General features: G+C 30.9%; 58 protein-coding genes and 1 tRNA gene (1 of these 59 running past the window's edge). 4 read left to right on the top strand and 55 right to left on the bottom strand.

Translation table 11 applies throughout. From position 1 onward, the window contains the following. A protein-coding gene (locus RR409_RS03125; protein ID WP_332556264.1) for a YraN family protein crosses the window boundary here: on the top strand, positions 1 to 73 show its 3' portion. It extends 296 nt beyond the left edge of the window; only the last 73 of its 369 coding nucleotides appear in the window; its start codon lies beyond the left edge, outside the window; the stop codon is at positions 71 to 73. A 195-nt stretch (positions 74 to 268) separates the two neighbouring features. Here the strand turns inward: RR409_RS03125 and RR409_RS03120 are convergent, their stop codons facing one another. From RR409_RS03120 to pta, 19 genes are all read right to left on the bottom strand, one after another. After that, the gene (locus tag RR409_RS03120; protein WP_332556263.1) at positions 269 to 1090 is read right to left on the bottom strand and encodes a ribonuclease HII; all 822 of its coding nucleotides are present in this window, start codon (positions 1088 to 1090) and stop codon (positions 269 to 271) included. Beyond that, positions 1077 to 1985 (bottom strand): ribosome biogenesis GTPase YlqF, encoded by a 909-nt coding sequence (ylqF, locus tag RR409_RS03115; protein ID WP_332556262.1) that lies wholly within the window; start codon positions 1983 to 1985, stop codon positions 1077 to 1079. The genes RR409_RS03120 and ylqF overlap by 14 nt, the downstream gene beginning before the upstream one ends. A 99-nt stretch (positions 1986 to 2084) precedes the next feature. After that, positions 2085 to 2429 carry a 50S ribosomal protein L19 gene (rplS, locus tag RR409_RS03110; protein ID WP_332556261.1) on the bottom strand — a complete coding sequence of 115 codons (345 nt, stop codon included), beginning with the start codon at positions 2427 to 2429 and terminating at the stop codon, positions 2085 to 2087. Between the two features lie 239 nt (positions 2430 to 2668). Beyond that, positions 2669 to 3385, bottom strand: a complete 717-nt coding sequence (gene trmD, locus RR409_RS03105) for a tRNA (guanosine(37)-N1)-methyltransferase TrmD (protein WP_332556260.1) — start codon at positions 3383 to 3385, stop codon at positions 2669 to 2671. Further along, positions 3382 to 3879, bottom strand: coding sequence for a ribosome maturation factor RimM (gene rimM / locus RR409_RS03100; protein WP_332556259.1), 498 nt, complete (start codon positions 3877 to 3879; stop codon positions 3382 to 3384). Before rimM ends, trmD begins: the two co-directional genes overlap by 4 nt. A gap of 531 nt (positions 3880 to 4410) precedes the next feature. Continuing rightward, on the bottom strand, positions 4411 to 4638 hold the full coding sequence (locus RR409_RS03095; protein WP_332556258.1) for a KH domain-containing protein: 228 nt from the start codon (positions 4636 to 4638) through the stop codon (positions 4411 to 4413). Between the two features lie 29 nt (positions 4639 to 4667). After that, positions 4668 to 4910 (bottom strand): 30S ribosomal protein S16, encoded by a 243-nt coding sequence (gene rpsP, locus RR409_RS03090; RefSeq protein WP_332556257.1) that lies wholly within the window; start codon positions 4908 to 4910, stop codon positions 4668 to 4670. A gap of 187 nt (positions 4911 to 5097) precedes the next feature. Then, positions 5098 to 6447, bottom strand: coding sequence for a signal recognition particle protein (gene ffh / locus RR409_RS03085; protein WP_332556256.1), 1350 nt, complete (start codon positions 6445 to 6447; stop codon positions 5098 to 5100). A 10-nt stretch (positions 6448 to 6457) separates the two neighbouring features. Beyond that, entirely contained in the window at positions 6458 to 6805 is a 348-nt protein-coding gene (locus RR409_RS03080) for a putative DNA-binding protein (RefSeq protein ID WP_332556255.1), read from the bottom strand. Positions 6806 to 6894: 89 nt separating this feature from the next. Beyond that, positions 6895 to 7806, bottom strand: a complete 912-nt coding sequence (ftsY, locus tag RR409_RS03075) for a signal recognition particle-docking protein FtsY (protein WP_332556254.1) — start codon at positions 7804 to 7806, stop codon at positions 6895 to 6897. A 19-nt stretch (positions 7807 to 7825) separates the two neighbouring features. After that, positions 7826 to 11383 carry a chromosome segregation protein SMC gene (smc, locus tag RR409_RS03070; RefSeq protein ID WP_332556253.1) on the bottom strand — a complete coding sequence of 1186 codons (3558 nt, stop codon included), beginning with the start codon at positions 11381 to 11383 and terminating at the stop codon, positions 7826 to 7828. Between the two features lie 178 nt (positions 11384 to 11561). After that, positions 11562 to 12635: a radical SAM protein gene (locus RR409_RS03065; protein WP_332556252.1), complete on the bottom strand. Its 1074-nt coding sequence runs from the start codon at positions 12633 to 12635 to the stop codon at positions 11562 to 11564. Then, a complete protein-coding gene (rnc, locus tag RR409_RS03060; RefSeq protein ID WP_332556251.1) occupies positions 12628 to 13326 on the bottom strand; it encodes a ribonuclease III in 699 nt (232 codons plus the stop codon). Before rnc ends, RR409_RS03065 begins: the two co-directional genes overlap by 8 nt. 157 nt (positions 13327 to 13483) lie before the next feature. After that, complete coding sequence (gene acpP / locus RR409_RS03055; protein ID WP_332556250.1) at positions 13484 to 13714, bottom strand: acyl carrier protein; 231 nt, start codon at positions 13712 to 13714, stop codon at positions 13484 to 13486. A gap of 126 nt (positions 13715 to 13840) precedes the next feature. Next, entirely contained in the window at positions 13841 to 14842 is a 1002-nt protein-coding gene (gene plsX, locus RR409_RS03050; RefSeq protein ID WP_332556249.1) for a phosphate acyltransferase PlsX, read from the bottom strand. Positions 14843 to 15140: 298 nt separating this feature from the next. Then, the gene (gene rpmF, locus RR409_RS03045) at positions 15141 to 15323 is read right to left on the bottom strand and encodes a 50S ribosomal protein L32 (RefSeq protein ID WP_017414533.1); all 183 of its coding nucleotides are present in this window, start codon (positions 15321 to 15323) and stop codon (positions 15141 to 15143) included. A 12-nt stretch (positions 15324 to 15335) separates the two neighbouring features. After that, on the bottom strand, positions 15336 to 15836 hold the full coding sequence (locus tag RR409_RS03040; RefSeq protein ID WP_332556248.1) for a DUF177 domain-containing protein: 501 nt from the start codon (positions 15834 to 15836) through the stop codon (positions 15336 to 15338). 322 nt (positions 15837 to 16158) lie between these two features. After that, entirely contained in the window at positions 16159 to 17355 is a 1197-nt protein-coding gene (locus RR409_RS03035; RefSeq protein ID WP_332556247.1) for an acetate kinase, read from the bottom strand. A gap of 116 nt (positions 17356 to 17471) precedes the next feature. After that, positions 17472 to 18476 (bottom strand): phosphate acetyltransferase, encoded by a 1005-nt coding sequence (pta, locus tag RR409_RS03030; protein WP_332556246.1) that lies wholly within the window; start codon positions 18474 to 18476, stop codon positions 17472 to 17474. A 187-nt stretch (positions 18477 to 18663) separates the two neighbouring features. Between pta and RR409_RS03025 the strand changes: the two genes are divergently transcribed. Together RR409_RS03025 and ylbJ are read left to right on the top strand one after the other, a co-directional pair. Continuing rightward, entirely contained in the window at positions 18664 to 19902 is a 1239-nt protein-coding gene (locus RR409_RS03025) for a nucleotidyltransferase (protein WP_332556245.1), read from the top strand. A gap of 346 nt (positions 19903 to 20248) precedes the next feature. After that, a complete protein-coding gene (ylbJ, locus tag RR409_RS03020) occupies positions 20249 to 21433 on the top strand; it encodes a sporulation integral membrane protein YlbJ (RefSeq protein WP_332556244.1) in 1185 nt (394 codons plus the stop codon). Here the strand turns inward: ylbJ and RR409_RS03015 are convergent. From RR409_RS03015 to RR409_RS02990, 6 genes are all read right to left on the bottom strand, one after another. Then, positions 21426 to 21980, bottom strand: a complete 555-nt coding sequence (locus RR409_RS03015) for a hypothetical protein (protein WP_332556243.1) — start codon at positions 21978 to 21980, stop codon at positions 21426 to 21428. The two genes, ylbJ and RR409_RS03015, sit on opposite strands and share 8 nt — an antisense overlap. After that, entirely contained in the window at positions 21981 to 22475 is a 495-nt protein-coding gene (gene coaD, locus RR409_RS03010) for a pantetheine-phosphate adenylyltransferase (RefSeq protein WP_332556242.1), read from the bottom strand. It lies immediately after the preceding gene. 1 nt (position 22476) lies between these two features. After that, positions 22477 to 23034 (bottom strand): 16S rRNA (guanine(966)-N(2))-methyltransferase RsmD, encoded by a 558-nt coding sequence (rsmD, locus tag RR409_RS03005; protein WP_332556241.1) that lies wholly within the window; start codon positions 23032 to 23034, stop codon positions 22477 to 22479. A 21-nt stretch (positions 23035 to 23055) separates the two neighbouring features. Continuing rightward, positions 23056 to 25089, bottom strand: coding sequence for an ATP-dependent DNA helicase RecG (gene recG, locus RR409_RS03000; protein ID WP_332556240.1), 2034 nt, complete (start codon positions 25087 to 25089; stop codon positions 23056 to 23058). Between the two features lie 168 nt (positions 25090 to 25257). Continuing rightward, the gene (locus tag RR409_RS02995) at positions 25258 to 26919 is read right to left on the bottom strand and encodes a DAK2 domain-containing protein (RefSeq protein WP_332556239.1); all 1662 of its coding nucleotides are present in this window, start codon (positions 26917 to 26919) and stop codon (positions 25258 to 25260) included. A 12-nt stretch (positions 26920 to 26931) separates the two neighbouring features. Then, complete coding sequence (locus RR409_RS02990) at positions 26932 to 27282, bottom strand: Asp23/Gls24 family envelope stress response protein (protein WP_332556238.1); 351 nt, start codon at positions 27280 to 27282, stop codon at positions 26932 to 26934. 197 nt (positions 27283 to 27479) lie between these two features. Here RR409_RS02990 and rpmB point away from each other — a divergent pair, with 197 nt between their 5' ends. After that, complete coding sequence (gene rpmB, locus RR409_RS02985; protein WP_332556237.1) at positions 27480 to 27671, top strand: 50S ribosomal protein L28; 192 nt, start codon at positions 27480 to 27482, stop codon at positions 27669 to 27671. 152 nt (positions 27672 to 27823) lie between these two features. On the opposite strand, the gene RR409_RS02980 is transcribed toward rpmB, so the two are convergent. From RR409_RS02980 to pstC, 30 genes are all read right to left on the bottom strand, one after another. Beyond that, entirely contained in the window at positions 27824 to 27985 is a 162-nt protein-coding gene (locus RR409_RS02980) for a hypothetical protein (protein WP_332556236.1), read from the bottom strand. Between the two features lie 271 nt (positions 27986 to 28256). Further along, on the bottom strand, positions 28257 to 28895 hold the full coding sequence (locus RR409_RS02975; protein ID WP_332556235.1) for a thiamine diphosphokinase: 639 nt from the start codon (positions 28893 to 28895) through the stop codon (positions 28257 to 28259). A gap of 1 nt (position 28896) precedes the next feature. Then, positions 28897 to 29547, bottom strand: a complete 651-nt coding sequence (gene rpe / locus RR409_RS02970) for a ribulose-phosphate 3-epimerase (RefSeq protein WP_332556234.1) — start codon at positions 29545 to 29547, stop codon at positions 28897 to 28899. Continuing rightward, a complete protein-coding gene (gene rsgA / locus RR409_RS02965) occupies positions 29544 to 30413 on the bottom strand; it encodes a ribosome small subunit-dependent GTPase A (RefSeq protein ID WP_332556233.1) in 870 nt (289 codons plus the stop codon). Before rsgA ends, rpe begins: the two co-directional genes overlap by 4 nt. A 31-nt stretch (positions 30414 to 30444) precedes the next feature. After that, a complete protein-coding gene (gene pknB, locus RR409_RS02960) occupies positions 30445 to 32361 on the bottom strand; it encodes a Stk1 family PASTA domain-containing Ser/Thr kinase (RefSeq protein ID WP_332556232.1) in 1917 nt (638 codons plus the stop codon). After that, the gene (locus tag RR409_RS02955) at positions 32339 to 33085 is read right to left on the bottom strand and encodes a Stp1/IreP family PP2C-type Ser/Thr phosphatase (RefSeq protein WP_332556231.1); all 747 of its coding nucleotides are present in this window, start codon (positions 33083 to 33085) and stop codon (positions 32339 to 32341) included. Before RR409_RS02955 ends, pknB begins: the two co-directional genes overlap by 23 nt. Before the next feature lie 3 nt (positions 33086 to 33088). Beyond that, a complete protein-coding gene (rlmN, locus tag RR409_RS02950; RefSeq protein ID WP_332556230.1) occupies positions 33089 to 34123 on the bottom strand; it encodes a 23S rRNA (adenine(2503)-C(2))-methyltransferase RlmN in 1035 nt (344 codons plus the stop codon). An 8-nt stretch (positions 34124 to 34131) separates the two neighbouring features. Beyond that, the gene (gene rsmB, locus RR409_RS02945; protein WP_332556229.1) at positions 34132 to 35463 is read right to left on the bottom strand and encodes a 16S rRNA (cytosine(967)-C(5))-methyltransferase RsmB; all 1332 of its coding nucleotides are present in this window, start codon (positions 35461 to 35463) and stop codon (positions 34132 to 34134) included. A 15-nt stretch (positions 35464 to 35478) separates the two neighbouring features. Beyond that, positions 35479 to 36156 carry a zinc metallopeptidase gene (locus RR409_RS02940; RefSeq protein ID WP_332556228.1) on the bottom strand — a complete coding sequence of 226 codons (678 nt, stop codon included), beginning with the start codon at positions 36154 to 36156 and terminating at the stop codon, positions 35479 to 35481. Between the two features lie 142 nt (positions 36157 to 36298). Beyond that, positions 36299 to 37231, bottom strand: coding sequence for a methionyl-tRNA formyltransferase (gene fmt, locus RR409_RS02935; RefSeq protein ID WP_332556227.1), 933 nt, complete (start codon positions 37229 to 37231; stop codon positions 36299 to 36301). A gap of 155 nt (positions 37232 to 37386) precedes the next feature. Further along, positions 37387 to 37830 (bottom strand): peptide deformylase, encoded by a 444-nt coding sequence (def, locus tag RR409_RS02930; protein ID WP_332556226.1) that lies wholly within the window; start codon positions 37828 to 37830, stop codon positions 37387 to 37389. A 104-nt stretch (positions 37831 to 37934) separates the two neighbouring features. Continuing rightward, a complete protein-coding gene (gene priA / locus RR409_RS02925) occupies positions 37935 to 40148 on the bottom strand; it encodes a primosomal protein N' (RefSeq protein ID WP_332556225.1) in 2214 nt (737 codons plus the stop codon). Between the two features lie 132 nt (positions 40149 to 40280). Further along, on the bottom strand, positions 40281 to 41477 hold the full coding sequence (coaBC, locus tag RR409_RS02920; RefSeq protein ID WP_332556224.1) for a bifunctional phosphopantothenoylcysteine decarboxylase/phosphopantothenate--cysteine ligase CoaBC: 1197 nt from the start codon (positions 41475 to 41477) through the stop codon (positions 40281 to 40283). A 4-nt stretch (positions 41478 to 41481) separates the two neighbouring features. Further along, a complete protein-coding gene (rpoZ, locus tag RR409_RS02915) occupies positions 41482 to 41697 on the bottom strand; it encodes a DNA-directed RNA polymerase subunit omega (RefSeq protein WP_332556223.1) in 216 nt (71 codons plus the stop codon). Further along, complete coding sequence (gmk, locus tag RR409_RS02910; protein WP_332556222.1) at positions 41690 to 42298, bottom strand: guanylate kinase; 609 nt, start codon at positions 42296 to 42298, stop codon at positions 41690 to 41692. The genes rpoZ and gmk overlap by 8 nt, the downstream gene beginning before the upstream one ends. Positions 42299 to 42300: 2 nt before the next feature. Next, on the bottom strand, positions 42301 to 42573 hold the full coding sequence (locus RR409_RS02905) for a DUF370 domain-containing protein (RefSeq protein ID WP_332556221.1): 273 nt from the start codon (positions 42571 to 42573) through the stop codon (positions 42301 to 42303). Between the two features lie 13 nt (positions 42574 to 42586). Then, a complete protein-coding gene (locus RR409_RS02900; protein ID WP_332556220.1) occupies positions 42587 to 43465 on the bottom strand; it encodes a YicC/YloC family endoribonuclease in 879 nt (292 codons plus the stop codon). Positions 43466 to 43975: 510 nt separating this feature from the next. Next, positions 43976 to 45130 (bottom strand): aminotransferase class I/II-fold pyridoxal phosphate-dependent enzyme, encoded by a 1155-nt coding sequence (locus RR409_RS02895; RefSeq protein WP_332556219.1) that lies wholly within the window; start codon positions 45128 to 45130, stop codon positions 43976 to 43978. Positions 45131 to 45216: 86 nt separating this feature from the next. Continuing rightward, positions 45217 to 46209 (bottom strand): asparaginase, encoded by a 993-nt coding sequence (locus tag RR409_RS02890; protein WP_332556218.1) that lies wholly within the window; start codon positions 46207 to 46209, stop codon positions 45217 to 45219. A 275-nt stretch (positions 46210 to 46484) separates the two neighbouring features. Further along, positions 46485 to 46694 carry a hypothetical protein gene (locus RR409_RS02885; RefSeq protein ID WP_332556217.1) on the bottom strand — a complete coding sequence of 70 codons (210 nt, stop codon included), beginning with the start codon at positions 46692 to 46694 and terminating at the stop codon, positions 46485 to 46487. A 592-nt stretch (positions 46695 to 47286) separates the two neighbouring features. Then, positions 47287 to 47362, bottom strand: a tRNA-Pro gene (locus RR409_RS02880). Between the two features lie 311 nt (positions 47363 to 47673). Beyond that, positions 47674 to 49146, bottom strand: a complete 1473-nt coding sequence (gene spoIVA, locus RR409_RS02875) for a stage IV sporulation protein A (RefSeq protein ID WP_332556216.1) — start codon at positions 49144 to 49146, stop codon at positions 47674 to 47676. 290 nt (positions 49147 to 49436) lie between these two features. Next, positions 49437 to 50444, bottom strand: a complete 1008-nt coding sequence (locus RR409_RS02870; protein WP_332556215.1) for an NAD(P)H-dependent glycerol-3-phosphate dehydrogenase — start codon at positions 50442 to 50444, stop codon at positions 49437 to 49439. 23 nt (positions 50445 to 50467) lie between these two features. Further along, positions 50468 to 51787: a ribosome biogenesis GTPase Der gene (der, locus tag RR409_RS02865; protein WP_332556214.1), complete on the bottom strand. Its 1320-nt coding sequence runs from the start codon at positions 51785 to 51787 to the stop codon at positions 50468 to 50470. A gap of 1 nt (position 51788) precedes the next feature. Then, positions 51789 to 53123, bottom strand: a complete 1335-nt coding sequence (locus tag RR409_RS02860) for a DUF512 domain-containing protein (RefSeq protein ID WP_332556213.1) — start codon at positions 53121 to 53123, stop codon at positions 51789 to 51791. A gap of 278 nt (positions 53124 to 53401) precedes the next feature. Next, the gene (phoU, locus tag RR409_RS02855; RefSeq protein ID WP_332556212.1) at positions 53402 to 54058 is read right to left on the bottom strand and encodes a phosphate signaling complex protein PhoU; all 657 of its coding nucleotides are present in this window, start codon (positions 54056 to 54058) and stop codon (positions 53402 to 53404) included. A 12-nt stretch (positions 54059 to 54070) separates the two neighbouring features. Then, entirely contained in the window at positions 54071 to 54820 is a 750-nt protein-coding gene (gene pstB, locus RR409_RS02850; RefSeq protein ID WP_332556211.1) for a phosphate ABC transporter ATP-binding protein PstB, read from the bottom strand. 30 nt (positions 54821 to 54850) lie between these two features. Beyond that, complete coding sequence (gene pstB, locus RR409_RS02845) at positions 54851 to 55606, bottom strand: phosphate ABC transporter ATP-binding protein PstB (RefSeq protein WP_332556210.1); 756 nt, start codon at positions 55604 to 55606, stop codon at positions 54851 to 54853. A gap of 16 nt (positions 55607 to 55622) precedes the next feature. After that, positions 55623 to 56507, bottom strand: coding sequence for a phosphate ABC transporter permease PstA (pstA, locus tag RR409_RS02840; protein WP_332556209.1), 885 nt, complete (start codon positions 56505 to 56507; stop codon positions 55623 to 55625). Next, positions 56507 to 57403 carry a phosphate ABC transporter permease subunit PstC gene (gene pstC, locus RR409_RS02835; RefSeq protein ID WP_332556208.1) on the bottom strand — a complete coding sequence of 299 codons (897 nt, stop codon included), beginning with the start codon at positions 57401 to 57403 and terminating at the stop codon, positions 56507 to 56509. The genes pstA and pstC overlap by 1 nt, the downstream gene beginning before the upstream one ends. Positions 57404 to 57671: the final 268 nt, after the last annotated feature.

Here is a 57671-nt window from a genome sequence, read left to right as displayed (position 1 = left end):
TATTGAAATAATATTAAATAATAAAGACGATAACTACTCTATTAAATTAATAAAGGACGCCTTCCAAATATAGAAAAACTCTTATAATATTATTATTTAATAAAGGGATTAATTGCAAGGAAGCGCAATTAATCCCTAATTTTAATGATATTTTCGACATATAAGGCATACCAATTTAATGCGGGTATGCCTATTAAACATAACATTATTTCATATTTACTAAATTTTCTTTCAGAAATCATTGAAAAAACTTTCCTAAATTGTCTAACTATCCTTTTTCAAGAATGTTGGTTAAGAAAGATTTTCTGTGTATATCAGTAACTCCATGGTTAATAATAGCCGATATGTGTTCCTTACTACCATAACCCACATTATTCTCAAAGCCATAATCAGGGTAGATAGTTGCTAATTCTTTCATGACCTTATCTCTGTATACCTTAGCTAAAATTGATGCACAGGCTATTGATGCACTTTTTGTATCACCTTTTATAACAAATTCGTTTCTTAAGGAAAAATTTTTTATTGGATACCCATCAGTTAATACTAATTCAGGCTTTACCTTTAAATCACTGATAGCCATTCTAAAAACCTCATTATTACAATAACCGATACCCCTTTTATCTATTTCCTCATTACTAAGCAGTGATATACTGAAACTTATAGCCTTTTCTTTAATAATTTCACTTAGTTTTTCCCTTAGCTCACTATTTATTTTTTTCGAATCATTTATGTATAAGATCGGATCTACAGAATTTAAATCCAAAACTACTGCGGCAGAAACAATTGGTCCTGCTAAAGGTCCCCTACCAACTTCATCTACACCTGCCACTATATTAACTCCATAACTTTTATCAAAATCATAAAGCTCTTGAACCCGTGACACCTCTTTCTTATATGATTCTATATGTTTTTTCATCATATTACCAAGCGCATTTACATTTTTTCTTTTATCATAATTTAATGTATCTACAATATCTAAATATTCTTTTTCCTGATATTTTAATGAATTAACTGACATAAATTCTTTAACAAAAGTCTTTATATGGTTATATTTTATTTTCTCTATATTCTCTAAACTACTCAACTTCATTGTGTTTCACTTCATCGTCTTTCATTATCTCTTCTTTCATCTCTTCCTGAAAATTTGGTCCTTCAAGAGAAATTGGTCCTAATTTACCGCCCCTAAATTCATCTAGGAACATTACAGCTACTCTGTTATAATCTATATTCCCTCCAGAGACTACAGCACCTCTTTTTTTTCCTATGTTATCCATGTTTTCTAGTGGATCTTCACTTATTTCTGTTAATTTGTATCTATTTATAAGTCTTTGTGGGTGAGAATGTTGTAACTGTTCTATGAGCTTCAGTGTAAGTCCTTCCACGTCCATAATCTCATCTTTGATAGCACCTGTAAATGCTAAATTTAGTCCCACTTTTTCATCTTCAAATTTAGGCCATAAAACTCCTGGAGTATCCATAAGCTCAATTCCTATTTTTGTTTTTATCCATTGCTTACTTTTTGTAACTCCTGGTCTATCCCCTGTTTTTGCAATATTATTCTTTGCCATCTTATTTATAAAAGTAGACTTACCCACATTGGGAATACCCACAACCATAACTCTTGTAATTATATTCACAACACCTTTATTTTTCATTCTATCATGCTTTTCTTTAAGCATTTCATCTAGAGTTGGTTTTATTTTATTCAATCCCATCCCTGTTAAGCAATTTACCGATAAAACCTTTGTATAGCTATTTGAAAGCTTTTTTATCCAAAGCTTAGTTACACTATCTTCACTTAAATCACTTTTATTAAACAGTATTATTCTTGGCTTATCTTTACATATCTCTTCTATCTGAGGGTTTGAGCTTGAATATGCTATTCTTGCATCTCTAATTTCAATTACTGCATCTACAAGTTTTAAATTTTCTTTTATTTCTCTACGGGTCTTCGCCATATGCCCCGGAAACCAATTTATACTCATTTATTTCATCACTCCTAGGTGTTTTATCTATATATTATTTACAACATTTTGTTTTATAATTATGCTTAATAAAAAAAGGGACTTAAAAGTCCCATTTCTTTAGATTAATTCTTTAACTTTAGCAGCTTTACCTACTCTGTTTCTTAAGTAGAATAATTTAGCTCTTCTTACTTTACCTCTTCTTATAACTTCAACCTTTTCAATAACTGGTGAGTTAACTGGGAAAGTTTTTTCTACTCCAACATTGTAAGCAACTCTTCTTACAGTGAAAGTTTCTCTAACTCCACCATTTTGTCTCTTAAGAACAGTTCCTTCGAAAACCTGAACTCTTTCTTTGTTTCCTTCTTTGATTCTGATATGTACTTTTACAGAATCTCCTACATTGAATTGTGGTAAATCATTTCTTAAATGTTCAGCTTCTATAGCTCTTATTATATCTAACATGTGCATTCCCTCCTAAAATTTTATTTTGACGTTCTTAATCATACTTTATGACAGAGGAACGCCCGTACTAGCACAAAGTACATTTTATCACAATACTTCTGCATAAGCAACATTATCTTTTAATTATAATAACTTCAAGGAGTGTATTCCTTGAGCCTTCAAAAGAACATTATTATAAATTCTAAATTTTATAAAAGACAAAACTTCTTTAAAGATTCATTTAGTAATGTCGCTTATACTTATTTATAATATTTCTCTAATAATTTTTTATCCTCTTTGGTAAGTTGAATTTTTTGATATAAATCAATTCTTCTTTCTTTCGTGATTAAAAGAGATTGGAGCCTTCTCCATTTTCTTACATTATCGTGATGTCCAGAAAGTAATACCTCCGGGACTTCTTCTCCTTGAAAATTCGCAGGTCTAGTGTACTGTGGATATTCTAATAATCCACTATAGAAGGATTCCTCACTAAAGCTTTCCTCGCTAGATAAAACTCCTGGGATTAACCTGCTAATACTATCAATTATAGGTATACAAGCCATCTCCCCTCCTGTTAAAACAAAATCTCCAAGGGAAAATTCCATATCTATGTACTTGTATACCCTTTCATCTATTCCTTCATAATGACCACACAGAAAAATCAACTCTTCTTCTTTGCTCATTTCCTTCGCTAAGTCTTGGTCAAAGGTTTTACCCCTAGGTCCTAAAAATATTACTTTTCCTTTATTGCTTTTTTTCAAATCTATTATTGCATCTACGATAGGTTGGGCCATCATAACCATACCGGCACCACCACCATATGGATAATCATCTACCTTCTTATGTTTACTTAAGGTGAAATCTCTTATATTTATTGTATTTACTTTTAATATGCCTTTTTCCTGTGCTCTTCCAATTATACTGTGGTTAAATATTTGAAACATTTCTGGAAATAAAGTTAATACATCTATTTTCATTCTGACCAAACATTAACCGGTTTTATTAAAATTTCACTACTATTAATGTCTATATTAACCACTATATCCTTTAAAACCGGAATTAATACTTCCGCTTTACCTTCACCTTTAACCCAATATACATCGTTACTTCCAGTCTGAATAACATCATAAATCTTCCCTAAGTTTTTTCCATCTGTATCTAATACTGTGCACCCAATTAGATCCGCTACATAATATGTATCTTCTGGTAAATCCTTTGCGTCCTCTCTTTTAATCATAAGATATTTATTTCTATATCTTTCTGCTGCTTCAACAGTATCTATTCCTTCTATTTTAAGAATTGCTCTGTCCTTTTGTAACTTAACTTCAGTAATTTTTATTCTTTTTTCATCTATAAATACTTCATCTAATTCTCTAAAGTCCTCTAAGCTATCCATAAGTGATATAACTTTTACTTCACCTCTAATTCCATGAGGTTTCGAAATTTGTCCAACGCTCATAAACTCTTTCATAATAAAATTCTCCTTGTTATTATGTTTATTAAATTTTTTGGAATTTTTATCCTTTATTAATTTACTTTGATTATAATAAAATACATATTTATTATAGCCTATTTAATATAACTTAAAACTCTGCATTATTCAACTAATAAATCATCGCCTATAATACATTTTATAACAAACTTTAAATAAAATATTTTCATATCCCTTACATCTTACATAGCAAGATTCTACTTCTAAACTCAATTAGGTACTGTGTTAAGAATTAAAAGTAAATATAGGATTATGTATTTAAAATTTAACCTGTACCTTGCTTCAGAGGATTATAGTTATTCAACCTAATTAATGAGTAAAATAAGTTTCATGTTGAAAACCATATAATACTTATATATTTATAATAAAATCAAAAGTAGCAAGAATAATACTCTTGCTACTTTTAATTAAAACTAAAATAAAATTTCACATTTTAATTTTAAGCAAAATTAACAAAGTGATTCACCTTGCTAATCTACATTATAAATAAGAGTTAGGTCTCCCTAACTCTTATATTATCTCCACAACAACTCTTTTATTTTCTTTAATAGCCGCTGCTTTAACAACAGTTCTAATAGCTTTAGCTATTCTTCCCTGTTTTCCAATTACTTTACCCATATCCTCTTGAGCAACCTTTAATTCTAAAATTATAGAATGCTCACCAGTAATTTCATTTACTTGAACAGAATCTGGATTATCGACTAAAGATTTAGCAATAATTTCAAGTAATTCTCTCATGGAATGCGCCTCCAATCAATTTAACTTTCCTATTTTATACCTGCGTTATTGAAAAGTCTCTTAACTGTGTCTGTAGGTTGTGCACCATTTTTTATCCATTGAGCTGCTTTTTCTTCATCGATTTTAACAGTAACTGGCTCAGTAGTTGGATTGTAATATCCAATTTCCTCAACAAATCTTCCATCTCTTGGAGATCTTGAATCAGCTACAACTATTCTGTAGAAAGGAGCTTTTTTAGCACCCATTCTTCTTAATCTTATTTTTACTGCCATGTTTTTTCACCTCCTTCAAAGGATAATATTGTCATATAATTTCTGAACAAAATCAACAAATTGGTTTTGTTAAATTACTCTAGAAAAAATTCAACTCTTTCCAAAGTTTAATATATATGATGTAAACTCCTAGCTTAAATTTATTTAAAAATCATAGAAATAGGAGACTTAACCTTAGAAATTCTAGCTAAAAAGGTAATTTTCCAAATAAGCCTTTCTTACCTGGCTTAGCCATACCCTTCATTTGCTTCATCATCTTCCTCATATTTTCAAAATCTTTAAGAATTTTATTTACTGCTTGAATAGTAGTACCTGATCCATTAGCAATTCTTTTCTTTCTTGAAGGTGAAGAAGATATTAAATTAGGATTTTTTCTTTCAGCATATGTCATTGATTTTATAATAGCTTCAATTTTAGCCATTTCCTTTTCACTTTGTGAAAGATCTACACCTTTAAGTTCCTTTGAGTTAAAACCAGGAATCATTTCCATAATTTTTCCTAAAGGTCCTAAGTTCTTCATCTGATTAAGAGTTTCAAGAAAATCCTCAAAGTTAAAATCTTGATTTAACATTTTGTTTCCTAATTCTTGAGCCTTCTTTTCATCAATAGCTGATTGTGCTTTTTCAATAAGTGAAAGCACATCACCCATACCTAATATTCTAGAAGCCATTCTTTCAGGATGGAACACCTCAAAATCTGTCATTTTTTCTCCTACACCAGCATATTTTATCGGTTTGCCAGTAATAGATTTGATAGAAAGGGCAGCTCCCCCTCTTGTGTCACCATCAAGTTTAGTTAAAATAACTCCTGTAATATCTAAAGAACTATTGAAGCTCTCTGCTACATTAACAGCATCTTGACCTGTCATGGAATCAACTACTAAAAGAATTTCAATGGGATTTACAGCCGCTTTAATATTCTTAAGTTCATCCATAAGTGTTTCATCTATATGAAGTCTTCCTGCTGTATCTATAATAACCACATTGTAGTTATTGCTTTTTGCATCTTCGATAGATGCTTTTGCTATATCTACAGGGTTTGTTTTATCTCCTAAAGTAAACACTGGTACATCTATAGATTTTCCTACTACTTGAAGCTGCTTAATAGCTGCTGGTCTATAAATGTCACAAGCTACCAAAAGAGGTTTTTTATTATTTTTTCTAAGACTTAGCGCAAGCTTTCCAGCCATAGTTGTTTTACCTGCACCTTGCAATCCTGCAAGCATAATTACAGTAATACCATTATGAACAAATTCTAATTTACTTTCTGTGCTCCCCATAAGAGTGGTTAATTCATCATTAACAATCTTTATAACCTGTTGTCCTGGAGTTAAACTTTCCATAACTTCATTTCCAAGACACTTCTCACCGACAACTTTTACAAAGTCTTTAACAACCTTGTAGTTAACATCAGCTTCTAACAGTGCTAATTTAACTTCTCTCATAGCTTCCTTAATATCTTTTTCAGAAAGCTTTCCTTTGCCCTTTAACTTTTTTATGGTTTCCTGTAACTTAGAAGATAATCCTTCAAAAGCCATAATAAACCTCCTATATACTCTCCACGATATCCTTTATAATATCAGTGATTATTTCTTTATTATCTTCTCTATCTAATTTATTCTTTAGTTCTTCTAATCTATTAATAATCCTATCTTTGGAGTTTTCTAGAGTTAAGGCTTTTTCCATCAAGTGAAGTTTATCTTCGTACTCTATTAAAAGATTATCGCATCTTTTTATCAAATCGTGAATTGCTTGCCTACTAGCATTTGCTAACTCTGCTATTTCAGAAAGAGATAAGTCTTTGTTAAAATACAAATCCATTACATCTCTTTGTTTTTCTGTAAGCAATGGGTTATAAAAATCTAGTAGTAATGATATCTCTAATCTTTTTTCCATACTATCACCTAACTTACAAAAGTTATATTAACAGATTGACTTTGTAGTGTCAAGTACTTTTACTTAACAGCAAAATAAATTAATAAAGATTAAAATAATGCCTCAACAAATTCTTTTGATTTAAATTCCTGCAAATCATCTATACCTTCTCCAACACCAATATATTTTACTGGTATGTTTAAAGTATTTTTTATAGATATAACAACTCCACCTTTAGCCGTTCCATCAAGCTTTGTTAGAATTATCCCATCAATAGGACATACTTCCATAAATTGTTTAGCTTGAATAATAGCATTTTGTCCTGTGGTTGCATCAAGAACTAATAAAGTTTCCTTTTCTGCTTCTTTAAATTCTCTGTCTATAATTCTATTAATTTTTCCAAGTTCATCCATAAGATTTTTCTTGTTATGGAGTCTTCCTGCAGTATCACATATTAAAACATCTGTCTTCCTAGCCTTTGCTGCTTGAACCGCATCATAGACTACTGCTGCTGGGTCTGCCCCTTCTTGATGTTTGATTAAATCTACTCCTGCCCTTTTACTCCACACTTCAAGTTGATCTATTGCTGCTGCTCTAAAGGTATCTCCCGCTGCAATTAGTACTTTATAGTTGTTATTTTTTATTCTTGCTGCAATTTTACCTATAGAAGTCGTTTTTCCTACACCATTAACTCCAATTATAAGTTTTACATGAGGAATTTTTTCTGGAATTATTGAGTTTTCATAATCACCAAGAATATCAATGATTACTTCCTTCATAGCAGGAAGTATTTGTGCTGGGTCTTTTATCTTTTCCGCTTTAACTTTAACTCTTAGTCTTTCAATAATTTCAACTGAAGTATCTACTCCAATATCACTTGTTATTAGTATTTCCTCTAATTCTTCATAAAGATCCTCATCAATTGTAACCGCAAGCTTTAAAACCTGTGTAACTGCATCACTGATGCTATTTCTAGTCTTTGAAAGTCCGGCTTTAAGTTTTTCAAAAAAACCTCCAAACATTTTATTTCCTCCTTCATAGTTATCTAGTCAAATTTACTGAAACTATCTTGGATACACCTTTTTCCTCCATAGTTACTCCATATAGCATATCGCAAGCTTCCATTGTGCCTTTTCTGTGAGTTATAACAATGAATTGTATATTACTTGAAAATTTCCTTAAGAATTCAGCATATCTTATTACATTGGCATCATCAAGAGCAGCTTCAATTTCATCTAAAATACAAAATGGAGTCGGTTTCATCTTCAGAATAGCAAACAATAATGCTATAGCTGATAGAACCTTTTCCCCTCCTGACATCAAGTTAATATTTTGTAGCTTCTTTCCTGGTGGCTCCACATTTATCTCAATCTTAGAAGTTAATTCATCTCCTTCTTGCAGAATTAAATCAGCACTACCACCTTTGAATAATTCTTTGAAGGTCTCATTAAAATTAATTCTAAGTTTCTCAAAATTCTCCTTAAAAACACCTTTCATTTTATCTGTCATTTCGTCAATAACTTTTATTAATTCTTCTTTAGCATTTACTAAATCATCTTTTTGTCCATTCATAAAGGTAAACTTCTCTTTTACCTCTTTAAATTCCTCAATAGCACCAACGTTTACAACTCCAAGATAAGAAACTTCCTTTTTCAGTCTTTGTACTTCATCCTTAAGTTCAATAATATCTATAACCTCGTGCTGATATTTTAAAGCTTCAGCATAAGTAAGTTCATATTCTTCATTTAATTTTGTCATTAATCCTTGCTCTTCAGTTTCAATTTTTACTAAAGCCACTTGAAACTTATGGTATTCCTTCTCTACCTTTTCAAACTCAAGGTTCAGGTCTTCAATTTGAAAATTAATTAAGTTTATTTTATCTTTAAATTTAATTCTTTCAATTTCGCTACCTCTAAACTTCTTTTCTAAGCTCTCTAATAAAACATTGATTTTCGCTATTTCACTATTATTTTCACTTAGGCTTTCAAGGTAAATTTTCTTTGTTTCCTCACAGTTTTTAATTTCATAGGTTAATTCATCAATCTTATCATTATAACCTTTAATCTCATTTTTTAATCTACTAATCTCCATGAATTTGTTACTAAGGACTTCATCAATTTTAGCTTTATTAATTTTAAAGTCCATTAAATTATTCTTCGATAATTCAATATTATTTAAACCTTCCTTAACCCCATAATCTAACGCTTTGAAATCCTCTTCTATTCTTGTAATATCATTATTTATTATTTCTAGTGCACTAACATATTGAGCTAACTTTAAATTCAGATTCTCATGCTTATTATTTAATTCTTTTAACTGATCAATTCCCTTTTCTAAGTCCTTATTAAGTTTTAAAGTATCTTCATCAATAGAGTTAACCTTTTCATTTATTTTAGTTAACTCGATGCTTTCAAAATGTATTTCATCTCTTAAATTTAAGTTTTTTTCATCCAATGATTTTATTTCTTCATTATACTTTTTAACTGTTTCGCTTAGAATAGAAATGCTACTAGTAGCTTCTTCAACCTTCACTTTTAACTCTTCTATTTCCCTTTTTCTCCCAATAATATTACCTGACTTAGAATATATACTTCCTCCCGTTAGAGCTCCACCTGGATTTAAAACTTCACCTTCCAAAGTTACAATCTTATGTTTATATCCTATGCTCTTTGCAATAGCTAGTCCATCATCCATATTTGTGCAAATAATCGTTTTTCCAAGTACATAATCAATTATACCCCTAAATCTATCTTCAAAATCTAAAAGTTCACTAGCTATACCAATGTATCCAGGTTTGTTTTTTATACTGTTTTCTAGTTGTAGCATCTTTCCTTTTACAATGTTTATTGGTAGGAAAGTAGCTCTACCTAAGTTATGACCCTTAAGATAATTAATTAAAAGCTTTGCACTTTCTTCTTCTTCAGTAATAATATTAGAAATTGCTCCACCAATAGCTATTTCTATAGCTGTTTCGAACTTCTTATCTACCTTAATAATTTCACCTAGTACATAACAATTTCCTTTTACATTTTTAATACTTCCATTATTAAAATGTTGCATAAGGTTTTTAACTGATTTATTATAGCCCTCATATTGATTTTCCAAATTAATTAAGGCATTTAAATTCGCTTCAAATCTATTTGCAGATATATTTAAATCTTTTAACTTCTTTTCATCTAAAGTCAAACTATGCTTTAATCTTGAAATTACCTTTTTACTTTCTGCTATTCTCTCTTCATAAGATAAAATTTTCTTTTGAACATTTTCACCCTGAATTACTAAAGAAGTTTTTGTCCCCTTATTTATTGCTAATGAATTGTTAAAACTTTCTATATTCACTTTTAAGTCTTCTAGAGCTATCTTTGAAACATCAATATTATTATTAATTATATTAATATCATTAATATAGGTATTTTTATCACGGTTAAGCTCTTCTCTTTTATTTCCTAAATTCTTCAATTTTGAGTTTTCTGTAGAGATTGATAAAGTTATATTATCAATGTTCTTTTCTTCTAAGAAAATTTTCTCATTAATATTTTTTTGTTCTTCTTTTAATGAATAAAGCTGTAATTCAATACTGTCTATTTTTTCATTTTCATCTTTTATTTTTCCAGAAAAATCATTGATATCATGCTTTAATCTTTCTATTGTTTTTTCTAAAACCTCACTTCTTTCATCTAGCAACTTAATTTCTGATAGAATATCCTGATGTTTGGTTTTATTATCATAATAAAATTGTTTATCTTCTGATTTTTTCTTATCAAATTCCTCCAGGTCAAAGTTCCACTTATTCAAATCTTTCTTTAAATTTTCTTTTTCCTTTAACCTACTTTCAATATTAGCACTTGCATTTTTTATTTTTAAATTTAAATCACTAATATTACTCTTAGTTTTTTGAATAAAATCAATAATTACATTTATTTCCTTTATTTTTAATTCCTCTGAGATTTTTAGAAACTTCTTTGCTTTCTCACTTTCTTTTTCTAATGGTTCAAGTCGTTCCTCATAAGTATGTAGTATATCATTTATTCTAACTAGATTTTCTTCCGTATTATCTAGCTTCTTTTCAGCTTCTTCCTTACGAGTTTTATATTTTACTATACCAGCTGCCTCTTCAAGAAGTTTTCTTCTTTCTTCAGGCTTGCCGCTTAAGATTGCATCAATTTTCCCCTGTCCAATAATTGAATATCCTTCTTTTCCTATACCCGTATCCATAAACAATGCTTGTACATCTTTCAATCTACAAATAGTGTTATTTATAAGATATTCACTTTCTCCAGAACGATATAATCTTCTTGATATAGTAACATTAGAGTAATCTATATTCAGTTCAGAATCTGAGTTATCTAAGGTAAGAGACACCTGGGCTAACCCTACAGGTTTTCTGTACTGTGTTCCAGCAAAGATAACATCCTCCATCTTATCTCCTCTTAAACTTCTTACACTTTGTTCTCCTAAAACCCATCTAACCGCATCAGAAATATTACTTTTACCACTACCATTAGGCCCAACAACAGCAGTTACTCCCTGCTGAAAACCAAGCTCTGTTTTATCTGCAAATGACTTAAACCCTCTTATTTCAATAGATTTTAAGAACATTACTTCACTCTCCTAAGCACCCAATATTACTGGTAATAAAGCACCTAAAATCATAGCTAAGCTAATAACAACAGCTAATATCCTTGCAATTTTAAGCCTTTTTTTACTCTTCATAAAAACACCTCATTATTATTTTATTCTTTTATTATACATAGTTTAAATTATTTACTTAAAAATATCAAATGGACTTACTATAAGCGTCTAATAAGTATTGAACTTGAGTAACATTTTCTATATTACTATTGTTTTTAAATCCTAAAGTACCTCTTCCAATCCCAGCACTTTGAATTACTTTTAAATTTATATGTTCAAATTCCTTTGAAATTCTTTCAAAGTATTCTTTTTTATTTGCATAAAGTTTCGAAATATCCTTAGGATTTATGTGAACCTCATTACAATCTTTATTAACTCTTATATATTCTTTTATCATATCACAGTATATACTACCTTCTACTAGCTCCCTAAAGGCTGGATGGAAGGGTCCCTCTATTATATCTCCTCCGTAGTTAATCTCCTCTGTTGGTTGCAGTCCAATTCTTATTACCGTAATGTTATTGCAAGTAAGCATTGCATATACTCTCTTAGAAATCTCTACTGCTTCTTCAAGGCTGTAAGGCTTATAAATACCTTCCTTAAACATTTTCTCCATAGGAGTATCCTTGATAACTAATGATGGATATATTCTACAAATATCAGGGTTTAAATCTATTACTTTTTTAGTAGTTTCAATATCTTTTAGCTTTGTGTCTCCTGGAAGTCCTAACATTATCTGATGTCCTAAGGTAAATCCATACTCCTTAATGAGATTAGAAGCCGTGTATACATCCTCACTGCTATGTCCTCTGCCAGATTTAATTAAAACCTCATTATCTAAAGATTGAACTCCAAGTTCAATGATATCTACTTCATAATCTTTTAGATTACTTAAGATTTCATCATTAATATAATCTGGCCTGGTAGATAATCTTATATAATTGATTTTCTTTGCATCCTTATACTCTTTAGCTACAGCTAACAGTTCTTTTTGTTTCACAATATTTATAGCAGTAAAGGTTCCACCAAAGAAAGATACTTCAATTATTAAATTGTCACCTTTTATGGTGTCTAAGTATTGTTCAATTGTTTGTCTTACAAAATCTCCATCTATGCTAAAACAGCTCCCAGTTATACTATCCTGATTACAAAACACACAAGTATGAGGACAACCTTCATGCGGAACAAAAATTGGTATAATGTAATGCCTTTTACTCATTTAACTCACCTCTAGAAATTAATAGTGCTTTTGCTGCATTCTGTTCCGCTTCTTTCTTGCTGAAACCAACTCCGTTACCACTAGAAATACCATTTACTGATACCTCAACAAAAAACTCTCTTCTATGGGGTGGCCCCTCAAATTTTACTAAATTATAAACTATGGAGATTTCCCCTTGTCTTTGAAGAATCTCTTGCAATCTTGTTTTATAATCTATTATAATTTGATTTTTAAGAGCTTTATAAATAATAGTTTCAAAGTTTACTAAAATAAAGTCTCTAACTATATCATAACCTAAATCAAGATATATAGCTGCAATAACAGCCTCCACCGCATCTGCTAAAATGGATACTCTAATTCTTCCTCCAGTAAGTTCTTCTCCCTTACTCATATTAATATATTTTCCTAAGTCCCAATTCTTTGCAACTTGAAAAAGTGAGTTTTCACACACAATAAGTGATCTCATTCGCGTAAGATACCCTTCTGTCTCATTTTTATTGTTAGCAAACAAATATTCTGAGATTACTAGTTGTAATACTGAGTCTCCTAAAAACTCCAATCTTTCATTAAACTCTACTTTTCTCTCATTAGCATAGGAACTATGAGTAATAGCAACTTCTAAAAGCTTTAGGTTATTAAAACTTACTTTTATTTTTTTTTGCAAATCTAGTGTATTCTTCCCAATGTGCATTCTTCTACTCCTTCTCAGAAGTTTATTCTTCAACCTACTAAATGCGTATAAGTATCTACAAAAACCATACTCATTACTAAACCTTATCTCATCAATCTTTTAATAAATTCAAGAATAAACTTAAAAATAAGGTTCCGCAAAACTACGGAACCTACAATTAATCTTCTACACGTGCTTTTATGTATTCAACTACATCGCCTACAGTTGATATTTTTTCAGCATCTTCATCTGGTATTTCCATATCGAATTCTTCTTCTAAAGCCATTATAAGTTCAACTATGTCTAGTGAATCTGCACCTAAATCGTCAGCAAAAGATGAATCCATTCTAATCTCATCTTCATCTAAACTTAATTGATCCGCTATTCTTTTTCTAATTTTTTCAAACATATTAATCTTCCTCCTAATTTATGCATTACTCTTTTAATATAATAGCTAATCCATTACTTATCAACTATTTTTTATTAATACTCTAATATAATATACTAATATTGCTATTTTTTATACTACGTTTTATTAAATTTTTTCTTCTACACTTTGAAATACCTGCTGCATTTTTTCAACAACTTTATTTTCATGAAAAATTTTTGCTTGTCTTATTGCATTTTTAAATGCTTTTCCGTCAGAACTACCGTGTGCTTTTATACAAATACCATTTACTCCCAAAAATGCTGCTCCACCATATTCTTTATAATCATATTGTTTTTTAAAAGCTTTAAATACAGGCTTCAGTAATAAACCTCCTATTTTAGTTCTTGTTGAGCTCATAATTTTACTCTTTAGTTCATCAAGAATAGTTGAAGAAACACCTTCATACATCTTTAAAACAGTATTCCCTACAAAACCATCACAAACTAAAACATTAACTTCACCTTTTGGAATATCACGTGGTTCTACGTTTCCCACAAAATTAAAGTTTTCATTTTTTAAAAGCTTATGAGCTTCTTTTGTTAACTCATTTCCTTTTTCTTCTTCAGCGCCAATATTTATTAATCCTACACTTGGATTATTTATTCCCAAGACATTCTCAAAATATACTTTTCCCATATGAGCAAATTGAACTAAATAATGTGGTTTGCAATCTGCATTGGCACCCACATCCACAATCATAAACGCTCCATTTTTTCCTGGCATTATTGGTGCAAGGGCTGGTCTGTCAATTCCTTTAATTCTTTTTACTATTAAGGTGCAACCTGCTAAGAATGCTCCTGTGCTCCCTGCAGAGATTATAGCATCTGCTTCCCCGTTTTTAACCATTTCTAGGGCTTTAACCAAAGAAGAGTTTTTTTTCATTTTAAGTGCCTTTACCGGTGCTTCATTAGGACTTATTACCTCTTCAGCATTTAAAATTGTAATTTTTTTCTTGTCATAATCATACTTTTGTAATTCCTTAGCTATGGATTCCTGTGGTCCTGAAATTACAATATCTATATTATACTCTTTTTGTGCCAAAACACACCCTTCAACTACCGCATGAGGAGAAAAATCTCCCCCCATTCCATCAACAACTACTTTCATACAAAATCCTCGCATCTTACATTAATTTATTTTTTATCTCACCTAATTTTACAACCTACTTAAATGAAAATCTTATAGCTATATTATATATTAAACTTCAGTTTAATTTCCACTAAAAAATAAAACTAGTAAGAATTAAAATTCTCACTAGTTTTATTTAAGCGACAATATAATTTAGTTTAAAATGCATTCAAACTAAATCATTTATTATCTATATAACATAAAAATAACTCACACATCATTAAGATATAATACTCTCAAAGTGGTTAAAATAAAAGAAAGTCATATGACTTTCTTTCTATTTCTCAGTTGAAACAACTTCTCTATTTTTGTAGTAACCACAGTTTTTGCAAACTCTATGAGCAAGTTTCATTTCGTGGCACTGAGGGCATTCAACTATTCCTGGTAAACCAAGTTTGAATGTTTGAGCTCTTCTTGAGTCTCTTCTTGCTTTTGAAAATCTTCTAGCAGGATTTCCCATTGTTACACCTCCTTATGCTTTAGAAAACATATCTTTTAACTTTGCCAACCTTGGATCTACTTCTAAATTATCACATGAGCATTCTCCATGATTTAGGTCCGTTCCACATTGTTGGCATAATCCTTTACAGCTTTCACTACATAATCTTTGAATAGGCAGCTGCATAACAAGATTGCTTTCGATTATTTGGTAAATGTCTATCTTATCATTTTTAATTGAGATAACTTCAATATCTTCATTACTTGCACTAGTAGATAATTTTTCTTCTATATCCATCACAACAACATATGGAAACTTTTTAAGACATCTTGAGCATGTAAGTAATATTTCTGAAGTTGCACTTCCATTTAGTTCAAAAATATCTTCAACTAAATTTATAACTCCACAAAAATTTATTGGTTTTGAAAATTCCACAGTTTCATAGCCATCAAAAAAACTTTGTTTTTCAATTACTACATTTATATTTGTCCTAGAATTTTTTTTTCCTTTTAGTTCTGAAACATCTATGTTCATATTAAATGCTCTGAAAAAACATCAAAACTATGCTTTTCCTCATATAACCATAAGGTCACATATTATGCAAATAATTGCATAGCTTGAGCAAAGCTCCAACGTCCCTCCTTAATTTCAATATAAGATATCTACTATTCAAACATAAATTATTATATAAAGTATGTAGATAAAAGTCAAGTTTTATTTATTTTCAAAACACTTTAAATAAAATATATCTTCATAAAAAATAATAGCTTTTTAAGATAATTTTCCAGTTAAGCAAATTAAAATACTTAACTGGAAAATATCATTAAGTCTTAAAATTAATATAAACTAAGGTTTTTTATTTTTGAGTTAATTCTTGAGTGTCTCTAGCAATAACTAATTCTTCATTTGTTGGAATTACAAATACTTTTACTGTAGCATCTGCAGCACTTACATCTACTGATTTTCCTCTTACGTTATTCTTTTCAGCATCAACTTTTATTCCTAAGAACTCTAAACCTTTGCAAATATCCATTCTTGTCTCAGGAGCGTTTTCACCAAGGCCAGCTGTAAATACTACAGCATCTACTCCGCCCATAGCAGCAGCATAAGCTCCAATTAATTGTCTTACTTTATAGTTATAAACCTCTAAAGCAAGTTTAGCTCTTTCATTTCCCTCTTTAACTGCATTTTCTATATCTCTAAAGTCACTACTAACTCCTGAAAGTCCTAAAACTCCGGATTTTTTATTCATTAAATCATTTACAGCATCAACTGACATATTTTCTTCTTTCATTAAGAAAGTAACTATAGCTGGGTCAATGTTTCCACATCTTGTTCCCATAGCAATTCCTTCAAGTGGTGTGAATCCCATACTTGTTTCAACAGATTTTCCACCCTTAACTGCTGTTAAGCTTGCGCCATTTCCTAAGTGACAAGTTATTATTTTAAGATCTTCTATATTTTTTCCCATCATCTCAGCACATTGAGCTGATACAAATTTGTGTGATGTTCCGTGGAATCCATACTTTCTTATACCATGTTTAGTATATAACTCATATGGTAGAGCGTACATATACGCCTCTTGTGGCATTGTTTGATGGAAAGCAGTATCAAATACAGCTACCATTGGAGTAGTTGGCATTAAGCTCTTACATGCGTTTATACCTATTATGTTAGCTGGATTATGAAGTGGTGCAAGTTTAACACACTCTTCTAAACTAGCCATTACATCATCATTGATTACTACAGAAGCAGCATATTTCTCTCCACCATGAACAACTCTGTGTCCAACTGCAGCTATTTCATCCATTGATTTTATTACACCATGAGTAGCATCAATAAGTGCATCTAAAACTAATTTTATTGCATCTGTATGATCTTTCATTGGTTGTGTTATTATGTACTTATCTTTTCCTGGTACCTTTTGAGTTAGAATTGAACCTTCAATTCCAATTCTTTCTACCAATCCTTGAGCTAATGATTCTTCATTTTCCATATTGATTAACTGATATTTTAAAGAAGAACTCCCACAGTTAATTACTAATATTTTCATTCTTTTTCCTCCTCTATAAAGTAAACTTTTATATTCTATAAAATTTAATATTACGATTTTATTAAAATCCTAATATTATATATTAATATACTAAATTGTAATTTAAAAAACAATTATTATTTTTTGTTATTTTGTGCCTGAACTGCGGTAATAGCTACTACGTTAACTATATCATCAACACTGCATCCCCTTGATAAGTCATTTATTGGTCTCGCAAAACCTTGACATACTGGACCAATAGCCTCTGCATTGGCAAATCTTTGAACTAATTTATATCCAATGTTTCCAGCTTGCAAATCTGGAAAAACTAATACATTTGCATTTCCTGCAACATTACTATTAGGTGCCTTTAACTTAGCAACACTTCCAACTATTGCTGCATCAAGTTGCAATTCTCCATCTATTTCCAAATCTGGTCTCTCAGCTTTAGCTATTTTTGTTGCTTCAACAACCTTATCAACATTTTCATGTTTTGCACTTCCCATAGTTGAGAAAGAAAGCATTGCAACTTTCGGCTCCATTCCGCATAATGCTTTAGCATTTTCTGCAGTGCTTATAGCGATTGATGCTAATTCTGTAGCATTTGGATTTGGATTAACTGCACAATCTGCAAATAATAACGTTCCTTCATGTCCATAAAGACTATTCGGAATCTCCATAACAAAGAAGCTTGATACAACCTTTATTCCTGGAGCAGTTTTAATTATTTGAAGACCTGGACGCAATAAATCTCCCGTGCTATGTATTGCTCCTGAAACTAATCCCTCTACATCATTCATTTTAACCATCATAGTTCCAAAATAAACAGGATCTTTTACGGTTTCCAATGCCTTTTCAAGGGTCATTCCTTTATTCTTTCTCAATTCATAAAATTCATTTGCATATATGTTTGTTTTGTCAGAAGTTTCTGGGTTTACTATTTCTATTCCTGAAATATCGGCGCCAAACTTTTCTGCATTAGCTATAACTGTTTCGGTAGAACCTACCAAAACTACTTCTGCAATTTTATTTTTGTTTATTATTTCAGCCGCCTTTAAATTTCTTTCTTCTTCGCCTTCTGGAAGAACTATTCTTCTCACATCAGACTGGGCTAATTTCCATATTTTCTCTGTGAAGCTCATCTGAATTACTCCTTTCAGTAAAAAACTACTAAATATCCCTTATTTAATATACCCCTTTTTATATATAATTTTCAACCTTAAATGCTAAATTATTTTATTCTCTTTAATATTATTAATTAATATGTACAAATTTGACAATATTATATATTATGAGATATGAATTATCTATAAAATTGGAGTGAATTAAATGAATGTAGCAGGAATTGTAGTGGAGTATAATCCACTTCATAATGGTCATGTATATCATATACAAAAAACCAGAGAATTAACAAATTGTGATGTTCTAATTGCAGTAATGAGTGGGAACTTTAACCAAAGGGGGATACCTTCTGTAATTGACAAATGGAATAAGACTCTTACAGCTCTTCATAATGGTGTAGATTTAGTTATAGAACTTCCAGTTGTATACAGCTTGTCCTCTGCAGAATTTTTTTCCTTCGGGGCAATCAGTCTATTAAATAATCTTGGTGTAGTTAATTCATTATGCTTTGGTAGCGAGTATGGTGAAATTAACTTACTCGACGAAGTTGCTGAAGTTTTGACCGATGAGCCTTTAGAATTTAAACTCATGTTGAAATCTAGGTTAGATGAAGGTTTGAGTTATCCAAGAGCACGAACCCTTGCACTTCTGCAATATATTGAAAATTCTCCCAAAAAAAATATGTTTTTTTCAAATAATGATCTTAAACTAGATAGTCATTTGAATTCTTCAAATAATATTTTGGGAATTGAATACATAAAGAGCTTAAAGAAACTTAAAAGTAACATTAACCCGATGACAATAACGAGGCAAGGTTCCGATTATAATTGTGAAGAACTTACAAATACTTTTTCTAGTGCTACCTCTATCAGAAAATTTTTAAAAAAATCTTCTGACCCTAAGGAACTTAATGCTCATGTACCAATCTATGTATATGAGCTTCTTGAAAAACTAAATAACTCCAACTACTCCTTTGCCTTTGATGATGCTATATTTCCATATGTGAAATATAAAAGCTTTATAAACGGTAATGGCATTAAACACATCCCTGATGCATCTGAAGGCCTTCATAGCAAGTTACTAAACGCTTTGAGTCACTGCTCCTCACTAAGTAGTACTATTGAAGAGGCTAAGAGTAAACGGTATACCTATACACGGATTAATAGAATACTTTGTCAATATTTTGTTGGTTTTGATACCTATGACACAGAAATTTTAAGAAAAGAGCATTGTCCTTATGCAAAAGTTCTCGGCTTTAATGAAAGAGGGAAATCAATTTTAAAATCTATAAAACAAAATAGTAGTATTCCCTTGTATACAAAAGTTCCTAAGGATCTTAATGATACATTAAAGTTAGATATTCAAGCTACAAAAGCCTATAGTTTAATTAATAGAAACATAAATTATAATGATGATTACTTAATTAGCCCTTTAATAATTAAATAATTTCTTGCATATGAAATTTAACCATAATTTTAAGAAAGGGCTGTATGAAAATCAACTTTCACAGAAAGATTTATCGTTAAAGGTTCAAATATAAAGAGCACATTTGGCATTGCATAAATCAATGATGCCAATTGTGCTCTTATTTTATTTAATGTAAATTATATTGTTAGTTCAAAGCAAATTTTATATTAACTTTATATTTGAATCAACGTCTTTTGGGTTTGTAAAAATATCCACATCTTATTCTTCAATCCACTATTTCCAAACACATTCTCCATAATTTATCATAACTAAACTTTCAAAACAATATATTTTATTATAACACTATGAGAAAGAAGGTTTCTAATTGAATCTGTTATTAATATTAACTCTATTACTTATTTTTTATTTAATATACATACTTTTAAAAAGCTATGATATAAATACGTTACTTACATTTCTCTGTTCTATTTTGATATTATACATTGTTCTAAATCCAAAAGAATGCATTGCTTTTACTATTGCAGGAGCAAAACTCTTTTTTTATGCGGTATTTCCTTCTCTATTTCCCTTTTTAGTAATAGTTAACTTGATAATCTCTTTTGGTGGAATTGAAATCTATTCAAAATTATTAGGAAACTTGATCTGCAAACCTTTAGGCTTACCTAAACAGTGTAGTCTAGTACTCCTGGTTAGCGTGTTTTGTGGTTATCCTCTTGGTGCAAGGTATGCAGCTGAATTATATGATCAAAATTTGATAGACAATAAAACTTTTCAAAGACTGTTAAATATAGCTACTAACGGTAGTCCTTTATTTATTATTGGTACAGTAGGCACTGCAATGCTTGGTCATCCAACCCTAGGTTATATTCTAATAGTATCTAATATTTTATCTTGTGTTGCTATTGGCATACTTTTACCTGGGCGATATAAAATCAAAGATAACAAGTTGATAAATAAATCTTACGTACCTAAGAACATAAACCTAGGAGTTGCCATGAAAATCGCCTTAGAAGATGCTGTGAAAACCTGCATGTCCATAGGAAGCTTCGTGATAATCTTTTCAGTATTAATAAATATAATAAAGAGCAATGGGTATTTCCACACTGCTCTAATGTTTGTTTCTAACTATACTTTTATTCCCTTTGAAATACTTCAAGGCTTAATTTTAGGAGTATTAGAAGTAACTAATGGTTGTAATTTAATAGCAAGCTCATCAATTTCTTTTGACTATAAACTCATTATAACTAGCTTTCTAATTGCTTTCAGTGGACTTTCAATTACTTCACAAGTACACTCTTTAGTTTATAAGCATGGTATATCCATGAAAAAATATATATCCTTAAAAGTACTTCAAGGAATAATTTCCTGCGTAATCACTTTTTTAATATGCAACATGCCTTTTGTAAATTTAACAAAAGAAACCTTTGTAAACAACTTTGAAAGTTTCGTTCCATCGCCTTACTTTTTTGCAATCATAATATGTATAATAACTCTCCCTATACTTATAAATAAATTTAGGAGCTTCATTAATATTTCTAAGGTTAATTAGAATTTCCTAGTTCCTTAATATTTTCTCTTACTTCAGAGGTGGTATTTGTTATTTGCTTATGGATATTTATAAGCATAGCTTCCACTTCTTTTTTTATATTGATTAGAGATTGTTCTCCAACTAAATCTATTTCCTTTTGCAAATTGCTTAAAGTTTCATCAGCATAGTTCATAACTCCATATCGTATTTCTTTAGCTTGCTTCGATGCTTCAGATTTAACTTCCTTAGCTTCTTTTTGAGCTGATCCAATTATTTCACTGGCACCTTCCCGTGCTGCTCTTAGTATATCAGAATTTTCATATTCCTCTTGAGCTCTTCTTCTTGAGTTTTGGATAATCTCCTCAGCTTCTCTCTTAGCCTCATTTATAATTCTATCTTTTTTGTCTACAATATTTTTTGCCTCTTCAAACTCGTCTGGTAAATAGATTCTTATTTCAGCAATAGTATCTAAAAACTCTTTTTTATTTATCGAAACTTTTCCCATCAAATTCTTTGATGCCATTTGAACTGATTGCTCAAGATAGTCTAATAAATCTAGTACCTCCATTTATAACTCCCCCTCAAATTGTTTTGATTTCGCTCTAATCTCTTCTTCTAGTTCCTCTGGGATCAATCCATCAAGGCATCCGCCAAATAAAGCTACTTGTTTAACCGCAGTTGAACTTAAGTAAGAGTATTTTGAATTAGTCATCATAAACACTGTTTCCTTAGCATTATCTAACTTCTTATTCATCAGTGCCATTTGGAACTCATAATCAAAGTCAGACATAGACCTTAACCCCTTAACAATAACACTTATATCTTCTCTATTCATAAAATCTACAAGTAGACCACTAAAACTTAACACTTTTACATTCTTAAGTTTTGATACTACCTTTTGAATTTGTTCTACTCTCTCATCAGTATCAAACCATCCTTTTTTATTAGGATTAATTAATACTGCTACAATAACCTCATCAAATACATGTGAACATCTTTTAATGATATCTAAATGTCCATTAGTTATTGGGTCAAAACTCCCAGGATATACTGCTCTTATCATTTTATATCTCCTTATGCTCGTATAAACATACAGTGGTGTTTCCATATTTTCTTTTATCTATTAGATTTATATTTCCGTCACCTTCATATATTTCTTCACCAGAGTCTATTTTTGTAACGATTAATCCTTCTTTATGGAGCAAGCCATATTTTGTTATAAGTTCTATGGATGGAGGTATCATTTCCTTCGCATAAGGTGGATCAATAAAAATAAGACTAAAGACTTTTCCTGCCTTTCCAAACTCCTCTAAATATCTATAGCAATCACCTTTATAACAAGTACATTTATCCTGAAACTTTAAATTAACTATATTTTGTTTTAGAAAATTAAAAGTCGCATCTCCTTTATCAATAAGATGACATTCCTTTGCACCTCTACTTACTGCCTCTAACCCCAAGCTCCCTGTTCCAGCGAATTGATCTAGAACTACGGAATCCATTAGCCTATTTTGAATAATACTAAAAATCGACTCTTTAACTCTATCTAAAGTAGGTCTTGTTCCCATCCCTTCAGGGGATAATAATTTCTTACCTTTAGCTATTCCAGCTATTACTCTCATATTTCTTCCTCCTAAGTTTTATCAATTAAAACAAATATACTTTGAACTCTTCTCTAAGCTTTTCATTATCTCATTAATAACTTTCTCTTCTTCAAGTCCCTTTTGGCTCAAAAGTGCTTTTGCTTCTAAATTTGCTATTTTAAAGAGTTGAAAATCTGTAGACAAATCTGCTAGTATTAACCCATTTTCACCTGATTGCCTAACTCCAAAAATCTCTCCACTTCCTCTTATTTTTAGATCTTCCTCAGCAATATAAAAACCATCACTACTATTTTTCATTGTCTCCATTCTACGTTTAGTAGTTTCACTCTTAATATCTGCCACTAATATGCAATAAGATTTATAGCTTCCCCTGCCTACTCTTCCTCTAAGCTGATGTAGTTGAGAAAGTCCGAACCTTTCTGCATTTTCAATAATCATAATAGTTGCATTTGGGACATTTACCCCTACCTCAATTACTGTTGTTGCAATAAGTACTTTTATTTCTCCTTGTTTAAATCTTTCCATTATGTAATTCTTATCTTTATTTGACATCTTTCCATGAAGAATACTTATTTCTGTATTCTTAAAGTATTTCTCTTTTAGTTCATCATAGAGAGCTGTTACTGAAGTTAATTTCATCTCTTCATTATCTTCAACTAAAGGACAGACTACATAAACTTGTCTTCCTTGTTCTATTTCGTTTAATGCAAAATTATACACTCTACTACTCTCATTTTTATTTATGTAATAAGTATCAATTGGTTTTCGTCCCGGTGGTAATGAATCCACTATAGATACGTCCAAGTCTCCATATAGATATAAATATAATGTTCTTGGTATTGGAGTTGCACTCATAACGAGGACATCTATATTTTTACCTTTATTGCTCAGTCTGGTTCTTTGATTAACTCCAAATCTATGCTGTTCATCGGTAACTATCATACCCAAATTTTTAAACACTACATTTTCTTCTATTAGTGCATGAGTACCAATGAGTAAGTCCACTTCTCCATTACTTAACTCTTCTTTAATTAAATCCTTATTTTTTCCTGTTGTACTACCTGTCAACAATCTTATATTAATTCCAAAACCCTTATATATTCGTTCAGCTTCAATATGATGTTGTTTTGCAAGAATTTCAGTAGGAGCCATCATAGCTACTTGATATCCATTTTTTATCACATTAAACATAGTTATCAAAGCGATAATTGTTTTTCCACTACCTACATCTCCTTGAACTAAACGATTCATAGGAGCTTCTCTTTTCCCATCTAAAAGAATTTCTCTAACAACCCTATTTTGTGCTTCTGTTAGCTGAAATGGAAGTTTTTCCTTCAGCTCCGTCAACTCTTTAGCAATCTTAAAAGATATTCCCTTCACGGTACTATTCATTTCTTTTAAAAGTAATACTTTTAAAGAGTATGTAAATAATTCCTGAAACTTTAATCTTCTTTTTGCTTCGTAGAGTGTATTATTATCTTTAGGACTGTGTATACTCCTAACTGCTTCATCTAAAGATATAAATTTATACTTTTCTAATAATGTTTTAGGCAGATTTTCTATAATATCTATATGTGAGAGTGCTTCTGTAATAATTTTATTTAAAAAATTATTATTTAAATCATCCTTCAAAGAGTATTTTGCCATGATTTTATTATCATCTAATGTTATATTCCTCATAATCTTAGGATTGCATAGAGTGATTTCTTTGCCATATCTTTCAACTTTACCACTTAACACATACTTGCCCTTTATCCTAAAACTATTTTTAGCATAAGGCTGATTAAACCACGTACCCTTGAATCTAGTATCTCCAGAATTAAATATCACTGTAGATAAAACTTTTCCTGTTTTTGTTCTAGTATCCTTTAATATTGCTTCCACCACAGCCTCAATAATTATTTTATCTTTATCATTAAATTCATCTACACTTTGTGTCATGGTGATAATTTCATAATCTCTAGGAAAGTATAACAATAGATCCAGTATTGTGTATATTCCGCACTTATTAAGTTTTTCAGCCATTTTAGGCCCTACTCCCTTTAAATAGCTAACATCATCATAAATATTCACAATATCACTCCAAATTAAACATTTAACTCATTGATTCATCCTTATTATTTTGAAAGTTGATTAGACTTTATAAACCTATATTTGAAAAAGAATATTCTGCTTTATGATTCTTTGTGCATTTCTTTCCACAATATGGCTAAAATAATATAGAAAAAAGCCCGAAGGCTTTTATTCTACAGATGTAATAAAATAATATAGTGGTTGCTTTCCATTAAAATATTGAACATCCATGTCTGGATATTTTTCTTCTAAAGAGGCAACTAACTCTTCCACTTTTTCTTCCTCACAGTCTTCACCATAGAATATGGTGATAAGTTCACTATGTTCACTTACCATATTGACTATAAGTTTTTCACATATCTCGTATTTATCTGTACCAATTTCATTAATCTTTCCCTCTAAAAGCCCTAAAATATTACCTTCTTTTATTGTTCTTCCATTATCTTCCGTATCTTTAACAGCGTAAGTTACTGAACCAGAAGTCACATTAGCTAAGCTATCGTTCATAGTGGTTTCATTTTCAGTAACACTTCCATCAACATTAAACATAGTTATAGCTGTAATCCCTTGAGGTATAGTTTTAGTTGGTATAACTACTACTTTTTTATTCTCTACTATATCCACTGCTTGTGATGCTGACATTATAATATTTTTATTATTAGGCAGTACAAATACTACTTCAGCATTAATTTTATTTATGCAGTCTACAATATCTTGTGTGCTAGGATTCATTGTTTGACCGCCTTCAATGACTTCATCCACACCTAAATCTTCAAAAATGTCTTTTATACCTTCACCTCTTGCAACAGTAACAAATCCATACTTTTTAGGTGGTTCAGAAAAACCTTCACTTGCCGTTTCATCAATTGCCTTCCCAGAATCTGCCTCTTCTACTACTAGTGTTCTATGTTGCTCTCTCATATTATCAATCTTAATCTTTGATAATTCACCCATTTTTACTGACATAGAAAGAACTTCACCAGGATCATTAGTATGGATATGAACCTTTACAATATCCTCTAATCCAACTACTACTATTGAATCTCCACGCTTTTCAAGTTCATCCTTTAAATATGGGATATCTACAGTTTCGCTCAATATTAAAAATTCCGTACAATATCCAAATTTAATATCTGCAGGATCAATATTAGCTTCTACTATTTGAGAAGTACTACCACTATCTTTAACCTGTCCTTCTCCAAATAATTCTACATTTAAATCATTGCTTAAAGCTTCTAACATTCCATTTAAAAGAATTAAAAGTCCCATACCTCCAGCATCAACAACCTTTGCTTGTTTCAACTGTGGAAGCATTTCAGGGGTTTTATCTAACATAACTTTGCTATGTTTACAGATATCCTGAAACAATGAAATTATATCTTCACTACCGCTGCTCATTGCTGCTTCTCCAGCAGCTCTTATGATAGTAAGGATAGTCCCTTCTGTAGGGCGCATAACCGCTTTATAAGCAAAGTTTGCTCCTTCTACCATGCTAGCTTTTATATCATCAATGTTCGCTTCAGTCTTACCTTCTAATCCCTTAGCTATTCCTCTAAAGATTTGAGAAAGTATAACACCAGAGTTACCCCTAGCACCCATTAATGCACCTTTAGCCAGTTTTTTTGAAACTTCACCTATGGTATTGCTATCTAATCCTTCAAGGTCAGTTACTGCAGCTTTAAAGGTTAATGACATATTGGTTCCAGTATCTCCATCTGGTACCGGAAACACATTTAATGAGTTTACATATTCTTTTTGCTCTTCTAACTTATTAGACGCGCTTCTCACCATGTTGCAAAAATCATGTCCGTTTATTTTTAAGTATTTCAATGTTGTTACCTCCTAGACTCTGACACCTTGAACATTTACTGTAACCTGTGATACCTTAATACCTGTAAAGTTTTCAACACTGTATCTAACTTTTTGTATTATATTATTTGCAATTACAGAGATTTTTGTTCCGTATTCTACTATTATATATAATTCAATAGCTATTGATTCACCCTTTGAAATAATTTTAACACCCTTGCCTAAGTTCTCTGCCTTCAATAACTCCCATAAGCCATCTTTCGCATTCTTTGAAGCCATACCAACAACACCATAGCATTCCATAGTTGATATTCCAGCTATGTTAGCTAAAACTTCTTCAGAATAATATACATTGCCGATTTCAGTGGTTATGCTAGCTTTCATATAAAAATTCCTCCTTAATTACACCTTATCCTTATTTTATATTAAATTGCCAATTAATTCAACAAAATATGTACATAATAGTATTACTGCCATATTAATATTTTACATTATACTTGCAAGAATTATAACACTTGTGTTAAAATAGTTTATGTTTGATTTAGAACAATATTCTTGGTGACTTTAAGGAGGTGTTTTAAATGTCAAGAAGATGTGATATATGTGATAAAGGTGTAGTTGCAGGAGCACAGTTCAGCCACTCACACCGCCAATCTAAGAGAACTTTTGCTCCAAACCTAAAAAAGGTTAAAGCAATAGTAAAAGGTTCACCTAAAACTATACATGTTTGTACAAGATGCTTACGTTCTGGTAAAGTACAACGTGCCGTTTAATTATAAAAAAATGCAACCCTAAAGAGTTGCATTTTTTTATTTTATTATGTTTCTAGTTATGTTTTCTCATGAATAATTTTACTATTTTTGATAAAAACTTAGGCAGTTTAATAACTTTAATTGTCATATTTCACCTCCATAAACGCTTTTCACTAACTGTCCATTATCTTCCATCCCAATATAATAATTACACCACCCATGGCCATTATCCATCCCCAAAATGGAATAATCATGGATAATACAATTCCAAGTCCTACTGCTGCTATCCCAGCTCCAATCTTTCTCTTGGTTCTCCTCCCACAAAATCTTGACATATATATTCCCCCATGAATCTTTTATTAACAATATATGATATTTTTCCATATTTGCTACAATTTTTAAAATTAGTGTCTTATGTTTTTCTCTTAAGGCATATCTTACCATCTAAAATCGAATCTATATTCAATATCCTTTATTTTTATGAAATTTTACTAACCAACAATAATAACATTTTTGCATAATTCCACTGCCCTTTATTTATTTCTCCACAGACAAATGAAATGGCTTTTATTATTAAATTATATAAAAAAAGTGTAGTTTTTTACACTACACTTTATCCTTACACAGCATTACTAGTAATACTCCACTTTTAAAATCTATATTTACTTTTTCATCATTAAATTGATTTGATATAGTTAAACTATTTTCCACATTTAAATCGTAATTACTCAAAGGATATTTTGCACCTGTTATAGTTAACCCTTTTACATCCTTAAAGTAACTCAAAATAGAAAATGTCTCACCTTTTGTCCCTTGCAATAAAACAGACTTATCAGTTAGATACAGTACATTATAGTCGTCCACAATATATGCTTTAACTTTACTTTTTAAGGCTCTATAAAGTACACATATATTACCTAAAAAATGATCTATTCGCTTCCCTGTGCAACCAAGAAAAATAACTTCTGAAGCTCCAACTTCAATAGCTTTGTCCAAAGCTAGATCACTATCAGTATAATCTTTTTCAATTGGAAATCTTACTACGCCGCATGTATCCTGCATTTCCTTTAGCACATGAGAATTTATAGAATCAAAATCTCCTAATAAATAATTAGGCTTGATGTTATAACTATAAAGTATATTAGCTCCGCTGTCTGCTGCAATAATTATAGTATCCTGAACTAAGTAGCTTAATATTAACTCTTTGCTTGGAGCGTCTCCACCACCTATTACAAGAGCTCTCATATTAAATTCCCTCTTTTAATGCCTTTATATTTTCTTCTATGGTATTATTTTTAAATACTGCTGAGCCTGCTACAATAACATTAGCACCCCGATTTACCACAGTTGAAATATTCCCCTTATCAATACCTCCATCTACTTCAATAAGCAAATTCTTATTATACATATCTGCTAATTCTTTTACTTCTGCAATCTTATCTCCACAGTATGAAATATATTTTTGTCCTCCGAAGCCTGGATTTACTGACATTATTAAAACCATATCTACATTTTCAATTAAATGCTTAATAGATGCTACTGGTGTTGCTGGGTTTAGTGCAATTCCCGCTTTAATACCAAAACTTTTTATATAGTTTATAGTTCTATCTAGATGTTTATCAGCTTCATAATGAACTGTTATAATATCTGCTCCTGCATCAACAAAATCTTTTATAAATCTTGATGGTTCTTCAATCATTAAATGGACATCAAAAACAAGATTTGTTAATTTTCTTATTGACTTAATTACAGGAATACCAAAAGATATATTAGGAACAAACATTCCGTCCATTACATCTATGTGAATCAAATCAGCTCCGTATTTTTCTAAGTTAACTATGTCCTGTCCTAGGTTTGAAAAATCTGCTGATAATATTGATGGTGAAATTTTAATCATTTCCAGTTCCCCCTACTTAATGTTTCTTCTAAAGTTTTTATATAAAATTCATATCTGCTGATATGAATTTTATTTTTTTCTACAGCTGTTTTTACTCCACAACTAGGTTCCTTATGATGAAGGCAATTTTTAAACTTACATTGACCTCTATACTCTTCAAATTCTGGAAAACAATATTGGATCTCATCTTTATCTATGAAATCTAGTTCTAAGGATGAAAATCCTGGAGTATCAACTAAAAACCCTTCGTCTGTATCAATTAACTCACTATGTCTAGTAGTGTGTTTACCTCTTTTAAGTTTATCGCTTATGTCACCAGTTTTCATCGCTTCCCTGCCAATAAACTTATTTAAAAGAGTGGATTTCCCAACTCCTGAAGGGCCGCAAAATACACTTATATTATCTTTTATTCTTTCCTTTAGTTGGCGTACTCCAATATCATGTTTTGCTTGAATATATAAAACTTCATATCCTGCTTTTTCTAAAACCTTACCAATCTCAGTTTGCTCAACAGATACTAGATCCATCTTATTGAAGCATATAACTATTCTTAAGTTATTATACTCACAGAGTACTAAGAACTTGTATAGTAGGTCCAAGTTCAAGTCTGGTTGTCTAAATGCAAAGACTACAAAAGCCTGCGTAACATTTGCTACTACTGGTCGAATGAGTTCTGTGGTTCGTGGCAGTATTTCATTAATAACACCAGTCCCGTCTTCTTCATTTACCTCAATAATTGCATGATCCCCTATCATAGGGGTAAGCCCACTATGTCTAAACTTACCTCTTGCCTTGCACGAATATACAGTTTTATTTACATCTACATAATATAATCCACCAATTCCTTTGACAATTACACCTTCCATATTTCCTCCAACTTTAAGGTTCAATGTTTTTTTAATCTGCTCCACCTTCGCTCTTTTTAGGTGTTGTAGTTAAGTTTATAGTAGTCCCTCTCTCCACCTTAGTATTTGCAGGCTTATCTTGATTTTCTACTATGCCCTTATCATCTCCATTAATCTGCAGATTTAATCCTAATTTTTTTGCTGTCTCTTCTGCATCCTTTACAGTTTTACCAATGAAATTTGGAACTGTAATTTTTCCTACATCTGGATCTTCATATTTATAATAATTCACTGAAATTACTTGTTGTTCTTGAACCTTAGTGTTAGGAGCAATACTTTGATTGAATATTTTCCCATCCTTAGATTTATCATCAGTTAACACAGAAGTTGCATCCCCAAGTTTTAAATTTGAAACTGATAAAACTTGATTCGCGTCCGATATGTTAATATTGGTTAAGTCAGGAACATTAGTATATTTTACAGAAGAGCCTTTGCTTATAACTAAATTAACTACATCTCCCTCTTTAACCTTAGTCTTAGGCTGAGGATCACTTTTAATTACAGCTCCTTGCATAATATCCTCTGAATTCTCTTCAGTTATTTTTCCAACCTTTAATCCTAAATTAACAATGTAATCTTGGGCTACATTTTTATCTAATGCTGTGAGATCTGGTAATTCTAGTTCTTCTGGGCCACTACTTACTCTAACTCTAACTTCACTATTCTTTTTAACTATGCTACCTTCATTCGGGAATACCTGAATGATTGTATCCTTAGGTTTATCACTTTTATCTTCACTTAATATCACGAATTTTAACTCTAAATCCTCTACAGCCTTTTGAGCTTCGCCTTTAGCAGTTCCCATGATAGTTGGAACTTTAACTTCATCGCTTGAACCAGAATTTGTCACTAAAGAGTTAAAAAACTTTCCTGCAAATAATCCTAATACAATAGCAAGAATAACAACTACAGATGCAATTATCCACTTCCTCTTTCCACTGTCTATCCTAGCTTTTTTCTTTGAGCTAACTGGACTTTCTTCATCTTCATTTGGCTCTTCATTATAATTTGAAGCAGCAGCTTTACTATCAATTGGGTCCATAACTCTAGTAAATTCATTTTCATTCTTGGAATTAATTATTGTGTAAGCATAATTACTTTGAATTTTCTTCAAATCATTAAGTATATCTGTAGCAGTTTGATATCTTCTTATTGGATCCTTTTCAGTAGCCTTAATAATTAAATTATTTAAGCTTTCTGGAATATTGCTGATAATTAGCTTTGGTGATATTAAAGGCTCTTGGATATGTTTTAATGCCACAGATACTGCGCTATCTCCATCAAAAGGAACCTTACCTGTCACCATTTCATACAAAACTATACCTAAAGAGTATATATCAGTTCTATAATCAACTATTTTTCCTTTAGCTTGTTCTGGAGAAAAGTAATGTGCTGAGCCAATAACCTTACTTGTATGTGTTATTGTATCAGAGGATGCTGCTTTTGCTATACCAAAATCTGTAACCTTAACTGTTCCATCCTCGGTTACTAAAATATTATGTGGCTTAATATCTCTATGAATAATGTTGTTTTTGTGAGCACATTCTAAAGCCTTTGCAATTTGGATTCCTATACTTAAGGTATCCTCTACGCTAAGTCTCCCTCGCTCTTGAATTACTTCCTTCAGGGTTTTTCCATTAACAAGCTCCATAACAATGTAATTTATATTATTATCACTACCTACATCGTATATATTAACAATACTGCTTGAAGAAAAGCTTGCCGCCGCCGCTGCTTCTTTTCTAAATTTATTCATGAACTCAAAGTTGTTAGAATACTCTTCTTTAAGAATCTTAACAGCCACATATCTATTTAAAAGAAGGCACTTAGCTTTAAAAACTACTGCCATACCACCTTCTCCTATTTTTTCAATTAACTGATATCTACTACCCAATATAGTTCCAATCATCTGCACACTCTCCTTTAAAAATGATAACAGAAATATTATCTCTGCCACCCTTTTCCTTGCTAAGTTCAATCAACGCTCTACAACTATTGTTATCATTATCAGTTATAACCTGTAGAATTTCCTTTTCACTAACTTCATTAGTCAATCCATCAGAACATAAAACAACCTTTGCAACCTCATTTAAATCGAAAGAATAGTAGTCAGCCTTAACAGCTATTTTTGTACCTACAGCTCTTGTAATTATGTTTTTATTAGGATGATTTATTGCTTCTTCCTCTGTAATTGTTTTACTATCTAGTAGCTCTTGAACTAAAGAATGATCTTTTGTTACTTTTATAAGCTTACCTTGTGAAAGAATGTAACATCTACTATCTCCAACGTTACCTACTATAAGTTTTCCTCCTCTTACATAAGCAACAGTGACAGTAGTTCCCATTCCGCTACAATTTTCATTTAAAATGGCATATTTATAAACATTTTTATTCGCCTCATCAATGGACTCTTGGAGAACTTTCTCCATTTTTTCATCAGTGCTATGATCTTTAATATAGTTTATTATACTTTCCAAAGCAATTTTACTAGCTACTTCACCAGCATTATGACCTCCCATACCATCTGCAACCAGAAATATGCCTATATCATCATCTTCATAAAAACCAACAGCATCTTCATTGAGAGTTCTTTTATTTCCAATGTCAGTATTTATACCTATTAATCTCCCCATAAACTATGACTCCTTTTTTTCTATATAACTTCTTCTAAGTTGTCCACATGCTGCATTTATATCTAGTCCCATTTCCCTCCTAACAGTGGTTTCAATCCCATTTTTAACTAAGATCTCTTTGAATTTTTCGATTTCTTCCATATTAGATTTTTTAAGATTGCTTTCATCTATCTCATTAATAGGAATTAAATTTACGTGACAAAGCATTCCTTTTAAAATCTTAGAAAGTTCTTCTGCATCTTCCTTTTTATCATTAAAACCTTTTACCAAAGCATATTCAAAAGTAATTCTCCTGTTTGTCTTATGAATATAATATCTACAAGTATCTAAAAGCTCTTCTATTGTATACGCTTTTGCAATTGGCATAGTTTGTTTACGTATTTCATCATTAGGTGCATGAAGCGAAATTGCTAAAGTAATTTGTAAGTTTAAATCAGCAAGTTCTTTTATCTTTGGAACTATTCCACAAGTGGACAGCGTAATGTGTCTTTGCCCAATATTTAATCCATATTCTGCATTTACATTATATATAAATTTTAACACATTTTCAAAATTATCCAATGGTTCTCCACTTCCCATGAGCACAATATTTGAAATTCTTTCTTTAAGATCACTTTGAGCTTTAATTATTTGTCCTAGAATTTCACCACTGGTTAAGTCTCTAACAACTCCTCCAATAGTAGATGCACAAAACTTGCATCCCATTTTGCACCCAATTTGAGTAGATACACAAATTGAATTACCATGGTTATACTTCATAACCACAGCCTCAATTACGTTTCCATCTTCAAGAAGAAAGAGATGTTTTTTAGTATCACCTTTCTTGGAACTATAAGTTTCTATTATCTTTGGAATTCCTACATAAAAGTTTTCTTTGAGCTTTTCTACTGTACTTTTAGGAATATTTTTCATATCCCCAAACTCCCAGACCTCTTTGTAAATCCAATCAATTACTTGCTTTGCCCTAAATTCCTTTTCATTGTTTTCTTTCATCCAATTTTTTAATTCTGATAAGGTTATATCTAAAATGTTTCTCATTTGTTCACCTACTTATTTTTACGAATTTTAGCAATAAAAAATCCATCCATGTGTGAATTAGGCAATATAGTTACATATCCTTCTTCATGATATATTATATTTTCTGCCTCACCAAAGTATAATGGTTCAATACTAAAGTTGGGATATTCTTTTAGAAACCATTTTATATTTTCTTCATTTTCATCTTTATTCAGTGTACAAGTAGAATATATGACTTTTCCATTCAACTTCACATATTCCTTTGCATTTTTCATAATTTCCCTTTGAATTTTAGTTATTGTTTTTAGTTCTTTAAGATTTTTATTATACTTTATCTCAGGTTTTTTCCTTATAATTCCAAGCCCTGAACAAGGAACATCTATTAGAACTCTATCGGCTTTTTCATATAACTCTTCTTGATATTTAGTTGCATCTAATAAATTTAAAGTTATATTAGTTAGTCCTAACCTATTAGTATTATCCTTTATTAACTCTAGCTTATGGTCATATATATCAAAGGCCAAAATTTCTCCAGTATTATTCATGAGTTCTCCTATATGAGTAGTTTTTCCTCCTGGAGCGCTGCATAAATCTAATACTGTAATGTCCTCCTCAATATCCATTGAAGGAGCTACTAACATTGCGCTCTCATCTTGAACGGTGATAAGCCCTTGTTTAAATAATGGATTCTCTTCAATATTTCTACCTTTAACTATCTTAATGGCTTCTGGACACACTGCTCCTTCTTCTATTGTATATCCATTAGCTTCAAGGCTTTCTAGAACTTCCTCATAATCTTTTTGCATAGAATTTACTCTTACAGTGACACTGGGTCTTTCATTTAACCCTACTAGAATTTTTTCGCCAAATTCGCTTCCATATTGATCTAGGAATAACTTTACTAACCATTGAGGATACGAATGCTTGAAAGCCAATTCTTCAAAAACATTTCCCTCACTACAATAGTTAGATTCTTTATTTCTAAGATAATTTCTGAGTACTCCATTAGCAACCTTTGATGCTCCCAGGGATAGTTTTTTCTTTGTCAAATTAACTGCTTCATTAACTGCTGCAAAATCTGGAACCTTATCTAAGTACCTAATTTGATAAATTGTAATTCTTAAAACGTTAAGCAAAAACTTATCAACTTTGTCAAAATTTTTCTCTAAAAATTTTTTTAAAATTTTATCTATGGAATATTTATACTTTATTGTACCATAAACAATTTCTGTCACAAAGGCTTTGTCCTTGTCACTAAGATTACTATTGTTTAGTTCATGTCCTAATACAATATTTGAGTAGGCTTTATTATAAAACACTTGATATAAAACCTTTGTAGCTATTTCTCTAGCATTATCCATTATTCTACCTCAACTTTATCTTTCTCTGTTACTTAATGCAATTAATCTTAGTAATTGTGCAATAGCAGTTAAAGCTGCTGCAACATAGGTTAACGCAGCTGCTCTTAGAACCTTTTTTGTACCTTTTAATTCATCCTCAAAAAGGATATTTCTAGTCCTTAGTATATTCACTGCTCTACTTGATGCATTAAACTCTACAGGCAATGTTACTATTTGAAATAATACAACTACTGTAAATAATAAAATACCTAGATTTATTAGCATTGGCATTGAAAGAATAAATCCAAGTATAAAAAGCATCCATGAAGCGTTAGATCCAAGATTAGCTACTGGTACTAAGGCCATTCTGATTTTAATTGGACCGTAGGCTTCCTTATGTTGAATAGCGTGACCCACTTCATGGGCAGCGATGCCAATAGACGCAAGAGAATTTCCATAATACACTTCTTGTGAAAGCCTTACTATATTTTGCACTGGGTCATAGTGATCTGTTAATTTTCCACTAGTTACAACTACAGGTACTTCAAAAAGTCCATAAGCATCTAGTATCATTCTTGCAACTGTGCTACCATTATAACCATTTTTACTATAAACTTTGGAATATACTGAATAACTTCTTTGTATATTGAACTGTGCCCACATTGCAATTATAAGAGCTGGTAGTAAAATTAGCATGGTGGAGTCAAAATACATACAAATCCCTCCTTAAATATCAACAAGTCAACTTTATTTAGCAATAACGCTCCCTATGAAAAAGTTTAGACTTAAAATAATATTTATTTACTTATATAAATTCACAATATAATTCTCTAATATTTCTACTCTCAAAACTTCTCTATTTATGTAATAACTCTTTCTCATTAATATTATTTCCTTTAATATACTCACCTACTTTTAAAGGTTTTTTATTTGGAAATTGCACCTCAGTAATCAATAATATCTTATCTTTAGTTGAAACTCTTATTCCTTCACTATTAACCTTAATAATTGTCCCAGGAATCTCTTTTGAATGTTCTTTTAGGACTTTTGTCTTAATAATCTTCATTGGCTTATCTTGATAAAAAGTATATGCCATTGGAAATGGATTTAATCCTCTTATAAAGTTATGAACTTCTATAGCATTATTATCCCAATTAATATTTGCCATTTCCTTATTTAGCATACTAGCATAACAGCTATTCGTCTCACCTTGCTTTATTGGTGTAATATTTCCACCATGCACTCCTTTAATAGTTTCCACTAAAAGACTGCTTCCATTACACATTAATATGTCATGCAGTTCTCCTGCAGTCATATCTTCTGAAATTTCTACTTCCTGCTTTAAAAGCATATCTCCTGTATCAAGTCCTATATCCATAAGCATAGTAGTGTTACCACTTACTTTTTCACCTTGCATGATTGCGAAATTAATTGGAGCAGCACCTCTATACTTAGGAAGGAGAGATGCATGTAAATTGATGCAACCATACTTTGGTATATCTAAAACTTCTTTTGGTAGAATTTGTCCAAAGGCTACTACAATTATAAAATCTAATTCCATTGATTTTAAGTTTTTTATTAGTTCCCTATCACTTCTTAATCTTTCAGGTTGATAAACAGGAATGTTATATTTCAATGCAGACTCTTTAACAGGGGACATTGATAAAGCTTTTCCTCGTCCTTTTGGTCTGTCAGGTTGTGTAAGTACTGCTTTAACTCCGAACTCACTAACAATAGCCTCAAAGGAGGGTACCGCAAAATCTGGAGTTCCCATAAAAACTATATTCATATTAATTTAAACTCCTTTTCATTGACAACATTTTTATTAAATTCTTTATTGGATTTTCTTTTAAACTTATCTAGTTCAAGATTTTAATATAAAAGTTTATCACCTTCATATATATTAACTTCACTTCTTAAATCGCTTAATACTATTGAATCTATTTATTTTTCAATTAGTTTATCTGTATATAGTATTCCATCTAAGTGATCTATTTCATGGCAAAATGCCCTTGCAAGCATTCCTTCTCCCTCTATTTCAAATGATTCTCCATTTTCTTTTTGTGCCTTTACCCTCACATATTGAGGTCTTCTTACAGTTCCCTGTTCTCCTGGAATACTTAAACACCCTTCTAAATCTTCAACTGCACCTCTTGACTTTATTATTTCAGGATTAATCAATACTAAAGGTCCCTGACCAACATCTATAACTACAATCCTTTTAAGTATTCCTATTTGTGGTGCTGCAAGGCCCACTCCATTTGCCTCATACATAGTATCTAGCATATCCTTAATTAAAGTTATAGTTCTACTATCAATCTTTGATACTATTTTACTCTTTTTTCTTAATACTTCATCTTCCTTGGTTCTAATCTTTCTTAATGCCATGTTTATTCCTCCTGCATATAAAAATCAACTTGAGATACAACCTTACAATTATATCCACTTACTTTTCTTGACACTTTATAATATGTATAATTAATAATTAAAACTTATAGTAAATTATTTGGATTCACATCTATACCTATTCTAATACTGCTATAAACTGAATTCAGCTCGTTATACACCATATTTTTAATATCTTCTAATATTTCTGTGCTTAAATCCCCTTTTATAATGATTTGCCATCTAAACAAGTTCTTAATTTTGGAAACTCCACAGGGACAAGGTCCTAACATTTGAATTTTATCGTTTATATCTAATTTTAAATGTAATTTATTTCCCAAGTTCTGTATACTCTTTATTAACAAGCTTTCATCTTCGCTACTTAAATTAATAGCTAATATCTTAGAGAATGGTGGATAATTCATACTCCTTCTGATTTCTATTTCTTCTTTATAAAAGCTTAAATAGTCATTCTCAACTGCATATCTTATACTAAAACTATCTGGACTATAGGTTTGCACTACCACTGTTCCTGACTTCTTACCTCTTCCAGCTCTTCCTGAAACTTGAGTAATAAGTTGAAAGGTTCTTTCGTTAGCTCTATAGTCAGGTAAATTCAAAGATAAATCTGCCGCAATAACGCCAACTAAAGTTACATCTGGAAAATCTAATCCCTTTGCTACCATTTGGGTCCCAATTAAAATATTTGCTTTACCACTTCTGAATCTGTTATATATATTTTCATAGGCATTTTTCTGCCTAGTAGTATCAAAATCCATTCTTAATGTTTTCGACTGAGGAAACACCTTTTTAACTTGCTCCTCTAATTGTTCTGTACCTACCCCGAAGTATTTTACATATTTGCTTTTACACCTTGGACATGTGTTTACAACTTGTTGTTTTGCCCCACAATAATGACATGTCAAATTTGAAGAATAATTGTGATAAGTTAATGAAATATCACAGTTTCTACACTTAAAAACATATCCACACTTTCTACAGGATACAAAAGTGGAAAATCCTCTTCTATTTAAAAATAGAATTGCCTGTTCATTATTATTCAAAGTATGATTTAAGGCTTCATAAAGACTATTACTAAAAATAGACTTGTTATTACTCATAAGCTCCTCTCTCATATCCACTAACTTAACAAAAGGCAGCTTTGCACCATCTGCTCTTTCATTTAATGTTATAAGAGTATACTGTCCTCTATTAGCATTATAATATGTCTCAATGGATGGAGTTGCAGAGCCAAGAACTATTTTACAACCTTCAATGTCACTCTTAAGTTCCCCTATATCTCTTGCATTATATTTAGGATCACTATCTGATTTATAACTTCCTTCATGTTCCTCATCAATTATAATGAGCCCTAGATTTGAAAATGGTAAAAAAATTGCAGATCTTGCTCCAATTGCTACTTTAACCTTACCCATTTTTACTCTCATCCACTCATCGAAACGTTCTCCATCACTAAGTTTACTATGAAAGATCGCTACATCTTTCCCAAATCGTCCTTTAAACCGTTCTACCATTTGTGGTGTTAAGGAAATCTCAGGTATTAGGATTATGGAATCTTTGCTTTCTTTCATCATAGATTTAACTAAATTCATATATATTTCAGTTTTACCACTACCTGTTACCCCATGAATTAAGAATTTCTTCTTATTAGAATTTATTATGGTGTTCACGGCTTCTTGTTGTTTGTGGTTTAATATCTTTTCCTCGTAATTTTTATAAATTCTATCATTATACCTATTTACAACTTCTTCTTCTGATATTAAAAATTCATACTTAATTAAAGTATTTAGTGAAGATAATGAGAAGTTAAATTCTTTATTTAATTGTGTTTTGCTAAATTTGCCCTGATTTTGCTTAATAAAGCTTATTATTTTATTGTAGGGCTCTCTTTCATATTTATCTGTGATGGGTTTTCCTAGAGAAATTACATTTTTAGTTTTAAACTTCATCCCCTTTATGAGTCCACTAGGTATAAACACCTTAATACACTCCAAGTATGTGCAAAGATATTTGCTTCTCATAATGCTTATAAGTTCAATATCTTTTTGTTTAATAACTTGAAAATCGTCACTTATTTCTATAATTGGCTTTAGTTTACTTATACTTTTAGGATCTAATTCTACAAACTCATATAATTGTACGATAAATCCATCTATTTTTTTATTGCCCATACCAAAAGGCACCTTAACTCTCTGTCCTAGATTTATTTTCTTCTTTAATCCTTCTGGTATCTTATAAGTAAAGATTTTATCAACCTTTACTGCATCATTATTTACAATAATTCCAGCATAGTTATACATTGTTTTCCCTTCTTTCATAAGGAAAATTTACTATATTATTATATTTATTTTTTACACAAAGTATATTTTATATTAGCAATAATTAGGAAAAGTAAAAACTTATAAGAAAAAAAGCGACATTGTCGCTTTTAATTAACTTTTAAGGTCATCTAACACTATATTAAATAGCTCACGACCCACTAATCTTTTTGACATGGTATCAAGATGAATAGCTTCACCATTTTTCTTAATTACAGTTACTTTGTTACTATCCTTTCCGAACCCAGTATCCTTACTAGTAATATCATTAGCTACTATGTAATCTAAATTTTTCTTTTCAAGCTTTTCTATGGCATTTGTTAAAATGTCATTACTTTCTGCTGCAAATCCTACTAAAATTTGATTTTTTTTCAACTCACCAAGCTTCTTTAGGATGTCATTGTCTCTAGTAAATTCTAAAATCAAATCTCCTTCACCTTTTTTTATCTTTTGCGTAGAATAAGATTTTGCTTTATAATCCGCCACAGCAGCAGATTTAATTACTATATTAGAATCTTCATATTCTCCTAGAACTGCATTTAGCATTTCTTCATTAGTATTCACAGCAATTGTTTTTATTCCTAAAATAGGTTTCAAACTTGATGGCCCTGTTACAAGAACTACTTCTGCACCTCTATCCCTTGCTTCTTCAGCAATGGCATTACCCATTTTTCCAGTAGATCTGTTTGTAATAAATCTTACAGGATCAATAGGTGAAATAGTTGGACCTGCAGTTACTAACACTTTAAGCCCAGTCAAATCCTTAGGTTCATACAGACGAGAAATTATCCTTTCAGCAATAGTCTCTGTGTCAGCAAGCTTTCCATCCCCTACATCACCACAAGCCAATCGTCCACTTTCAGGCTCAATAAAGGTATAACCAAAAGTTTTTAACTTATCTATATTTCCTTGTACTATAGGATTATTATACATATTTGTATTCATTGCAGGAGCAAAGATTACAGGAGCTTTTGTTGCCATAATGGTAGTAGATAGCATATCATCTGCTATACCATTGGCAACTTTTCCTATAATATTAGCTGTAGCTGGTACTATAACAACTAAGTCTGCTTTTTTAGCTAAGGATATATGTTGTATTTCCCAAGCCTTTGGTTCATCAAACATATTATGGGTAACCATATTTTGACTCAAGGATTGGAAACTAAGGGGTGTAACAAACTCTGTGGCAGATTTAGTCATTATTACATGTACATTTATGTCTGCTTTTCTCAATCTACTTATTACATCTAGAGCCTTGTAAACCGCAACTCCACCGGTAACTCCTAGAACCACAGTCTTTTGTTCCATCATTTTACTATATGCCTTCCTTCGTCATTTCTGCTTCAATTGCGCCTTCATTGATTTCATTTATTGCCACTGTTAAAGGTTTAGTTGATTTTATATTTATAAATGGCTTTTCACCTTCTATTAATTGTCTTGCTCTTTTTGAAGTAGCAACCACAAGAGAATATCTATTATCAACTTTTTCTAATAATTTCACTATTGATGGGTTAATCATTGCATTACTCATAACTATAACCTCCTAATAATTCATCTTTAATTTTAAATACCCTGCACTTTTCAGCAGTGATAATACTTTCAATCTTTCTTACAGCTTCATCTACCTTATCATTAACAACAGCATAATCATACTTAGATGCAAAGCTTATTTCATCATAAGCTGACTCTAATCTTGTCTTTAATGATTCCGGAGTTTCACTTCCCCTATTTGTAATTCTAGTTCTTAACTCCTCCATAGAAGGTGGAAGTATGAATATAAATATGCCTTCTGGATAGGCAGACTTAATTTTCAAAGCACCTTGTATATCAATTTCCAAAATTACGTTTTTTCCTTGTTCTAACATTTGAAAAACCTTTGACTTTGGCGTACCATAAAAGTTTCCATAAACTTCAGCATACTCTAAGAAGTCATCACTATCAATACTCTTTAAAAATTCCTCTTTAGTAATAAAAAAGTAATTAACTCCTTCTACCTCGCCTGATCTAGGTAAACGAGTAGTGGCAGAAACTGATATCCAAATATCATTTTGTTCTAATAAAGCTTTACATACCGTACCCTTACCTGCGCCCGATGGACCCGATATTACTAATAATTGCCCTTTACTAGTCATTTTTATTCATCAACCTCTTCTATATGTTCTTCATCCTTAGATGAAAGTCTATGCGCTACTGTTTCTGGTTGAACTGCTGATAAAATAACATGGTCACTATCTGTAATAACTACGGCTCTTGTTCTTCTTCCATAGGTTGCATCTATAAGCATACCCCTATCTCTTGCTTCTTGAATAATCCTCTTAATTGGTGCAGATTCTGGACTAACTATCGCAACAATTCTATTTGCTGAAACAATATTTCCAAACCCTATGTTTATAAGTTTTATACCCATCAGTTGCCTCCTACTATTCTATGTTTTGAACTTGTTCTCTTATTTTTTCAATTTCGCTCTTAATATCTAAGGCTAAATTAGTGAGTTCCAAATCATTTACTTTAGATGCTATTGTATTTGTTTCTCTATTCATCTCTTGTACAATAAAATCTAATTTTCTTCCTATTGGTTCTTGTACTTTTAAAGTTTGTTGCATTTGATTAATATGGCTTTTTAACCTTACTATTTCCTCATCTACACCAGTTTTATCAGCTTGGAGAACCACTTCCATGGCAATTCGATTTTCATCAAACTGTGAATCTTCGATAAGTTCCCTAACCTTTTTAGTAAGCTTTTCTCTATACTCCTTGGAAACCTGTGGCACTCTCTCACTTATTTTCTCAAGGTGACTTAGGATTAATTCACATTTCTCATTAATATCCTTAAAAAGCTTTATTCCCTCTTCTTCTCGCATTCTTACTAAATTATCCACTGCTTCATTAAGAGGGTTTACTAAAATGTTCCAAATTTCATCTACATCATCTTCTTTTTGTTTTAAAGTAAGCACCTCTGGGAATCTAGCCAGGTTTGTAACAGAAATATCATCCCTAAGGGAATACTTATTAACAATAACTTTTAAACAGCTCATATAGCTATCCATTAAGTTTTCATTTAGAACTGCTTCCACATTATCTCTATTAAAAAGATTTTGAGTTACAAAAACATCAACTTTTCCTCTTTTAATCTTTTCATTAAGGATTTTTCTAATATTATCCTCTAATGAAATCAATGCTCTTGGCATTCTTACATTAAGCTCAAAGTATCTATGGTTAACAGTTTTGATTTCCACTACATAATTTGAGTCTACTTGTTCACTAGAACTTCTGCCAAATCCGGTCATACTCTTTATCATATACAACGCTTCCTTCCGAACACTTCCTGAATTCTTAGTCTATTATACATAAATTATATCCCTAATTTCAAGTTAAAAATACAAGTATTCGCAAGAAAAATGAAAGATTTATTAGGAAACTTAAGAAATATGCACATAATCAGAATTTTTTAGACTTTACATTAATAATTATACCTTATATATCTTGGATAATAAACAAATTAACTTTATTATTCACTATTATAAGTAGATTTCATATTTTAGTGATGTAAAAAAGAGTTGTTGTAACTTTGATGTTGATGAATTACTTGTATTTTCTAAATATGAATAAAACATAATTATATTGTTTCATTAAACTAAAGCATAAATAAAAAAGTTATAACAATTACTTTTCTATTTTGTCCTATTTGGAAATCTAAAAATGCATTAAAAAATAAGTATACGGTTTACCTATGTAAAAATCAACATTATTTTCAGTAGCTTAAAAATAAAAGTAATAGAGATAAGAAAATACCTCTATTACTTTTAGCTTTAAACATTATACTTATCTAACTTTGAAAGACCTTCTTTTATCACGTTAGCATCACTAGTTAATGCAATTCTAAAAAAATCGTATCCTAATGTTCCAAAACATGAACCTGGTGTTACTACTACTCCATGCTTTTGTAAAATGTCAGAGCAAAATTCATTAGTAGTGTACCCTTTGGGAGTTTTACACCAAATATAGAATGTACTATCACTATGAAAAAACTCGATATTTTTTTCAGTGAGAATCTTTTCTGCAGTTGCTTTTCTTTGTGCATATATTTCTCTGATTTTTTCACCATAAACTTCATTTAGTTTTAGTGCTTCACAAGCTGCTATTTGAATTGGTATAAATTGACCTGAGTCTAAGTTACTCTTAACTTTAAGAAGTGAAGAAATAACTTCTTTATTACCAACAGCATAGCCTATTCTAAAGCCAGTCATATTATATAGCTTAGAAAAAGTACCAAACTCAATAGAATGTTTACTTTCATCAAATTGCAATATACTTATAGGTGTTTCACCTGGTGATATAATCTCATTATATGCTGCATCATTACATAATACTATGTTATTTTCCTTGCAAAACTCTATAATTGTGCTAAAGAATTTTGGATTTCCCTTTGCACCTGTAGGATTGTTAGGATAATTAATAAATATTAATTTAGCAACAGAAACAACATCATCAGGAATTTCACTTACATCCATTAAATAGTTATTACTCTCCTTAATAGGCACAGTATAGGTTAAACATCCCCAAAGCTTTGCACAAGTAGAGTAAACAGGATACCCTGGCTGAGGAACTATAACTATATCTCCAACATCACAAACTGCAGGAATTACATTACTTATTCCTTCTTTTGAACCAATTAATATAACAACTTCATCTAAATCTAAAGAAACACCGAACCTATTATAATAATAATTTATTACTGCACATTTTAGTTCATTAATTCCATCATAAGGTGGATACTTATTAAAATCCTCATGTTCAAAGCCCTTAACTAAGCCTTGTAAAATTGAATCATCTACATTTAAATCAGGATCACCAATGCTTAAATCGATTATTCTTTTTCCTTCTCTTTTTAGCTTAGCTTTAATGTCATCAATTGTCTTAAAATGGTACACTCCTATACTATCTAATCTGTTGTTTATTTTCATATTATCACCTTGAATTAATGTTATAAAATATGTTATTCATGATATTATGAAGTTGTTACAACTTATTATATAGTGGGAGTATTAGTTTATTTTCTGTAGTAATGATCTTTTTCAAAAATTTCTCTTATCTCATTTATATCATTTGTTTTGCCTAAAGCTAACATTAACTTTATTCTTGCCTTTTGACCTGGCAGACTTTCTCCAAAAATAGCCCCTGCATTTCTTAATCCTTTACCACCGCCTGGGTATCCATAACTATCTAAAACTCTTCCCTTATAACATCTTGAAACTATTACTACTGCCACATCTTTTTTTATGGCTCTTTCTACAGCTTCAGCCATTTTAGGTGGAATATTTCCTCTTCCCATTGCTTCTATTACTAGTCCCTTTGCTCCTTCATTAACACAAAAATCTATTAGTTTACCATCCATGCCCGCACATGCCTTTATTAAATCCACACTGTTTTCTACTTTTTTTGTATCAATATGTTCCTTATTTAAGCTATTTCTATAAAAAATCGCTTCATTATTGTCTACAATACCAATAGGACCAAACTCAGGACTTTTGAAAGTATTTAAGTGCATTGAATGAGATTTTGTTACTTCACTAGCACAATTTAATTCATCGTTTAAGCACACCAATACTCCTCTATTTCTCGATGCCTTTGAGGTAGCTGTACAAATCGCTGCCGCTAAATTTGCTGGTCCGTCATAGCCAAGTTCTGAACTATTTCTCATGGAACCAGTTACTACTACAGGCTTTTCACTTTTTATAGTTAAATCTAGGAAATAAGCTGTTTCTTCTAAGCTATCTGTGCCATGAGTAACCACTATTCCCTCAACATCTTCCCTATCTAAAAATCCTTTAACATAATTAGACAATTCTAACATAAGGTCTGGTGTCATATGTGGTCCTGGTAAACTAGAAAAAGTATAGGACTCCACCTCAGCATATGCTTCTATACCTGTAACCATAGACATAATTTCTTCCCCGGTTAAAGTAGGAACCGCTGCTTGAATTTTAGGATCTACTTTCATTGATATAGTTCCACCATTAAATATTACTACTACCTTATTCACCTTTATTATACCTCCTAGAAATAAAAAACTTGTATAATTAATTCATATATATTCTACACTAATATTCTAATATTTACATTAAAAATATAAACATTATTTAATCAGAGTAAATTATCCCACTAAAGTATTCAATAGTGTATTTTAGAATTAAAATTGCATAAATATTCGACAAATTAAAAGTGAGTACCTAAAGTACTCACTTTTCTAACTTGATTTATCTTTAATACTCTTTATAGTTAAATAAGGCGAATAAACTATTCTAAATTTTCTGTCAACTATCCTTGTATTCCTTTCTTCTCCATATAATGAAATAGTTCTTTTTCTATCTCATCTGTGCAATTATCGTCAAGCGTAAAGGTCTTAATAAATCCATCTAAGGCTCTCATTTCAATTTTACATATCTGATCTCCCGACCTCAAATCCTTGTCTCTTTCAAACTTATTAATAGTATACCCTTCATCAATATAATCCCTTATTTTTTTCATTTTAAACTCCTCCTTAGATAAGAATTATTTTATTTATTAAATCTTTTATTTAATCATTTTATAATTTATATTATTATTATTGACTATTTCTATTATGATATCCTATGACATTTTATATAATTTAGTTAGTACTTTTCTTCTTTTCTATTTTTTATTAAATAATCAACAAATTATCAATGTTTCACTAATATTGATATAGATTTAATTTATTTATAATACCGATTTGTTTTCAATTTCCAAGAAAACTTAAGTCAAAATACATTAAGTGTTTATCTTGTAATTACAAATCCATTTTATTATATCTATAGTTTTATTTTTGCTTTAAACTATATTATTATTCAGTTAGATTATATTAAATAAAACTATTAACATTTAATTTACAACTCATCCTTTATCTTCATATTTTTAACATACATAGAATAATCATTTTTTATTTTTGCCTTATTGCTTCTAAATCAAAATGAACCTTTCTAATTTTCTTCTTATTATCACTTTTAGTAAAATTCTAAGTCTAATATAAAGTTCTGCTAAAACATATCAAAAAAAAATAAAAACCACTGAAAAATAAAATTTTCAACGGTTCTATGTTGTATGGTCTGAGTGACAGGACTTGAACCTGCGACCCCAAGCCCCCCAGACTTGTGCGCTACCATCTGCGCTACACCCAGATATTAATTAAATTAATATGTTTAAATCTAGTGTTAACTTCACAACTTAATTATAGCAAAGTTTTAAGAACTTTAAAATACTCTATATTTATAAGTTTGTTAATTTTTTCAGATGAAGTTCTCTATACAATGACATACTTTATGATTTTACTTATACATCAAAGCGTAAAATATCTATGGTTAGTGCTTACTAAGTATGATTATATCTAATAACTCTATAATTGAACATTTAGTTTTAGATATAGTTTTGAGTTATAGAATCATTTCTATAACTCAAAACTAATTTTTATTTTATTAAGATTATACCAAAATTAATATATTATGCATAGTAGGTTGCCATTACCTTCATTTACAATTTTCTGAAGAGATTTTTGAAGCTTAACTTGAACCTCTTCTGGCATCTTATAAAGTTTATTTTGTAAACCTTCTTTAACTAGCTCTTCCAAAGACTTACCAAACATATTACTTTGCCAAATTTGTGCTGGATCATTATCAAATTGATCTATAATAGCGTTGTAGAATTCTTGACTTTGCTTCTTATCACCAGTAATTGGTGTAACTTCTGTCTCAATATCTGCTTTTATTATGTGTAGAGACGGTGCAGATGCTTTAAGTTTTACAATTCCATTTTTCTTATCTATATTTGGTTCTTCAAATTTTATTTCACTAAGTTGTGGAGCAACCAATCCGTACCCAGTCTCATTAACATCTTTTAACGCTTGAGCTATCTTATCATATTCAGTTTTAGCCTTATGATAAGTTCCCATTAGGTTTAATAAATCATTTTCATTTTTTATTTCTGTGTCACATACTTCGCCAAGAATCTTATAGAATAATTCATGCTTAGGGTTAATATCTACACAAGAAGTTCCATCACCCATATTCATCTCTTTAACATTTATGTTTGATAAGAACTCAATTCCCTTAAATGCATCAAGGCATCTCTTTATGTCTCTAACCTTAAAAATATCCTTACACATTGCTTTTAGTATTGTCATCACATTTACTTTCAACCAATGTTTAGCATTTAAGCTTTCTATCCACTCAGGCATGTCTATGCTAATTTCTTTAACAGGGAATTCCTTAAGGACATTTTCAAATATGTTGCCAATATCATTTTCATCCATGTTCATGATATCCATGATAGTAACTGGAACATCATATTTTTCTTCTAACTCTTTTTGAAGCTCTACAGTTTCTTCTGATTTTGGGCTCAAACTGTTAAGAAGAATTATAAATGGTTTATTTATAGCCTTTAACTCATTAACAACTCTCTCTTCGGCTTCTACATAATCTCCCCTGTTTAATCCGGTTATAGACCCATCAGTGGTAACTAATATTCCAATAGTTGAATGATCTGTAATAACTTTTTTAGTTCCAATTTCAGCAGCCTGTTCAAAAGGTATTTCATAATCAAACCATGGAGTTGTCACCATTTTAGGAGCATTCTCTTCATTATACCCTAATGAATTTTTAACTACATATCCAACACAATCCACCATTCTAACCTTAAATTTTGTTCCACTTTCAAAGCGAATTTCCACAGCTTCATTTGGAACAAACTTTGGTTCAGTGGTGTGGATAGATTTTCCTGATCCACTTTGTGGAAGTTCATCTTTAGCTCTCTCTTTCTTATGAAGATTCTCAATATTAGGAATTACCATAAGTTCCATAAATCTCTTTATGAATGTAGATTTCCCTGTCCTAACAGGACCTACAACCCCTACATATATGTCCCCTTGAGTTCTTTCTGCAATATCTTTGTATATATCAAAGTTTTCCAAGGTCCACCCTCCCATAACTACATATTAACAATATATATATATTGTATGAAAAAATAAAATATTACTATTTTATTCAGATAAACAAGCTCTAAATTAAATTTATTCTTCAATTGGAAGTCAGCTTATTAGTGTGAGCAATCTTTCAACTAATTTACTGTGTAGTTTTCCTAGGTAATATTCAACTTATGAGGATAAATTTAGAATTAAATTTGTTTCTCTATAATAAAAGACAGTAAGAAAGTTTTATTTTCCTTACTGTCTATATATATTATAATATTTGCAGTTTTATGCTAAACCTCAATAAATGAATGTTCATCTTTCTTTTCTCTTGACATTAATTCATAAACTGCTTCTTTGGTATCCTTACCTTGGAATAAAACCTTATAAAGAGCATCTGTAATAGGCATAATAACTCCGTCTCTTTCTTTAAGTTCGTAAAAGGCTTTTGTAGCTTCAACACCCTCCACAACCATACCTACTTCTTTGCACGCTTCCTCCATAGTTTTACCTTGACCAATAAGAATTCCTGCTCTTCTATTTCTACTATGCATACTTGTGCAAGTAACTATTAAGTCCCCCATGCCTGTTAAGCCATAGAAAGTCTCTTGTCTTCCACCTAGTTTTGTTCCAATTCTCACAATTTCATGCATACCACGGGTCATAAGTGCAGCTTTTGCATTATCTCCATAACCAACACCATCAGTAATACCTGCAGCAAGAGCTATTATATTCTTGCAAGCTCCCCCAATTTGAACACCAATTAAGTCATCATTAGTATAAACTCTAAAGGTTTTGCAACTAAAGATATCTTGAATCATCTTAGCAGCTTCCATATCCTTGGAAGAAACCGTTACAGTAGTAGGAATTCCTCTTGATACTTCTTCTGCATGACTTGGTCCAGATAAAATAACTATTGGCCGTTCAGATATTTCTTCTTCAATGATTTCAGACATGGTTTTTAAAGTACCTTTTTCTATTCCCTTAGCTACAGTAACAACAATCTGTTCTTTTGTTACTAATGATGCTACTTGCTTTGATACAGTTCTGATAACCTGAGAAGGTACAGATAGAACTATTACATTACTATTCTTTACAGCTTCATTTAGATCACTATAAGCGGTAACGTTATGTGGAATTGCAACTCCTGGTAAGTACTTAGTATTTTCTCTTTTTGTATTAATGTCTTCTACACCAGTTTCATCAATAGTCCAAATAGTTGTTTCAATCCCCTTATTGCCAAGCATTACGGCTAAAGCTGTCCCAAAGCTTCCTCCTCCTAAAAATGCAACCTTCAACATGATACCCCTTTCTTTCCCTAAATTTATTTTTCTTTTCTTTCTCTGAAAATTAGCTTTATTCCCGTTCCACTAAAGTCAAAGCTTTGTCTAAGTTGATTTTCTAAATATCTCTCATAAGAGAAATGTAGTAGATTTGGGTCATTTACGAAAAAGATGAATGTAGGTGGTTTTGTATCCACTTGAGTAACATAAAAAATCTTTAATCTTTTTAATGCAACTATCGGCGGTTCTTTCATTAGTATTGCTTTACTTATAACATCATTTAAAACTCCAGTAGCCATACGTTTGCTATAATTATCATAGCATTTTCTTGCCATTGAAAGTACCTTATTAACTCTTTGACCAGTTAAAGCAGAAATGAACAGGTATGAAGCATAAGGCATAAATTTTAGCCCCTGAGCTATTTCATTTGTGTACTTATTCATAGTCTTATCATCTTTATCAATTAAATCCCATTTGTTAACTATAATTAATATAGCTTTTCCAAGTTCATGAGCATATCCAATAATTTTCTCATCTTGATCGCTTAAATTATCTGTAGCATCAATCATAAGAATGCATACATCTGCTCTTTCGATGGCTGCTAAAGTTCTTATTACGCTATATCTTTCTATTTCTTCTTTAACTTTACTTTTCCTTCTCAGTCCAGCTGTATCTATTAAAATAAATTTACCTTCTTCTGTTTCTATCTTACTATCTATAGCATCTCTAGTAGTACCTGGTATGTCACTTACAATATTTCTTTCTTCCCCCAAAATTTTATTAATTAATGAAGATTTACCTACATTAGGCTTACCAACCATGGCAATCTTAATGTATTCGTCTTCACCCTCAGGAGCAACTATATTATCAAAATGACTAACTACTTCATCCAGCATATCTCCAAGACCTAATCCTTGAGATGCAGATATTGCTATTGGAGTTCCAATACCTAAATTATAAAACTCAAAGGCATTATCTTCAAGTTCAATTCTATCAATTTTGTTAACTACTAAAATAATAGGTTTCTTTGATTTTCTAAGCATTTGAGATACTTCGAAATCTGAAGGATGGAGTCCCTGCTTACCATCTACAATAAATACAATAACATCCGCAGTCTCGATAGCAATATTTGCTTGCCTTCTCATCTGTGCCATTATTATATCTTCATTTGTTGGTTCAATTCCACCAGTATCGATGATTGTAAAATTATGGCGTAACCACTCAGCCTCTGCATATATTCTGTCTCTTGTAACTCCTGGTGTATCCTCAACTATTGCTATTCTCTTTCCTGCTAGTTTATTAAAAAGTGTAGATTTACCTACATTAGGTCTTCCCACGATTGCAACTATTGGTTTTCCCATTTTAATCCTCCTCTGTGTATTGATTTATAAGGTCAATTAAGTCTTCTCCTGTATAATCACATACAATTATTTCTTTATTTAATATTTTTTTCAAATCAGCCACTGTATAATCATCTAGTAAAATTAATTCTTCCGTATTTCCAAGCTCGTAACCTCTTCTTAATACATTACTTGGTATAATTATATATTCTCCCAATTCTCTGTTTTTTAGTGCTTCAATTATATCTTTTCCAGTTAAAAGTCCTGCTACTGTAATGGTTTTGCCGAAAAAATCATTTTCAACCTTCACTACATCTATGTTAATCTTAGGATTAACCTTCATAATCTTTGAAGCAACTTCATGGATAATTGGGTAGGCTGAAGTTCCTGTTACCATAGTAAAGGAACCTTTATTTTCACTTTGTAAAAATGAAAGGCTATCTTCTATAGTTGACAATAAAAGTCTTATCATACCTATACCGTCTTCTAACTGTTCATATCCTTCATAGTGATCTTCCTCAGGTATCTCTACATCAGCTACAATATAAAATTCGTCTGATAACCTTGCAAAGGGCGTACCAACTTCCTTTTTGTACTTTTCTTGAAGCTTTGACACAAGTTCTATTTGCATTTTAGCACTTTCCTTATGAAATAACTGAAGCAGTGGCAAATTATCTCTATGTTTAGTTACTCCTAGTGGAACAATTGCTACATTTTCAACACTAGGATAGAGTTTATATAAATCTTCCACAGTTTTGACTAATTCTTCATTATCATTTAATCCTGGACAGCATACAATTTGTGTGTTTATCTTAATATGTGCTTCAGCAAGTTTTTTTAGTATGTCATAGATGTTCCCAGCGAATCTGTTGTTAAGCATTTTTATCCTAAGCTGAGGATTTGTAGTATGTACGGAAACATTAATAGGACTTATTCTATATTTTATTATTCTATTAATATCATCTTCACTCATATTTGTTAAAGTTAGGAAGTTTCCTTGTAAAAATGATAGTCTAGAATCATCATCCTTAAAATAAAGGGTTTCTCTCATACCTTCCGGTAATTGGTCAATAAAACAAAATACACATTTATTATGACAGCTTCTTGGCTTATCTAAAATTGCTTCTCTAAATACTATCCCTAAATCTTCGTCATAATCTTTTTCTATTTCTATTTCCCAAATCTCTCCATCCTTTTTTTCCACTTCTATTAATAGAGTTTCATCAGTAATAAGAAACTTATAATCAATTATATCCTTTACTTCATTTTCATTTATACTTACAAGCTTATCTCCAATTTCTATTCCAACTTCTTCTGCTATACTATAGGGCATAACTTTAGCAATTTCATTTTTCATACATCTATCTCCTTCATTGTACCATAAGTCTAACACCTTACTATGATTATGTCCGCTATTATGATATATTATATCAATTGTTAGTAATAGTCAATGTTTTACAACCCCATTGAACTCATTTCTCATACAAAAAACATAGCACAGGAAGGCAATGTTTTATTTATTCTTATTTAAAACTTGTCATAAAATTTTCCTAATGCAATTAATTAAAATTATTCTCATTTTCAAATGAATTAAAAAACTCGATAAAATAAAAAACCTCCACAAGGAGGTGCTTTCTAATCATTTAAATCCACTTTTTCACCAGTAATTAAATAAATTGTCCATTCACAAATGTTAGTGGTGTGATCAGCCATTCTCTCAAGGAACTTACATACAAATAAAAACCTCGTGGCTTGATGAATAACCTTTGGATCTCCTAACATTATTACTAACAGTTCACTAAATACTTGTTTATATATTGCATCCACAGAATCATCTTTTTTGCACACAGCATAAGCTAAATCTACATCTCTATCCATATAGGTTTGTAAGCATCCATCTATCATTTCTTCTACAATTGAAGCCATTCTTGGTATATCAATTAATTCCTTAATGTATTTTTCTCCTTGAAGCTGTTTTGCTATCTTTGCAATATCCACTGCATGATCTGCAATTCTCTCCAAATCTGTGACAATCTTACTCATAGTAAAAACACTTCTTAAATCAATGGCTAAAGGTTGACGAGTTGCTATAAGCTTAATGCATTTATCTTCAATTTCCTTTTCCAAGTCATCAACTAAATCATCTTTATTAATTATTTCATCTGCCAAGGCCATATCTTGTGAAACTAAAGCCTTAACCGAATCGCTAATTTGTGACTTTACTATATTTCCCATTTTTCTAAGTTCTTCATGTAAATGGACTAATTCTGTATCAAAATTTTTTCTTGACATAGTTACACCACCTTAACTTATTCTTCCTGTAATATAATCTTGAGTTCTATTATCTTCAGGTCTATAGAATATTTGCTCCGTTTCTCCAAATTCAATTATTTCACCATTAAAGAAAAAAGCAGTAAAATCCGAAATACGAGCAGCTTGTTGCATATTATGAGTTACAATTACAACAGTGTATTTTTCCTTTAAGGTATCCATAAGTTCTTCAATCTTTAGTGTAGATATAGGGTCTAAGGCTGAAGTTGGCTCATCCATAAGAATTACCTCTGGTTCGATAGCAATAGTTCTTGCTATGCACAATCTCTGCTGCTGTCCCCCTGATAGAGCTAAAGCACTTTTATGCAGTCTATCTTTAACTTCATCCCAAAGGGCTACTGCTTTTAAGCTATTTTCCACAATTTCATCTAAAACTTTTTTATTATAAACTCCATGAATTTTAGGACCATAGGCAATATTTTCATATATAGACATGGGGAATGGATTTGGTTTTTGAAATACCATACCCACATGTTTACGTAGCTCCATTACTTCATATTTTTTATATATGTCAATATTGTTGTAAATTACATCCCCTTGAATCTTAACACCTTCAATTAAATCATTCATTCTGTTTAGTGTTCTTAAAAATGTTGATTTTCCACAACCTGAAGGTCCTATAAGCGCCGTAACACTATTTTTTTTTATGCTCATACTTACACTCTTTAAAGCTTGCATAGTACCATAATATAGACTGAGGTTATTAACCTTTATAATCTCCATACTAAATCCTCCACTATTATAATTTATATATTAACCAAATCTACCAGAAATATAATCCTCTGTTTTCTTACTTTTAGGATTATAGAAGATATCCTCAGTATTATTGAATTCTATTAATTCACCATTAAGGAAAAATCCAGTGAAATCTGATACCCTTCCAGCTTGCTCCATATTATGAGTCACAATAACCACTGTATATTGCTTTTTGAGCTCATGAATTAAGTCCTCTACTTTTAAAGTAGAAATAGGATCTAGAGCAGAAGTTGGCTCATCCATTAAAATTATATCTGGCTTTGCAGCAAGGGTTCTTGCAATACATAGCCTTTGTTGTTGCCCACCTGATAAATCAAAAGCTGATTTATTAAGCTTATCCTTTACCTCATCCCATAGAGCCGCTCCTTTTAAGCTTTTCTCTACTAATTCATCTAGAACCCCTTTATTTTTTATCCCATATCTTTTAGGACCATAGATTACATTTTCGTAAATAGACTTTGGAAATGGATTTGCCTTTTGAAATACCATACCAACTTTTTTTCTAAGTTCTATTAAATTTATATCTTTATCTAAAACATTTTGATTCTCTATGATTATTTTTCCTTCATATCTTGTATTATCAATAATATCATTCATTCTATTTAAAGTTCTCAAAAATGTGGATTTACCACAGCCAGAAGGTCCTATTAATGCTGTTACCTTCTTAGTTTGTATTTCCATGTTTATTTTCTTCAAAGCTTGATTATCACCATAATAAAAATTTAAATCCTGTACTTTTATTCCTAATTCCATAACAATCTCTCCCCCACTAATCTAGTCTTTTTTGATACTTGTTTCTTAGGATTATAGCTATGGTATTAGCACCTAATAAAAACACCAATAACACTATTATCCCTGTAGCTGCAAGTTGTTGAAATTCTGCTTGTGGTCTAGAAGTCCAGTTATATATTTGAAGGGGTAACGCTGTGTAGGCTGAAAATAAATCCTTTGGTAAAAACGTTACATAGCTTGCAGCTCCCACCATAATAAGTGGAGCTGATTCTCCAAGTGCTCTTGAAATTGAAAGAATAGTTCCTGTTAAAATTCCTGGCAGTGCGAAAGGTAGTACCACTCCTGTGATACTTTGCCATTTTGAAACCCCTAGTGCATAAGAACCCTCTCTCAGAGATTTTGGTACATTTCTTATAGCCTCTTGGGAAGTAATAATAATTGTTGGAAGTATTAATAAAGATAATGTTAGAGCCGCTGCAACAATTCCTCTTCCAAACATAAAGGTTTGAACAAACACTGCAAGACCAAGGATTCCATAGACTATAGAAGGCACTCCTGATAAGTTTGATATATTAAGTTCTAAAATTTCTCTAAATTTATTTTTAGACATATATTCTTCTATATAAATTGCTGTTCCAATTCCTACTGGGAATGCAATAAGTGTTGTAAGACCTATAACGTAACCACTTCCTACAATAGCTGGTAGCACTCCAGCTTTGGATGCGATTCGGGAAGGGGACCCAGTTAAAAAATCTAAACTTAAATACTTTAACCCATCTTTTAAAACAGATCCAATTAGCACTATGAGTATTACAATACCAAAGGCAGTACAAAGGAAAAATAAAGTTTTTAATATATCATTTTTTCTTTGCCTACTTTTTAAATTGTCCTTTGCGTTATCTTTAAACAAGTTCTTACTCATTACATTTTCACCTGCCCTTTTTTTACAATTCTTTTAGCAATAAGGTTTAATCCAAAGGTTATTAAAAACAGCAAAGCTCCAACTGCAAAGATGGTTTGATACTCTACAGAGCCGTGGCTGATATCTCCCATGGCAACAGAAACCATATATCCAGTCATAGTTTGAATTGAGTTCAATGGATTTAATGTAAGTTGTGGCTTTGCTCCTGCTGCAATAGCAACTATCATAGTTTCTCCAACTGCTCTTGATATTGCTAAAATAAAAGATGAAACAATTCCTGAAAGAGCTCCAGGTATAACAATTTTTGTTGTAACTTCTAATTTTGTTGCACCTAATGCGTAGGCTCCATTTCTAACAGAGTTTGGAATAGCACTCATGGCATCTTCACTTAAAGAGGATACAAGGGGAATTACCATAATTCCCACTGCTATACTAGCACTTAATGCATTAAATATTTGAATATTAGGTATGAAAGTTTTTAAAGCTGGGGTTATTACTGTAAGTGCAAAATATCCATATACTATAGATGGTATTCCTGCAAGTATCTCTAAAATAGGTTTAAGTATATTTCTCACTTTTTTAGAAGCATACTCACTTAAATAAATAGCTGCCCCAAGTCCAACTGGAATAGCAATAACACTGGCCCCTGCTGCAATTAAGAATGTGCCATTTAATAAAGGTAACACTCCAAAATTCTGTGGTTTCATAAGTGGTGACCACCTAGAACTAGTAAAAAACTCCTTTATACTTACTGCATTAAAAAACACAGCGCTTTCTCTTATCAAAATAAATATTATAGTCATAGTAGTTATAATTGATACAATTGCAAATAATGACAAAAACTTTTCAATAATAAATTCTTTTTTGCTACCCTTAAAATTCTTTTTAAGCTCCATAAATACCCTCCTATATAAATAAAACAATATGTGCTTCAATTAATCTTTATATCTATATATTATTCCCCCTTTGTTAAGTCTGTTATGTAATTTGTTAAGGAGAAGTTAAGTGGAAGTTATGTTTTAAATCTTAACCATAAAAAAGCACTGAGATAAAATCCTCAGTGCTTGATGGGGGCTCTAAATTATATTTTGCTATATTTATTTTTGCTTTTTATCCTATGTTACTTATTTTATCTTGTTAAGTTGTTCTTTATATTCAGCTTCT

The organism is Clostridium sp., from assembly GCF_036642255.1.
Taxonomy (GTDB): domain Bacteria; phylum Bacillota; class Clostridia; order Clostridiales; family Clostridiaceae; genus Clostridium_J.
The sequence above is the reverse complement of the archived record's forward strand: the minus strand, read 5'-3'. Positions and strand labels throughout refer to the sequence as shown.

Bases quoted from the DNA above. Each gene is read 5' to 3' on its own strand.
- RR409_RS03120 (WP_332556263.1), bottom strand. From the start codon at position 1,090: ATGAAGTTGAGTAGTTTAGAGAATATAGAGAAAATAAAATATAACCAT.
- ylqF (WP_332556262.1), bottom strand. From the start codon at position 1,985: ATGAGTATAAATTGGTTTCCGGGGCATATGGCGAAGACCCGTAGAGAA.
- rplS (WP_332556261.1), bottom strand. From the start codon at position 2,429: ATGTTAGATATAATAAGAGCTATAGAAGCTGAACATTTAAGAAATGAT.
- trmD (WP_332556260.1), bottom strand. From the start codon at position 3,385: ATGAAAATAGATGTATTAACTTTATTTCCAGAAATGTTTCAAATATTT.
- rimM (WP_332556259.1), bottom strand. From the start codon at position 3,879: ATGAAAGAGTTTATGAGCGTTGGACAAATTTCGAAACCTCATGGAATT.
- RR409_RS03095 (WP_332556258.1), bottom strand. From the start codon at position 4,638: ATGAGAGAATTACTTGAAATTATTGCTAAATCTTTAGTCGATAATCCA.
- rpsP (WP_332556257.1), bottom strand. From the start codon at position 4,910: ATGGCAGTAAAAATAAGATTAAGAAGAATGGGTGCTAAAAAAGCTCCT.
- ffh (WP_332556256.1), bottom strand. From the start codon at position 6,447: ATGGCTTTTGAAGGATTATCTTCTAAGTTACAGGAAACCATAAAAAAG.
- RR409_RS03080 (WP_332556255.1), bottom strand. From the start codon at position 6,805: ATGGAAAAAAGATTAGAGATATCATTACTACTAGATTTTTATAACCCA.
- ftsY (WP_332556254.1), bottom strand. From the start codon at position 7,806: ATGTTTGGAGGTTTTTTTGAAAAACTTAAAGCCGGACTTTCAAAGACT.
- smc (WP_332556253.1), bottom strand. From the start codon at position 11,383: ATGTTCTTAAAATCTATTGAAATAAGAGGGTTTAAGTCATTTGCAGAT.
- RR409_RS03065 (WP_332556252.1), bottom strand. From the start codon at position 12,635: ATGAGTAAAAGGCATTACATTATACCAATTTTTGTTCCGCATGAAGGT.
- rnc (WP_332556251.1), bottom strand. From the start codon at position 13,326: ATGCACATTGGGAAGAATACACTAGATTTGCAAAAAAAAATAAAAGTA.
- acpP (WP_332556250.1), bottom strand. From the start codon at position 13,714: ATGTTTGAAAAAATTAGAAAAAGAATAGCGGATCAATTAAGTTTAGAT.
- plsX (WP_332556249.1), bottom strand. From the start codon at position 14,842: ATGAAAGTAGTTGTTGATGGAATGGGGGGAGATTTTTCTCCTCATGCG.
- rpmF (WP_017414533.1), bottom strand. From the start codon at position 15,323: ATGGGAAATCCTGCTAGAAGATTTTCAAAAGCAAGAAGAGACTCAAGA.
- RR409_RS03040 (WP_332556248.1), bottom strand. From the start codon at position 15,836: ATGAACATAGATGTTTCAGAACTAAAAGGAAAAAAAAATTCTAGGACA.
- RR409_RS03035 (WP_332556247.1), bottom strand. From the start codon at position 17,355: ATGAAAATATTAGTAATTAACTGTGGGAGTTCTTCTTTAAAATATCAG.
- pta (WP_332556246.1), bottom strand. From the start codon at position 18,476: ATGAGCTTCACAGAGAAAATATGGAAATTAGCCCAGTCTGATGTGAGA.
- RR409_RS03025 (WP_332556245.1), top strand. From the start codon at position 18,664: ATGAATGTAGCAGGAATTGTAGTGGAGTATAATCCACTTCATAATGGT.
- RR409_RS03015 (WP_332556243.1), bottom strand. From the start codon at position 21,980: ATGGAGGTACTAGATTTATTAGACTATCTTGAGCAATCAGTTCAAATG.
- coaD (WP_332556242.1), bottom strand. From the start codon at position 22,475: ATGATAAGAGCAGTATATCCTGGGAGTTTTGACCCAATAACTAATGGA.
- rsmD (WP_332556241.1), bottom strand. From the start codon at position 23,034: ATGAGAGTAATAGCTGGAATAGCTAAAGGTAAGAAATTATTATCCCCT.
- RR409_RS02990 (WP_332556238.1), bottom strand. From the start codon at position 27,282: ATGAAAGCTAGCATAACCACTGAAATCGGCAATGTATATTATTCTGAA.
- rpmB (WP_332556237.1), top strand. From the start codon at position 27,480: ATGTCAAGAAGATGTGATATATGTGATAAAGGTGTAGTTGCAGGAGCA.
- RR409_RS02980 (WP_332556236.1), bottom strand. From the start codon at position 27,985: ATGTCAAGATTTTGTGGGAGGAGAACCAAGAGAAAGATTGGAGCTGGG.
- RR409_RS02975 (WP_332556235.1), bottom strand. From the start codon at position 28,895: ATGAGAGCTCTTGTAATAGGTGGTGGAGACGCTCCAAGCAAAGAGTTA.
- rpe (WP_332556234.1), bottom strand. From the start codon at position 29,547: ATGATTAAAATTTCACCATCAATATTATCAGCAGATTTTTCAAACCTA.
- rsgA (WP_332556233.1), bottom strand. From the start codon at position 30,413: ATGGAAGGTGTAATTGTCAAAGGAATTGGTGGATTATATTATGTAGAT.
- pknB (WP_332556232.1), bottom strand. From the start codon at position 32,361: ATGATTGGAACTATATTGGGTAGTAGATATCAGTTAATTGAAAAAATA.
- RR409_RS02955 (WP_332556231.1), bottom strand. From the start codon at position 33,085: ATGGGGAGATTAATAGGTATAAATACTGACATTGGAAATAAAAGAACT.
- rlmN (WP_332556230.1), bottom strand. From the start codon at position 34,123: ATGAGAAACATTTTAGATATAACCTTATCAGAATTAAAAAATTGGATG.
- rsmB (WP_332556229.1), bottom strand. From the start codon at position 35,463: ATGGATAATGCTAGAGAAATAGCTACAAAGGTTTTATATCAAGTGTTT.
- RR409_RS02940 (WP_332556228.1), bottom strand. From the start codon at position 36,156: ATGTATTTTGACTCCACCATGCTAATTTTACTACCAGCTCTTATAATT.
- fmt (WP_332556227.1), bottom strand. From the start codon at position 37,231: ATGAATATAGTTTTTATGGGAACTCCAGATTTTGCGGTACCCTCCTTT.
- def (WP_332556226.1), bottom strand. From the start codon at position 37,830: ATGGCATTAAGAAAGATTAGAACCAAGGAAGATGAAGTATTAAGAAAA.
- priA (WP_332556225.1), bottom strand. From the start codon at position 40,148: ATGTATAACTATGCTGGAATTATTGTAAATAATGATGCAGTAAAGGTT.
- coaBC (WP_332556224.1), bottom strand. From the start codon at position 41,477: ATGATGGAACAAAAGACTGTGGTTCTAGGAGTTACCGGTGGAGTTGCG.
- rpoZ (WP_332556223.1), bottom strand. From the start codon at position 41,697: ATGAGTAATGCAATGATTAACCCATCAATAGTGAAATTATTAGAAAAA.
- gmk (WP_332556222.1), bottom strand. From the start codon at position 42,298: ATGACTAGTAAAGGGCAATTATTAGTAATATCGGGTCCATCGGGCGCA.
- RR409_RS02905 (WP_332556221.1), bottom strand. From the start codon at position 42,573: ATGGGTATAAAACTTATAAACATAGGGTTTGGAAATATTGTTTCAGCA.
- RR409_RS02900 (WP_332556220.1), bottom strand. From the start codon at position 43,465: ATGATAAAGAGTATGACCGGATTTGGCAGAAGTTCTAGTGAACAAGTA.
- RR409_RS02895 (WP_332556219.1), bottom strand. From the start codon at position 45,130: ATGAAAATAAACAACAGATTAGATAGTATAGGAGTGTACCATTTTAAG.
- RR409_RS02885 (WP_332556217.1), bottom strand. From the start codon at position 46,694: ATGAAAAAAATAAGGGATTATATTGATGAAGGGTATACTATTAATAAG.
- RR409_RS02870 (WP_332556215.1), bottom strand. From the start codon at position 50,444: ATGTTGAAGGTTGCATTTTTAGGAGGAGGAAGCTTTGGGACAGCTTTA.
- der (WP_332556214.1), bottom strand. From the start codon at position 51,787: ATGGGAAAACCAATAGTTGCAATCGTGGGAAGACCTAATGTAGGTAAA.
- RR409_RS02860 (WP_332556213.1), bottom strand. From the start codon at position 53,123: ATGAAAAATGAAATTGCTAAAGTTATGCCCTATAGTATAGCAGAAGAA.
- phoU (WP_332556212.1), bottom strand. From the start codon at position 54,058: ATGTCAAGAAAAAATTTTGATACAGAATTAGTCCATTTACATGAAGAA.
- pstB (WP_332556211.1), bottom strand. From the start codon at position 54,820: ATGGAGATTATAAAGGTTAATAACCTCAGTCTATATTATGGTACTATG.
- pstB (WP_332556210.1), bottom strand. From the start codon at position 55,606: ATGGAATTAGGAATAAAAGTACAGGATTTAAATTTTTATTATGGTGAT.
- pstA (WP_332556209.1), bottom strand. From the start codon at position 56,507: ATGAGTAAGAACTTGTTTAAAGATAACGCAAAGGACAATTTAAAAAGT.
- pstC (WP_332556208.1), bottom strand. From the start codon at position 57,403: ATGGAGCTTAAAAAGAATTTTAAGGGTAGCAAAAAAGAATTTATTATT.